Origin of the sequence: Nocardia puris, assembly GCF_003315035.1 — a bacterium.
Classification (GTDB): Bacteria; Actinomycetota; Actinomycetes; order Mycobacteriales; family Mycobacteriaceae; genus Nocardia; species Nocardia puris.
This window is the reverse complement of the sequence record NZ_QNRE01000002.1, coordinates 110,989-167,272: the sequence shown is the minus strand read 5'-3', so window position 1 is coordinate 167,272 and position 56,284 is coordinate 110,989. Positions and strand designations below refer to the sequence as shown.

The 56,284-nt window shown below is 71.8% G+C and carries 53 protein-coding genes and 3 pseudogenes (2 of these 56 running past the window's edge); 35 read left to right on the top strand and 21 right to left on the bottom strand.

Features of this window, described 5'->3' with window-relative positions; genetic code table 11:
• From DFR74_RS06350 to DFR74_RS06335, 4 genes are all read left to right on the top strand, one after another.
• A protein-coding gene (locus DFR74_RS06350; protein WP_067502448.1) for a YncE family protein crosses the window boundary here: on the top strand, positions 1-326 show its 3' end. 766 nt of this gene lie to the left of the window's left edge; only the last 326 of its 1,092 coding nucleotides appear in the window; its start codon lies beyond the left edge, outside the window; it ends in the stop codon at positions 324-326.
• A gap of 185 nt (positions 327-511) precedes the next feature.
• On the top strand, positions 512-3,697 hold the full coding sequence (locus DFR74_RS06345; RefSeq protein WP_067502450.1) for an ATP-binding protein: 3,186 nt from the start codon (positions 512-514) through the stop codon (positions 3,695-3,697).
• A gap of 62 nt (positions 3,698-3,759) precedes the next feature.
• Complete coding sequence (locus DFR74_RS06340; protein ID WP_067502452.1) at positions 3,760-4,395, top strand: MBL fold metallo-hydrolase; 636 nt, start codon at positions 3,760-3,762, stop codon at positions 4,393-4,395.
• A 163-nt stretch (positions 4,396-4,558) separates the two neighbouring features.
• Positions 4,559-5,605 (top strand): aminotransferase class V-fold PLP-dependent enzyme, encoded by a 1,047-nt coding sequence (locus tag DFR74_RS06335; protein ID WP_067502455.1) that lies wholly within the window; start codon positions 4,559-4,561, stop codon positions 5,603-5,605.
• Positions 5,606-5,632: 27 nt separating this feature from the next.
• On the opposite strand, the gene DFR74_RS06330 is transcribed toward DFR74_RS06335, so the two are convergent.
• Both DFR74_RS06330 and DFR74_RS06325 read right to left on the bottom strand, forming a co-directional pair.
• The gene (locus tag DFR74_RS06330) at positions 5,633-6,721 is read right to left on the bottom strand and encodes an NAD(P)H-dependent amine dehydrogenase family protein (protein WP_067502458.1); all 1,089 of its coding nucleotides are present in this window, start codon (positions 6,719-6,721) and stop codon (positions 5,633-5,635) included.
• Position 6,722: 1 nt separating this feature from the next.
• Entirely contained in the window at positions 6,723-7,514 is a 792-nt protein-coding gene (locus tag DFR74_RS06325; protein WP_067502460.1) for an SDR family oxidoreductase, read from the bottom strand.
• A 140-nt stretch (positions 7,515-7,654) separates the two neighbouring features.
• Between DFR74_RS06325 and DFR74_RS06320 the strand changes: the two genes are divergently transcribed.
• Complete coding sequence (locus tag DFR74_RS06320) at positions 7,655-8,542, top strand: MarR family transcriptional regulator (protein ID WP_084537257.1); 888 nt, start codon at positions 7,655-7,657, stop codon at positions 8,540-8,542.
• A 180-nt stretch (positions 8,543-8,722) separates the two neighbouring features.
• On the opposite strand, the gene DFR74_RS06315 is transcribed toward DFR74_RS06320, so the two are convergent.
• The 3 genes from DFR74_RS06315 to DFR74_RS06305 are packed head-to-tail and all read right to left on the bottom strand — an operon-like array spanning position 8,723 to position 11,252.
• Positions 8,723-9,064: a VOC family protein gene (locus DFR74_RS06315; RefSeq protein ID WP_067502464.1), complete on the bottom strand. Its 342-nt coding sequence runs from the start codon at positions 9,062-9,064 to the stop codon at positions 8,723-8,725.
• The gene (locus DFR74_RS06310) at positions 9,064-10,029 is read right to left on the bottom strand and encodes an alpha/beta hydrolase (protein ID WP_067502466.1); all 966 of its coding nucleotides are present in this window, start codon (positions 10,027-10,029) and stop codon (positions 9,064-9,066) included. Before DFR74_RS06310 ends, DFR74_RS06315 begins: the two co-directional genes overlap by 1 nt.
• Before the next feature lie 44 nt (positions 10,030-10,073).
• The gene (locus DFR74_RS06305; RefSeq protein WP_067502608.1) at positions 10,074-11,252 is read right to left on the bottom strand and encodes an LLM class flavin-dependent oxidoreductase; all 1,179 of its coding nucleotides are present in this window, start codon (positions 11,250-11,252) and stop codon (positions 10,074-10,076) included.
• 151 nt (positions 11,253-11,403) lie between these two features.
• Between DFR74_RS06305 and DFR74_RS06300 the strand changes: the two genes are divergently transcribed.
• The 4 genes from DFR74_RS06300 to DFR74_RS06285 are packed head-to-tail and all read left to right on the top strand — an operon-like array spanning position 11,404 to position 15,432.
• A complete protein-coding gene (locus tag DFR74_RS06300) occupies positions 11,404-12,153 on the top strand; it encodes a glucose 1-dehydrogenase (RefSeq protein ID WP_067502470.1) in 750 nt (249 codons plus the stop codon).
• A gap of 12 nt (positions 12,154-12,165) precedes the next feature.
• Positions 12,166-13,881, top strand: coding sequence for a 3-oxosteroid 1-dehydrogenase (kstD, locus tag DFR74_RS06295; RefSeq protein WP_067502473.1), 1,716 nt, complete (start codon positions 12,166-12,168; stop codon positions 13,879-13,881).
• Positions 13,869-14,600 (top strand): glucose 1-dehydrogenase, encoded by a 732-nt coding sequence (locus tag DFR74_RS06290; RefSeq protein WP_067502482.1) that lies wholly within the window; start codon positions 13,869-13,871, stop codon positions 14,598-14,600. Before kstD ends, DFR74_RS06290 begins: the two co-directional genes overlap by 13 nt.
• A 13-nt stretch (positions 14,601-14,613) precedes the next feature.
• Entirely contained in the window at positions 14,614-15,432 is an 819-nt protein-coding gene (locus DFR74_RS06285) for an SDR family NAD(P)-dependent oxidoreductase (RefSeq protein WP_067502496.1), read from the top strand.
• Between the two features lie 476 nt (positions 15,433-15,908).
• Here the strand turns inward: DFR74_RS06285 and DFR74_RS06280 are convergent, their stop codons facing one another.
• Positions 15,909-16,559, bottom strand: a complete 651-nt coding sequence (locus tag DFR74_RS06280) for a maleylpyruvate isomerase family mycothiol-dependent enzyme (protein ID WP_067502498.1) — start codon at positions 16,557-16,559, stop codon at positions 15,909-15,911.
• Between the two features lie 78 nt (positions 16,560-16,637).
• On the opposite strand from DFR74_RS06280, the gene DFR74_RS06275 reads away from it, so the two are divergent.
• From DFR74_RS06275 to DFR74_RS06260, 4 genes and pseudogenes are all read left to right on the top strand, one after another.
• Positions 16,638-17,078, top strand: a complete 441-nt coding sequence (locus DFR74_RS06275) for a MarR family winged helix-turn-helix transcriptional regulator (RefSeq protein WP_113974988.1) — start codon at positions 16,638-16,640, stop codon at positions 17,076-17,078.
• A gap of 570 nt (positions 17,079-17,648) precedes the next feature.
• A complete protein-coding gene (locus tag DFR74_RS06270; RefSeq protein WP_067502500.1) occupies positions 17,649-19,790 on the top strand; it encodes a pyruvate, phosphate dikinase in 2,142 nt (713 codons plus the stop codon).
• A 7-nt stretch (positions 19,791-19,797) separates the two neighbouring features.
• Complete coding sequence (locus DFR74_RS06265) at positions 19,798-20,559, top strand: tyrosine-protein phosphatase (RefSeq protein ID WP_067502503.1); 762 nt, start codon at positions 19,798-19,800, stop codon at positions 20,557-20,559.
• Between the two features lie 71 nt (positions 20,560-20,630).
• A pseudogene (locus DFR74_RS06260) lies at positions 20,631-20,975 on the top strand (thioredoxin family protein); the annotation flags it as partial.
• Positions 20,976-21,105: 130 nt separating this feature from the next.
• Here the strand turns inward: DFR74_RS06260 and DFR74_RS06255 are convergent.
• Together DFR74_RS06255 and DFR74_RS06250 are read right to left on the bottom strand one after the other, a co-directional pair.
• Positions 21,106-21,516 carry a hypothetical protein gene (locus tag DFR74_RS06255; RefSeq protein ID WP_067502508.1) on the bottom strand — a complete coding sequence of 137 codons (411 nt, stop codon included), beginning with the start codon at positions 21,514-21,516 and terminating at the stop codon, positions 21,106-21,108.
• Positions 21,517-21,579: 63 nt separating this feature from the next.
• The gene (locus DFR74_RS06250; protein ID WP_170160710.1) at positions 21,580-24,006 is read right to left on the bottom strand and encodes a PEP-utilizing enzyme; all 2,427 of its coding nucleotides are present in this window, start codon (positions 24,004-24,006) and stop codon (positions 21,580-21,582) included.
• Between the two features lie 232 nt (positions 24,007-24,238).
• On the opposite strand from DFR74_RS06250, the gene DFR74_RS06245 reads away from it, so the two are divergent.
• Genes DFR74_RS06245 through DFR74_RS06230 form a run of 4 tightly spaced genes read left to right on the top strand, consistent with a single transcriptional unit; the run spans position 24,239 to position 27,292 of the window.
• Positions 24,239-24,658 carry a hypothetical protein gene (locus DFR74_RS06245; RefSeq protein WP_067502515.1) on the top strand — a complete coding sequence of 140 codons (420 nt, stop codon included), beginning with the start codon at positions 24,239-24,241 and terminating at the stop codon, positions 24,656-24,658.
• A gap of 31 nt (positions 24,659-24,689) precedes the next feature.
• On the top strand, positions 24,690-25,856 hold the full coding sequence (hsaA, locus tag DFR74_RS06240; protein WP_067502518.1) for a 3-hydroxy-9,10-secoandrosta-1,3,5(10)-triene-9,17-dione monooxygenase oxygenase subunit: 1,167 nt from the start codon (positions 24,690-24,692) through the stop codon (positions 25,854-25,856).
• A 2-nt stretch (positions 25,857-25,858) separates the two neighbouring features.
• Positions 25,859-26,716: an alpha/beta fold hydrolase gene (locus DFR74_RS06235; RefSeq protein ID WP_067502614.1), complete on the top strand. Its 858-nt coding sequence runs from the start codon at positions 25,859-25,861 to the stop codon at positions 26,714-26,716.
• A 60-nt stretch (positions 26,717-26,776) separates the two neighbouring features.
• The gene (locus tag DFR74_RS06230; protein ID WP_067502521.1) at positions 26,777-27,292 is read left to right on the top strand and encodes a DinB family protein; all 516 of its coding nucleotides are present in this window, start codon (positions 26,777-26,779) and stop codon (positions 27,290-27,292) included.
• 4 nt (positions 27,293-27,296) lie between these two features.
• Here DFR74_RS06230 and DFR74_RS06225 read toward each other — a convergent pair whose 3' ends face one another.
• From DFR74_RS06225 to DFR74_RS06215, 3 genes are all read right to left on the bottom strand, one after another.
• Positions 27,297-29,576, bottom strand: coding sequence for an ATP-binding protein (locus tag DFR74_RS06225; protein ID WP_232331602.1), 2,280 nt, complete (start codon positions 29,574-29,576; stop codon positions 27,297-27,299).
• A 114-nt stretch (positions 29,577-29,690) separates the two neighbouring features.
• Positions 29,691-30,236 carry a hypothetical protein gene (locus DFR74_RS06220; RefSeq protein ID WP_232331604.1) on the bottom strand — a complete coding sequence of 182 codons (546 nt, stop codon included), beginning with the start codon at positions 30,234-30,236 and terminating at the stop codon, positions 29,691-29,693.
• Entirely contained in the window at positions 30,203-30,454 is a 252-nt protein-coding gene (locus DFR74_RS06215; RefSeq protein ID WP_228788433.1) for a hypothetical protein, read from the bottom strand. The genes DFR74_RS06220 and DFR74_RS06215 overlap by 34 nt, the downstream gene beginning before the upstream one ends.
• A gap of 137 nt (positions 30,455-30,591) precedes the next feature.
• On the opposite strand from DFR74_RS06215, the gene DFR74_RS06210 reads away from it, so the two are divergent.
• A complete protein-coding gene (locus tag DFR74_RS06210) occupies positions 30,592-31,185 on the top strand; it encodes a TetR family transcriptional regulator (protein WP_067502529.1) in 594 nt (197 codons plus the stop codon).
• A gap of 56 nt (positions 31,186-31,241) precedes the next feature.
• Positions 31,242-31,910, top strand: coding sequence for a PaaI family thioesterase (locus DFR74_RS06205; protein WP_067502532.1), 669 nt, complete (start codon positions 31,242-31,244; stop codon positions 31,908-31,910).
• 318 nt (positions 31,911-32,228) lie between these two features.
• On the opposite strand, the gene DFR74_RS06200 is transcribed toward DFR74_RS06205, so the two are convergent.
• The 3 genes from DFR74_RS06200 to DFR74_RS06190 are packed head-to-tail and all read right to left on the bottom strand — an operon-like array spanning position 32,229 to position 35,349.
• Positions 32,229-33,392, bottom strand: a complete 1,164-nt coding sequence (locus DFR74_RS06200) for a sulfotransferase family protein (RefSeq protein ID WP_067502534.1) — start codon at positions 33,390-33,392, stop codon at positions 32,229-32,231.
• Positions 33,393-33,409: 17 nt separating this feature from the next.
• The gene (locus DFR74_RS06195; RefSeq protein ID WP_067502536.1) at positions 33,410-34,186 is read right to left on the bottom strand and encodes an SDR family oxidoreductase; all 777 of its coding nucleotides are present in this window, start codon (positions 34,184-34,186) and stop codon (positions 33,410-33,412) included.
• Complete coding sequence (locus DFR74_RS06190; protein WP_067502620.1) at positions 34,186-35,349, bottom strand: hypothetical protein; 1,164 nt, start codon at positions 35,347-35,349, stop codon at positions 34,186-34,188. The genes DFR74_RS06195 and DFR74_RS06190 overlap by 1 nt, the downstream gene beginning before the upstream one ends.
• Positions 35,350-35,432: 83 nt before the next feature.
• Between DFR74_RS06190 and DFR74_RS06185 the strand changes: the two genes are divergently transcribed.
• The 8 genes and pseudogenes from DFR74_RS06185 to DFR74_RS35290 all read left to right on the top strand — a co-directional run bounded on the left by DFR74_RS06185 (position 35,433) and on the right by DFR74_RS35290 (position 43,554).
• Positions 35,433-36,317: a helix-turn-helix domain-containing protein gene (locus DFR74_RS06185; RefSeq protein ID WP_067502623.1), complete on the top strand. Its 885-nt coding sequence runs from the start codon at positions 35,433-35,435 to the stop codon at positions 36,315-36,317.
• A gap of 25 nt (positions 36,318-36,342) precedes the next feature.
• Positions 36,343-37,275 carry a sulfate adenylyltransferase subunit CysD gene (gene cysD / locus DFR74_RS06180; RefSeq protein ID WP_067502539.1) on the top strand — a complete coding sequence of 311 codons (933 nt, stop codon included), beginning with the start codon at positions 36,343-36,345 and terminating at the stop codon, positions 37,273-37,275.
• Positions 37,275-39,107 carry an adenylyl-sulfate kinase gene (gene cysC, locus DFR74_RS06175; RefSeq protein ID WP_067502542.1) on the top strand — a complete coding sequence of 611 codons (1,833 nt, stop codon included), beginning with the start codon at positions 37,275-37,277 and terminating at the stop codon, positions 39,105-39,107. Before cysD ends, cysC begins: the two co-directional genes overlap by 1 nt.
• A gap of 130 nt (positions 39,108-39,237) precedes the next feature.
• Positions 39,238-41,034: an acyl-CoA dehydrogenase gene (locus tag DFR74_RS06170; protein ID WP_067502545.1), complete on the top strand. Its 1,797-nt coding sequence runs from the start codon at positions 39,238-39,240 to the stop codon at positions 41,032-41,034.
• Positions 41,035-41,155: 121 nt separating this feature from the next.
• Positions 41,156-41,840, top strand: a pseudogene (locus DFR74_RS06165) (ABC transporter permease); the annotation flags it as partial.
• Complete coding sequence (locus DFR74_RS36590) at positions 41,837-42,094, top strand: ATP-binding cassette domain-containing protein (protein WP_195124134.1); 258 nt, start codon at positions 41,837-41,839, stop codon at positions 42,092-42,094. The pseudogene DFR74_RS06165 and the gene DFR74_RS36590, both read left to right, overlap by 4 nt.
• Positions 42,001-43,339, top strand: a pseudogene (locus tag DFR74_RS06155) (FAD-binding protein); the annotation flags it as partial. The gene DFR74_RS36590 and the pseudogene DFR74_RS06155, both read left to right, overlap by 94 nt.
• 5 nt (positions 43,340-43,344) lie before the next feature.
• On the top strand, positions 43,345-43,554 hold the full coding sequence (locus tag DFR74_RS35290; protein WP_147265750.1) for a hypothetical protein: 210 nt from the start codon (positions 43,345-43,347) through the stop codon (positions 43,552-43,554).
• A 159-nt stretch (positions 43,555-43,713) separates the two neighbouring features.
• On the opposite strand, the gene DFR74_RS06150 is transcribed toward DFR74_RS35290, so the two are convergent.
• Both DFR74_RS06150 and DFR74_RS06145 read right to left on the bottom strand, forming a co-directional pair.
• Positions 43,714-44,130 (bottom strand): organic hydroperoxide resistance protein, encoded by a 417-nt coding sequence (locus tag DFR74_RS06150; protein WP_067502547.1) that lies wholly within the window; start codon positions 44,128-44,130, stop codon positions 43,714-43,716.
• 129 nt (positions 44,131-44,259) lie between these two features.
• A complete protein-coding gene (locus tag DFR74_RS06145; protein WP_067502626.1) occupies positions 44,260-44,541 on the bottom strand; it encodes a hypothetical protein in 282 nt (93 codons plus the stop codon).
• A gap of 428 nt (positions 44,542-44,969) precedes the next feature.
• On the opposite strand from DFR74_RS06145, the gene DFR74_RS06140 reads away from it, so the two are divergent.
• Positions 44,970-45,818: an SAM-dependent methyltransferase gene (locus DFR74_RS06140; RefSeq protein ID WP_067502550.1), complete on the top strand. Its 849-nt coding sequence runs from the start codon at positions 44,970-44,972 to the stop codon at positions 45,816-45,818.
• A 60-nt stretch (positions 45,819-45,878) separates the two neighbouring features.
• Complete coding sequence (locus DFR74_RS06135) at positions 45,879-46,232, top strand: hypothetical protein (protein ID WP_067502553.1); 354 nt, start codon at positions 45,879-45,881, stop codon at positions 46,230-46,232.
• Between the two features lie 26 nt (positions 46,233-46,258).
• Here the strand turns inward: DFR74_RS06135 and DFR74_RS06130 are convergent, their stop codons facing one another.
• Positions 46,259-46,999, bottom strand: coding sequence for a pirin family protein (locus DFR74_RS06130; protein ID WP_067502558.1), 741 nt, complete (start codon positions 46,997-46,999; stop codon positions 46,259-46,261).
• Positions 47,000-47,443: 444 nt separating this feature from the next.
• Between DFR74_RS06130 and DFR74_RS06125 the strand changes: the two genes are divergently transcribed.
• The 5 genes from DFR74_RS06125 to DFR74_RS06105 all read left to right on the top strand — a co-directional run bounded on the left by DFR74_RS06125 (position 47,444) and on the right by DFR74_RS06105 (position 50,689).
• Entirely contained in the window at positions 47,444-48,442 is a 999-nt protein-coding gene (locus tag DFR74_RS06125; protein WP_067502561.1) for an Acg family FMN-binding oxidoreductase, read from the top strand.
• 102 nt (positions 48,443-48,544) lie between these two features.
• The gene (locus DFR74_RS06120) at positions 48,545-48,883 is read left to right on the top strand and encodes a hypothetical protein (protein ID WP_067502563.1); all 339 of its coding nucleotides are present in this window, start codon (positions 48,545-48,547) and stop codon (positions 48,881-48,883) included.
• 82 nt (positions 48,884-48,965) lie between these two features.
• Complete coding sequence (locus DFR74_RS06115; RefSeq protein WP_067502566.1) at positions 48,966-49,715, top strand: LGFP repeat-containing protein; 750 nt, start codon at positions 48,966-48,968, stop codon at positions 49,713-49,715.
• A gap of 68 nt (positions 49,716-49,783) precedes the next feature.
• Positions 49,784-50,068, top strand: a complete 285-nt coding sequence (locus DFR74_RS06110) for a hypothetical protein (protein WP_067502569.1) — start codon at positions 49,784-49,786, stop codon at positions 50,066-50,068.
• A gap of 24 nt (positions 50,069-50,092) precedes the next feature.
• Positions 50,093-50,689, top strand: a complete 597-nt coding sequence (locus DFR74_RS06105; protein WP_067502572.1) for a phosphoribosylanthranilate isomerase — start codon at positions 50,093-50,095, stop codon at positions 50,687-50,689.
• A 262-nt stretch (positions 50,690-50,951) separates the two neighbouring features.
• Here the strand turns inward: DFR74_RS06105 and DFR74_RS06100 are convergent, their stop codons facing one another.
• From DFR74_RS06100 to aztB, 4 genes are all read right to left on the bottom strand, one after another.
• A complete protein-coding gene (locus DFR74_RS06100) occupies positions 50,952-51,662 on the bottom strand; it encodes a haloacid dehalogenase type II (protein WP_067502575.1) in 711 nt (236 codons plus the stop codon).
• A gap of 250 nt (positions 51,663-51,912) precedes the next feature.
• Positions 51,913-53,070 carry a zinc metallochaperone AztD gene (gene aztD, locus DFR74_RS06095; protein ID WP_067502578.1) on the bottom strand — a complete coding sequence of 386 codons (1,158 nt, stop codon included), beginning with the start codon at positions 53,068-53,070 and terminating at the stop codon, positions 51,913-51,915.
• Between the two features lie 34 nt (positions 53,071-53,104).
• A complete protein-coding gene (gene aztC, locus DFR74_RS06090; RefSeq protein WP_067502581.1) occupies positions 53,105-54,013 on the bottom strand; it encodes a zinc ABC transporter substrate-binding protein AztC in 909 nt (302 codons plus the stop codon).
• Complete coding sequence (gene aztB / locus DFR74_RS06085) at positions 54,010-55,998, bottom strand: zinc ABC transporter permease AztB (RefSeq protein WP_067502585.1); 1,989 nt, start codon at positions 55,996-55,998, stop codon at positions 54,010-54,012. The genes aztC and aztB overlap by 4 nt, the downstream gene beginning before the upstream one ends.
• A gap of 22 nt (positions 55,999-56,020) precedes the next feature.
• Between aztB and aztA the strand changes: the two genes are divergently transcribed.
• Positions 56,021-56,284, top strand: partial view of a zinc ABC transporter ATP-binding protein AztA gene (gene aztA, locus DFR74_RS06080; RefSeq protein WP_067502629.1) — the 5' portion only. 492 nt of this gene lie beyond the right edge of the window; only the first 264 of its 756 coding nucleotides appear in the window; its start codon is at positions 56,021-56,023; its stop codon lies off the right edge, out of view.

Here is a 56,284-nt window from a genome sequence, read left to right as displayed (position 1 = left end):
TGCTGGTCGCGACGCCCGGCGCGGACGCGGTGCAGATCATCGATGTCGCCGCCGGCGCGGTGACCGGTTCGGTGCCGGTCGACGCGCCCGTGTCGGTGGGCTTCACCGCCGACGGCGCCAAGATGTACGTCGGCAGCCTCGGCCCGCAGGCCGCGCCGCTGCTGCTGCCCGCCGCCGGTTTCGAGGTCACCTCCGTGCTGCAACCGATCCTGCGTGCGGCGGGCGCACCGGGCGCGCTGGTGCCGTTCGACGCGTCCGACCTGACGCCTGCGGGCGCGCCCATCGCCACCGGCGCGGGCCCGGGCGGGAGCGTGTTCACCGGCTGAGTGCGGTACGGCCCGGCCTCTCCCGGTAGTCGGCCAGAGGGTCGTGACTGACGAACCGTCGCCAGGCGAGCCCAGGGTTGTCCCGGCGACGACAGCGTGGCCGGCGGCGATCCGGACCGCGGGATCCCCGGACGATTCCGGGCAGGGCCTAATCTCGACGGTGACCAGACCACCGAGGAGGCCGGGTGCCCGCACACTCCCTGATCGGCAGGGATCATCCGGCGGCGCTGCTGCGGGAGCGGTTGCGCCGCACGGTGTCCAGCCACGGCGGCGTGACGCTGGTGTCGGGTGAGGCGGGCATCGGCAAGACCGCGCTCGTCACCGAGGTGGTCGGCGAATTCCCCGCCTCCGACGCGCTCGTGCTCACCGCGACCGCCTGGTCCGGCGACGGCACGCCAGGACTGTGGCCGTGGGTCCAGATCCTGCGCGGGCTGCGGCGGGCGGGCTGGGCGCAGGTGGACGCCGCGCTCGCGCACCTGATCGGCGAGACCCACGCTCCGACGCCGCCCGCCACCCCGCTGTTCCGCCTCGGTGATGCGGTCACCGAGGCGCTGCTGGCGGCCTGCGCCGAGCGCGCGGTGTTCGTGGTGATCGACGATCTGCACGCCGCCGACGCGGCCTCCCTCGCACTGCTCGCGTTCGTCGCCCGGCACTCCTGGTTCGAGCGGATCGCGGTGGTCGCCACGGTGCGCGCCGCCGAGATCGACCGTCCGGATCACCCGTCGCACACCGCCTTCGCCGATATCGCGGCCACCGCGCACACGATCGAACTCGGCGGACTGGACCCCAGCGACACCGCCGCCCTCATCGCCGCGCTGACCGGCCAGGCGCCGCCGGAGCGGATCGCCGCCACCGCGCACGCCCTCACCGGCGGCAACCCGTTCCTGGTCGACCAGGTGGCGCGGCTGTGGCAGACCGGCAATCCCATCGACACCCTCACTCCCGGCGTGCGGCACACCCTCGAGGCCCGTCTGGCCCCGCTCGCGCCCGCCACCGTCGAGGTGCTCACCACCGCGGCCCTGCTCGGACGCTCCTTCGCGGTGCCCGCGCTCGCGGCCACGACCGACGCGGCCGGCCGGGTCGACTCGAGCCTCGACACGTCGGGCGTGGTCGGTGCGGCCGCGAGCGGCGCGGCAGTGGTCGGTGCGGGAGCGAACGGTGCCGCCGCGTCCGACGCGGAGGTGGACGGCGCGCTCGCCGAAGCCGTCCGCGCCCGTCTGATCGTCGCGGAGCGCGACGGCCGCTACCGATTCGCCCACGACTTGATCCGCGAAACCTTGGGCGCACGAGCCGGTTCCGCCGGCTCGAGCGCCCGTCACGCCGCCATCCTGACCGCGCTCGAACGTCTCCCCCGCGCGGTGTCCGGCGCGACCGCGGCCGACCTCGCCCACCACGCCGACCTGGCCGGCGACGCCGTCGATCCCGAGCGCACGGTGCGCCTGCTGCTCGACGCCGCCGCCGATGCCTGCGGACGCCTCGCCGCGGCGGAAGTGGCCGGCCACTACGGCCGCGCGCTGGCGCTGCTCCCACCCGAGCGAACGGCGCTGCGCGACACCGTGATTCTCGGTATGGCGGCCGCCCAGCAGGACGCGGGAGAGCTCGGCGCCGCTCGCCGCACTTTTCATGCCGCGCTCGACGACGCGCGGGCACGCGGCGCCGCCGAGTTGTTCGCCCGCGCCGCGCTCGGCCTGCACGAACTCGGCATGCCGGACCCGGAGCGCGAGGGCCGCCGCGAAATCGCGCTGATGGACACGGCTTCCGGCATGCTGCGCGCCGAACGGCCGCCCGCCGACGCCTTGGCGGTGCGGGTGCGCGCGGCGGGTCTGCGGGTGCGCGTCCACACCGGATTGCCCTTCGACCGCACCGAGATCGAGCGCGACAGCGCCGAAACCCTCGCTCTGGCACGCGAATCCGAGGACCCGACCGCGTTGACGGCCGCGCTGTTGGCCCGCCACGATGCGGTGTGGCGGCCGGGCACGGCGCGCGAACGTCTCGCGCTGGCCGGTGAACTAGCCGTCGCCGACCCGCTCGACCGCGACGACACCGCCGTCCAGGCCGCACTGCTGCGCGCCACCGCGCTGCTCGAACTCGGCGATCCGCGCGCCCACGCCGAGCTGACCGCACTGGCCGCGCGCGCCGACCGTTCCGCGCAACCGCGCCATCGGTTCGTCGCGCGTTCCCGCACCGGGGCGCTGGCTATGCTGTGCGGCCGTTTCACCAACGCGCGCACCGACATCGACGAGGCCTACGCGCTCGGCGAGCGGCTGGGCGAGGTGGACCGGATCCCGCTGTGGCTCGAACAGCGGTGGGCGCTGGCACTGTTCACGGAGAACCTGTCCGACGCGGACGGCTTCCTGGCGCGCTACCGCGAACTCGCGGGCGACTACACGACGGTGCCCGAGGTGATCACCGCCGCGAACCACGGCGACATCGCGGGGGTCACGGCCCGGCTGGACGCGGTCGAGGCGATGTACACGCGGTATCCGGCACACTTCCACGCGGGCATCCTCGTCGCGCAGGCGCACGCGGCCGTGGTCGTGGCCGACGAGGGGTTACGAGAGACCTTGCGCGCCAGGTTGTTTCCGCTGCGGGAGTACTGGGCGGTGGTCGCGGGCGGCGGTGTGGTCTACGGCCCGTACGCCTATTGGCTGGGCCGGGTGTGCCAGGCGTCGGGCGATCCGGACGGCGCCGTCGAGCACTTCACGGCGGCCGCCGAGGCGGCGCACCGGCTGCGCGCCGACCCGTGGCGGAGCGCCGCCCGCCATCGGCTCCGGTTGCTGGCCCACCGACCCGGCCATTCCCTTGCCGCGCGGGAACCGCAGCTGGACAACGAGTTCCGCTTCGACGGCTCGGTCTGGGTGCTGCGGTTCGCCGGGCACACGGCGCACCTGTCCGACGCCAAAGGGCTGCGCGACCTGCACACCCTGCTCGGCCATCCGGGGCACGACATCTCGTCGCTGGAGCTGTTCGGCGCGCCCGACGCCGGGGTCGTGCGCGCGGCGACGAAGCTGGGCGCCGATCCGCTCCTCGACGACACCGCCAAGACCGCCTACCGGCACCGCCTGGACACCCTCGACGCGGAGATCGAACGCGCCCTCGCCCGCGGCGACGACGAGCGCGCGTCCCGCCTGGACGGCGAACGCGCCGCGCTGCTCGAGCAGTTGCGGGTCGCGGCGGGGCTGGGCGGGCGGACCCGCCGCCTCGGGGACGACGCCGAACGCGCCCGCAAAACGGTGTCCTCCCGCGTCCGCGACAGTCTGCGCCGGGTCGCGCGGGTCCACCCGGAACTGGCCGAGCACCTGCGCGCCGGCGTGGCGCTGGGCACGGTGTGCCGCTACGAGCCCGCGCGCGACGTGGCTTGGCGGCTCTGAATCGTCTCGCGCCGCTGGTTCCGATCCAGCGCCTTGTGAGTGACAGCGAAAGGAGCACGACCATGCGACAGCTGACACCGTCCCTCTGGCAGACCGAGACCCTCAGCCCGTTCCCGGGACTCACCACCAGCGCCTACCTGTGGACCTCCCCCGAGGGCAACGTGCTGTTCTACAACACGACGTTCCCGGCCGAGTTCGACCACATGGCCGAACTCGGCGGCGTGGCGCACCAGTACCTCAGCCATCGCGACGAGGTGGCGTCCTCCCTGGCCACCGTGCGCGAGCGGTTCGGCGCGCGGCTGCACATCCACAAGGCCGACGCCGACGAGGTCACCCAGACCACCGTCGACGACCCCTTCGACACCCGCCACACCGCCGTCGCGGGGCTGGAGGTGATCCCGACCCCCGGCCACACCCCCGGCAGCGCCTGCTACCTCGCCACCATCGACGGCAGGACCCACCTGTTCACCGGCGACACCCTCTTCCGCCGCGCCGACGGCCGCTGGATGGCGGGCTACATCGAGGGCCACAGCGACCGCGAACCCCTGCTGGCCACCCTCGACCTGCTGGCCACCCTCACCCCCGACGTGGTGGTCTCGAGCGCGTTCATGGGCGACACCGGCGTCACCACCCTCGGCGACCGTCCGTGGGCCGACTGCGTCGCGGAGGCCCGCACCGCCCTGCTGGCGTCGGCGTAGGGGCGGTCCAGCGGCCGGAGCGGTCACCCACGCCCGCTCCACGAGCCGGCGCGCGGACACGTCCGCGGTTCGCCCCGCCGTCCTGGACGAGCCCGGGTCGCCCGTGGACCCGGCGGTGCCGTAATCGGTGGACGACGGGCGAGCGGGGCAGCATGCTCAGGGGATGACCTCGCTCGCGCCCGATGAATTCCGCTCCGAGACGATCTATCTGAACACGGCCTCGCACGGGCTGCCGCCCCGGCGGTCGCTGGCGGCGGTCGCGGAGGTGACCGAACGCTGGGCGGCCGGGCGCGGTGCGCCGATGAGCAGTGATCACCTGGTGCCGGAGTTCCGCGCGGCCTGTGCGCGGCTGCTGGCTGGGGCGCATGCCGATCACCTCGCGATCGGCGGCGGGGCGGCCACGCTGATCGGACCGGTCGCGGCCGCGCTCGCGCCCGGCGCGGAGGTGCTGGTGGCGAAAGGGGAATTCGCCTCGGTCACCATGCCTTTCGTGCATCGGGGTGATCTGGTGGTGCGAGCGGTGCCGCTGGAGAAGCTGGCGGCGGAGGTGCGGCCGGGGACCGACCTGGTGGCGGTGAGCGTGGTGCAGTCCGCGGACGGGCGGGTCACCGATCTCGCGCCGTTGCGCGCCGCGACCGAGGCGGCCGGGGCGCGCCTGCTGGTGGACGCCACGCAGGCAGCCGGGTGGTTGCCGTTGCGGTTCGCCGACGCCGACTACTGGGTGTGCGCGACGTTCAAGTGGTTGCTCGGCGCGCGGAGCGTGGCGTTCTTCGCCGCGGCGCCCGAGGCGGCCGCCGCGCTGCGCCCGCTCGCGCCGAGCTGGTACGCGGCGCGCGATCCGTGGGCGGAACTCTACGACCCGATCGCCCTGCCCGACACCGCCCGCCGCTTCGACGCGACGCCGGACTGGCTCGGCGTGGTCGCCGCGCACGCGGCCCTCGAACTGCTCGAGGAGCTGGGCATCGACCGCGTGCACGCGCACAACCTCCGCCTGGCAAACCAGTTCCGCACCGGACTCCGCGACCTCGGATTCGACCCTGTCCCAGGCGATTCCGCGATCGTCGCGGTCCCGGGCGCCGGTGATCTCGCGCCCCGGCTGGACGCGGCGGGCGTGGTCGCGTCGGCGCGGGCAGGCGGGCTGCGGTTCGCGTTCCACCTGCACAACGACGACGCCGACGTGGACCGGGCATTGAACGCACTGGCGGGCTGAGCTGGGCGGCGGTCACGTCGGCCGCCGCTATTCCGCCGCCTCCCGCCCCGGCCTCGTCGCCGGGGCCGTGATCAGGGGGAGGTCGAGGGCGGTGCGGATGCCGGGCGGGGCCGCTACGACGGCGGGGACCGCGTTGACGACGCGCATGGCGGTGGCGAGCAGGGTGGCGAAGTTGTGGTCGCCGCGCGGGCTGGAGGTGACGAGATCCAGTGCGTAGCAGGGGTCTCCGGTGATCTGGACGCGGTAGCAGCCCTCCGGGTGGGCGGGCTGGGGCCAGTCGGGGCGCAGATCCGGACGCAACCGCGTGACGTGCTCGAGCACGGTGACCACCCGGTCCCCGACCATGCCGCGCACCTCGAAACGCAGTGCGGCGGCGGTGCCTTCGGCGATGTGCCCGGTGGCGATGTCGAACGCGTCGGGGGCGGGCACCCGCTCGTAGGTCTCGGTGACGGCGTCGAGGGTGACGCCGATGCCCGCGGCCAGCTGGCGCACCACGCTGCCCCACGCCAGCGACAACACGCCGGGCTGCAACAGCATCGGCGTCTCGTCCATGGGCTGCCCGAAGCCCATGATGTCGAACATCACGGCGCGGTTGTCGTAGCTGGCGTAGTCGACGATCTCCACGCAGCGCAGCTCATCGATGCGCAGGCAGGTGCCCGCCAGCGCGAGCGGCAGCAGGTCGTTGGCGAAGCCCGGGTCGATGCCGTTGACCCACAGCGACGCGTTGCCCCGCGCCGCCGCCTCCTCGACCGGTTTCAGCAGGTCGTCGGGCAGCACGCCGTACGGGTATTGGAAGAACACCGGCGCGCACGCCACCACGTTGATACCCGCGGCGAGGAACCGGCGCAGGTCCTCGAGCGCCTCCACGAGGCGGTTGTCGGTCATCGAGCAGTAGACGACGCAGTCGGGACGCGACGCGATCAGCGCCTCGGCGTCGGTGGTGGCGGCGACGCCGACGGTCTCGTCGAGCCCCGCGAGGGTGCCCGCGTCCACGCCGTTCTTGGCGGGCCCGGACACCCACACGCCGGCCAGTTCCAGGTCGGGGTTGGCGAGGATGCCCGCCAGAGCGTGGCGGCCGACATTGCCGGTGCCCCATTGCACTACGCGAAAAGTCATGTCACAGGTCCGGTATCGGGAGGTCGAGGTTGGGAGAGATGAGCCCGCCGTCGGGTTCGAGCACTTTGCCCGTGAGATACCCGCCGGCCGGGGAGACGAGATAGAGCGCCGCGGCGGCGATGTCCTCGGGCGCACCGAGCGTGTGCAGCGGCGTCTTCGCCTCCAGTTCGCCGCGCATCGCGTCGTTCGCGGCGACGATCTCCAGCGCCGAGGTGCGGATGGAGCCCGGCGCGATCGCGTTGACGCGGATACGGGGATTGAGATCGAGCGCGGCCAGGCGGGTGTAGTGCGCCAGCGCCGCTTTCGCGGTGCCGTACGCGGCGAACGCGCGACCGGGCAGCCTGCCCATGGTGGAGGTGATATTGAGGACCGATCCCCCGCCCGCGGTGGCCAGGATGTGCGGCACCGCCGCGCGCACCAGGGCGTGCGCGTTGACCACGTTGAAGGTGAACGCTTCACTCAGCATCTCCGGCGTGGTGTCCAGCAGCGGGCAGGGCAGCGCGCCGCCGACATTGTTGACCACGATGTCGAGGCGGCCGAACCGTTCCACCGCCGCGCCGGCCAGCGCGGCCGCGGCGGCCGGATCGCGCAGGTCGGCGGGTACCACGTGTGCGTGGCGGCCGGTGGTGGCGACCTGCTCGGCCACGTCCTTCAGTTCGCTCTCGGTGCGGGACGCGATGAGCACGTCGGCGCCCGCCTCGGCGAAGGCGACGGCGATCGCCCGCCCGAGCCCGCGCCCGGCGCCGGTGACCACCGCGACCTGCCCGTCGATCCGGAATCTGTCCAGGATCATGTGCGCTCCGATCCGCGCCGGGGTGCGGCGCGCGTCGCTCTCGGCGCGGTGCCGACCCGGATCACTGTCGAATATTCGACACCGCTTGTTCTATATTCGACATCGTAGGGTCCAGAAGCACACCGGCACAAGGGGTCGCCATGCCTGATATCGCGTCCGCGCGCTCACCGTCGCCGCCGACGCGGCGGGTAGTCGAGATCGTCGGGCTGCTCGCCGCGCGTCCCGGACCGAGGACGGTGGCGGGGATCGCCGAACAGCTCGGCATCGCCCGCGCGACGGCCACGGCGGTGCTCGCCGAGCTCGAAGCGGCGGGCTGGGTGGTGCGGGTGCCCGAGCGCGGCTATCGCCTCGGTCCCGGGTTTCTCGCGCTGACCTCCGCCCCGCTGCCCGGCGCGGTGGGCGACGTGCTCACCGCGCTCGCCGAGCGCACCGGGTGCGGCGCCACGCTCAGCCGCATCGAATCCGAGCACCTCACCGTGCTCGACGTGCGGCAGGGCCCGGACCGCGCGATTCCGGGAATCCCCGTGGGACATCGCATTCCGTTGCGTTTCCCGGCCGGGGCGGCGGTGATGCCGTGGCGCGCCGCCGCCGAGCAGAACGCCTGGCTGGCGACCGCCGCGGCCGCGGACCTGCGCACGGCGAGCGCGTTGCTGACGCTGGTCCGCCGTCGCGGGGTCGCGCTGTTCCGCCCGACCTCCGACGACGCCGGCCTGGTCGCCCTGCTCGCGGATCTGCTGTCAGCGGCGGGAACCGAACTGCTGCAACCGAATCTGCGCGCGCGGGCGCTGCGCCAGCTGGCCGCGCTCACCGCCCGCCCGTTCACCGCCGCCGAACTCGACGCCGACGCCGACCTCCCGCTCAGCTACCTCGCCGCCCCGGTCTTCGACGCCGACGGCGCCGCCGCCTACGAGGTCCAGCTCGGCCCCCTGCGCCCCACCACCACCCGCGCCGAACGCGACGGTTTCGTGAGGGCGACGCTCGACGCGGCGCGCGCGCTGACGGAGACGTTGACCGCGCGGGACGGGTGAAGGAGAGCCCGACGCAGGGGCCGCGATGGATCTGCCCCGGCCCGAGCGGAGGACCTCGCCTGTCTGGGGCGAACACGCCGGCTCAGCGCGTTAGGCGCACCGCCCGGATGTCCGCGGCGTCGATTCCCGTGGCGGGCGACCGCGCGCCGGGAAGCGCTCGGGGTCGGGTACACGCGGCAGTCAGCCGCCCAGCGGCTCGTACAAGATGATCGACCACACCGCGCCGGAGTCCACCACCACGCGACGTTCGTGCGGACCGGTCACCGGATCACCGACGCGAATTCCCGCCGCTCGCAATCGATCCAGGATCTCGTCCAGACCGGACACCTTCACCGACAGTGCGGCACCGTCGTTCTCACGGTCGGTGCCTGCGACCATGATGCGGGCCGGGCCCACGTCGAACTGGGCCCAGCGATCATCGTCGACGAATGTCGGTGGCGCGCCGAGCACCGCCTCGAGCAAGCCCACGGTCGCGAGCAGGTTCTCCGCGGGCAGGATCGTGCCCACGCGCTCGATGCTCATCACACCCCCAGTGCCCGGCGCAGCACCGAGAACAGCCCCGCCACCGCCTCTTTCGCGTCCGGCAGGTGGTCGGCCATACTGACGAAGCCGTGGAACTGCCCCGCGCACCGCACGATCTCGGTGTCGACCCCCGCGGCACGCAACCGCGCACCGTAGGCCTCGCCTTCATCGCGCAGCGGATCGCATTCGGCGGTCAGGATGTACGCGGGCGGTAGGCCCGAAAGGTCCTCCGCCAGTACGGGTGCCGCGTACGGGTCGGCGGTCGCACCACCGGGGCCCAGATATTGCTCCCAGTACCAACGTAAGTGGGCCGCCGTGGTGAAGTGGTCGTCGGCGTATTCCCGATACGAGTCCGTGTCGCACGACGGATCGAGCATCGGATAGATCAGCGCCTGAGACGCGAGCGTCGGGCCGCCCCGATCGCGCGCCATGAGCGCCGTCACCGCCGCGAGATTCCCGCCGGAACTGTCGCCCGCCACCGCGATCCGCGCCGGGTCACCCCCGATCTCGGCGGCGTGTGCGGCGACCCACCGCACCACCGCGTAGGCGTCCTCGGCGGCTGCCGGAAACCGGTCCTCGGGCGCCTGCCGGTAGTCCACCGACACCACGACGGTCCCGACACCGTTCGCCAGCGTCCGGCACAGCCGATCGTGACTGTCCAAGCCGCACAACGTGAATCCCCCACCGTGCAGGAACACCACGACCGGCAGATCACCTTCGCGCGACTCACGCTGCCCACCGTCATCCCCCACCGGCCAGTACACCCGCACGCGGACCTCCGACCCACCCGGCAGCCCTGGCACCGTCCGATCCACCACGGCCCCCACCTCGATAGGCTCCAGCACCGGGCTGGGCCGGGCAGCCAGCATCCTCCGCGCCTCGGCCGCGTCGAACACCTCGGTGCCCAGTTTCGGGAACGCCGCCGAGGCCAGGTCCACGATCACCCGCGCTTCCGGTTTCAACACGTCACCACCTCCCGAGAGCGAATTCCATTACCGGGCCGCTCATCTCACACCTCGCTCGGCGCGGCATGCCGTCCCGCCGACACGGCTGATCCGTTCGACTGCGCGCGGAAGTGCGGGATCACCGTCTCACCCCAGTGCCGGATCGTCTCCAGGCACACCTCCTGCGGCACGGTGCCCATCTGGATCAGGCACAGGATCTCGTCCGCACCCGCCTCCCGCAGCCGCTCCACGTAGGCGATGGCGTCCTCGGGGCGCCCGTAGGCGTGTTCGACGTTGAACACCGAGGTCGCGCCCGGCTTCACCGGGATCTTCGCCTCGTGCAGGTACGCCACGTGCTCCTCGGCGGCCTGCTGGATCGCCGCGACCTCGTCCACCGACCGGTCCACCGCCTCGTCCGGCACCGGGCCCGCGCCGTACCAGTGCTTGATCGACTGGGCGAAGAACCGCTGCCCGCGTGCGCCGATCTGCTGCGCCCGCTCCCGATCCTCCAGCACCACGGTCGGGCACAAGGCCGCGAAATGGTCGTTGACCACGGTAGAGACAAATTTCTCCCCCGTGCGCGCGGCGATCGCGCGATCGTAGGTGCGGCGCAGCTCGGCGATCTCCTCCACGCCGGCGAAACCCAGCACCAGCGCGCCGATGCCGTAGTCCGCGGCCAGCTGCAGGGTCTCCTTCTTGGTGCACGCCATGAACAGCGGCGGGTGCGGCAGCTGGACGGGGCGCGGCAGCAGTGGATTCGGGTCGATGTCGAGAAGCTCACCGTGCCACTCGAATTCGCCCTCCGGGTCCTGCCACGCGCGGCCGATGATGCGCAGCGCCTCCTCCACCTCCTGGTAGGTGCGCTCCGGATCGACCCCGCACATGGACGTCTCCTGCGGTGTCGCGCCACGGCCCGCGCCCAGGTTCACCCGCCCGTTGGAGAGCACGTCCAGCATGGCGGCGCGCTCGGCCGCCCGCACCGGGTGGTTGAAGTTGAACGGCATGCACACCACGCCGTGACCGAGTCTGATCCGCTCGGTGCGCGCGGCGACCCAGGTCAGGAAGATCTCCGGCGCGCTCATATGCGCGTACCACTTGAGCCCGTGGTGCTCGACCGCCCACACGGTGTCGAAACCCATCTCCTCGGCGAGCACGGCCTGCGCCACGCAGTCGCGCAGCACCTGCCGCTCGTGCGCCGCCGACGGATCGGTCATCTGCGCCTCGAAGATCATCGAGAACTTCATGCGTTCCTCCACATCTGACTATGCCTAGTAGAAATATTTCCGATGCTGAGGTGGAGGTCAGGACCATGTCTCGCTGGATGGGACTGCGCCGGGGCGGACCGGACCCGCGGCCATAGCGTCGAGTCGAACCCCAGAGAAAGGAAGGTCCGCGGTGAGTCGACTCGAAGGCAAGGTCGCGCTGGTCACCGGAGGCGCGCGCGGCATGGGCGCGGCCCATGTGCGCCGCTTCGCCGCCGAAGGCGCGCGGGTGGTGTTCGGCGATGTGCTCGACGAGGAGGGCGAGAAGCTGGCCGCCGACCTCGGCGATAACGTCCGGTTCGTCCACCACGACGTGACCAGCGAATCCGGTTGGGACACCGCGGTGTCCACCGCGCGGGCGGAGTTCGGCAAGCTCGACATCCTGGTGAACAACGCGGGCATCCTGAAGTTCAGCAGCATCGCCGAGATGACGCCGACCGAGTTCACCACCATCCTCTCGGTCAACGTGACCGGCGCGTGGCTGGGCATCAAGGCGGCCGCGCCGGCGATCATCGCGGCGGGCGGCGGCGCGATCGTGAACGTCTCCTCGGTGGAGGGCTTCATCGGGGCGGCCGGCCTGTCCGCCTACAGCGCGAGCAAGTTCGCGGTGCGCGGGCTCACGAAATCGGCCGCGCGCGAACTCGGCCCCCGGGGTGTGCGCGTGAATTCCGTGCATCCAGGCGGGATTTCGACGCCGATGACGGCGCGGGTCGCCTCGGAGGTCGGGGGTGACGCGTTCTTCTCCACGCTGCCGATCCCGCGCTGGGGCCGGCCCGAGGAGGTCACCGAGGCGGTGCTGTTCCTCGCCTCCGACGGCGCGAGCTATTGCAGCGGCGCCGAGGTCGTCGTGGACGGCGGCATGCTGACCGGCGCCGGATACTGAGCGGGAGTGCGGATGTCGCAGCAGCAGGACCGCGCGGCGGTCTACGACGTGGTGGTCGTCGGCTCGGGCGCGGCGGGGATGACCGCCGCGCTCACCGCCGCCTATCGCGGCCTCTCGGTGGTGCTGATCGAGAAGAGCCGGTCGTTCGGCGGGTCGACGGCGCGTTCCGGCGGCGGGGTGTGGATTCCCAATAACCCCGTGCTGGTGCGCGAAGGCGTGCCCGACAGCGCGGAACTGGCCCGCACCTACCTGAAAGCGGTGGTCGGAGACCGCGTTCCGCACGCGAAACAGGACGCGTTCCTCACGCACGGGCCACGCATGATGACCTACCTGTGCGCGCGGACGCCCCACCTCGAATTCGTCTACGACCGTGGGTATTCCGACTACCATCCGGAACGTCCGGGCGGTCTCGCGCAGGGACGCAGCATCGAACCGGCGGTCATCGACGGACGGCTCCTCGGCGCGGATCTCGCGCTGATCAACCGGCCCACCATGTCGGGCCCGAAGGGAATCGCGTTCACCGTCAGCGACTTCCACGACCTGAACATGATCGCCCGCACCTGGCGCGGCAAACGGACGGCGCTGAAGGTCGGCGCGCGGGCGGTGCTGGACCGGGTGCGCGGCAGGCAGCCGCTGAGCCTGGGCAAGGCCCTCGTCGCGCGGCTGTGGCTGGCGCTGCGCGACGCCGGGGTGCCGGTGTGGTTGAACACGCCGCTCACGGAACTGCTCACCGAAGGCGACGCGGTGGTCGGCGTGCGCGCCGAACGCGACGGCGTGCCGATCACGCTGCGCGCCCGGCGCGGAGTCGTGCTGGCGGCGGGCGGGTTCGAGCACAACCTCGCCTTGCGCGAGCGCTTCTTCACCGGGCCGGTGAGCACCGAGTGGACCGTCGGCGCCACCGAGAACGTGGGCGAGGGCATTCTCGCGGGCGAAAACGTGGGCGCGGCACTGGATCTCATGGACGACGCCTGGTGGGGTCCTTCCGTGCGCAATCCGGACGGACCGCCGTTCTTCTGCCTGGCCGAACGGTCCCAGCCGGGCGGCCTCATGGTCAACGCGGCCGGGGAACGGTTCACCAACGAGTCCGCCAGCTACGTCGACGTGGTGCACACCATGTACGAGCGGCACGCCACCGGTGTCGGGCACGTGCCCGCGCACTTCCTCATGGATCAGCGGTTCCGCGACCGTTACCTGTTCCTGGGAACCTTTCCGCGCCAGCCGATTCCGCAGAAGTACTTCGATGCCGGGATCATCAAGAAGGCCGGCACGCTCGCCGAACTGGCCGGGCTGATCGGCGTGCCCGCCGCGACGCTGACCGCGACGGTGGAGCGCTTCAACGGCTTCGCCCGCGCGGGCCGCGACGAGGATTACGGCCGCGGCGAATCCGCCTACGACCGCTACTACGGCGATCCGACGGTGCGCCCGAATCCGTGCCTCGCGCCGCTGGAGAAGCCGCCCTACTACGCCGTGGAGATGGTGCCGGGCGATCTCGGCACCAAGGGCGGACTGGTCACCGACGAGCACTCCCGCGTGCTGCGCGCCGACGGCGCGCCGATCGCGGGACTGTATGCGGCGGGCAATAATTCGGCCGCCGTGATGGGCAACAGCTACGCGGGCGCGGGCGCCACCATCGGCCCCGCCATGGTGTTCGGCTACATCGCCGCCACCCACCTGGCCGCGCACGCGGCCCGGGCACCCGAGGACAGGAGCGGAACATGGGCAGGGTGAGCGACCGGACGGTCCTGATCACCGGTGGCGCGCGCGGGATGGGTGCGGCGTTCGCGCGGCGGCTCGTCGAGGAGGGCGCGTCGGTGGTGATCGCCGATGTGCTGGCCGAGGAGGGCGCGGCCGTGGCCGCCGAACTCGGGGAACGGGCGCGGTTCGAACCCCTCGACGTCACCGACGAGGCGGCGTGGCAGGCGGTGGTCGAACGGGCCGAGAGCGCCTTCGGGCCCGTCTCGGGCCTGGTGAACAACGCGGGCATCGTGCACGTCGATCCGATCGAGAAACTGTCGGAAGCCGACTACCGCAAGGTGATCGACGTCAACCAGGTCGGGGTGTTCCTCGGGATGAAGGCGGTGCTGCCGTCCATGCGCCGGGCGGGTGGCGGGTCCATCGTGAACATCTCCTCCATCGGCGGGATCATCGCGTTCAGCGGGATTCTCGGGTACGTGGCGTCCAAGTGGGCGGTGCGCGGGATGACCAAGGCGGCCGCGCAGGAGTTCGGGGCCGACGGGGTGCGGGTCAACTCGGTGCATCCGGGGGTGGTGGCGACCGATATGACGGCCACCTCCGAGCGGTCGCAGGGGATGGTGCACGATCAGCCGCTCCCCCGCGCCGCGACCGCGCGCGAACTCGCCGATCTGGTCCTGTTCCTGATCTCCGCCGAGTCGGGGTATTGCACCGGCGCGGAATTCGTCGCCGACGGCGGCTACACCACCCGATGAACCGAGGACATCCGTGAAGAACTTCCAGGACAAAGTCGCCGTCATCACCGGCGCGGGCGCGGGAATCGGGCGGGCACTGGCTCTCGAATTGGCCGGTGTCGGTGCGCATCTTGCGCTCTCGGGTCGCAATCTCGAGAACGTGGCCGAGACCGCCGCGCTGTGTGAGAAGGCCGGTGCGCGGGCGCGGGCGTATCAGCTCGACGTGACCGATCGTGCCGCCGTCTATGCGCACGCCGACGAGGTGCGGGCCGACTTCGGACCGGCGAATCTGCTGGTCAATAACGCCGGGGTGTCGCTCACCGCCACCGTCGAGGAACTCAGCTGGGAGGACTTCGAATGGATCGTGAACATCAACTTCTGGGGTGTCATGCACGGCACGAAAGCCTTTCTGCCGCAGGTGATCGCCTCCGGTGACGGGCATATCGCCAACGTGTCCAGCATGTTCGGTCTCGCCGCGTGCCCGAGCCAAGGCGCCTACAACGCCACGAAATTCGGCATCCGCGGCTTCACCGACGCGCTGCGCCAAGAGATGCGCATCGCGGGCCACCCGGTCGGCGTGAGCAGCGTGCACCCCGGCATGGTACGCACCGGCATCGCCTGGAAGGCCCGCGCGGGCGGCGACCGCGACCGCGACGCGCTGGCCGCGAATTTCGACCGCCTGGCCCGCACCACCCCCGAAGCCGCCGCCAAGACCATCCTGCGCGGCATCCGCCGCGACAAGGCCAAAATCCTCGTCGGCGCCGACGCCCGCGTCATCGACCTCCTCCCCCGCCTCCTCGGCTCCGGCTACCAGCACGTCATCACCGCCCAGATGCGCAGAGAGGTGAGCTGAAGCCCTGGTAGCGTCGGCGGAAGCAGGCTCGAGCCCGTGGCGTACGCGTGGCCGCACGGGCAGTCGATCCTCCAGTTCGGCCCGCGGGGCTGCTGCCGTGCTCACCGAGCCGGGGGTAGGTGGTGCCGTGATTTCCGGCCCGGCACTGTCGTCGGTCGCCCCTCCGCCGAGCCCCTACCGAGCTGCCGAGTTCGACGGGCCTGCGCCGCCCGAGCTGATTCCCACAGCCCGAGCAGGCCCGTGCCGCACCCCTCGCGTGGCACGGACCTACCCGATTCGACGTCCTCGCGCGAGGACATGCCGGGCGCCTCGAACAGTTCGCGCACTTCGACATTCGCGTCGAGCGCGGCGTTGCGGCGCGTGGGTAGTGAGCCGCGAGTCGCCGCCAGGCACGCAGAAGTCGTCATCCAGGCCGACCTCGCCCGAGCCTCGAAGTGGTTCCGGGGCAGTGGGCCGATGCCGCAGGCATCGGGTGTTCACACCGTGTCCGGGGTGCGGAGGCGGTCGGCCAGCAGGGCCGTGCCCGGTCCGGACAGGTGAGGTAGGGCGGCGGGGCGGCCGGTGAGCAGTAGAAGCAAAGGCGTTATGGGGCCGGTGATTTCGAGTCCCTTGCCCACCGACCAATCGGTGTCGGTGGCGCGCAGGCGCAGGCCCTTCAGGCGGTGTTCGGCCCAGAAGGGCCAGCCCATCGTCCAGACCCGGGTGGCGGCGGTGGCGGCGGCGCGGGCGGGGAGCTCGATCGTGCGGCCGAGCGGGATCGCGATGTCCTGGCCGTGCACCATCACGTCGAAGAAGATATTGCGATAGTTGGTCACCGCGGGCAGAGTGCGCGAGGACGCCGTGGCGCGGATCTCGGCGGCCAGGTCGCGGCCCGGCTCGTCGGCGTAGCGGACCGCCACGTCGTGGTTGAGGCGGTGAAAACGCCCACGGGCGCGCCAGCCTTCGCGCACCATGTCGGCCAGGCCCGGCGGCTGCGGCGCGAGCGCCAGGTGCGCCGCCACATCCCGCACGCGCCAGCCCGCGCACAGGGAGGGCACGTCCCATTCGGCGGGCGTGAGCTCGTCCAGCAGGTCCGCGATGACGAGGCGCTGCCATGCGACGACCCGCCACTGCCCGGCACGGTCCATCGTTCGCCTCCCGACGTAGAATAGGTCAGCTTCACTGACAAATATAGTCAGAGAAACTGACGAATACAAGGAGTGTGCGTGCCCGATTCGGCCGAGCCCAACGTGGGACTGCTGCTGTTCATCCCGTACCGCGCCATGGAGCAGCGCGTGTTCGACGCGCTCGCCGAGGCGGGGTACGACGACATCACCGTCGCGCAGGCCCGCCTCGTGCAGCGCCTCGCCCCCGACGGCACCCGCCTCACCGACCTCGCCGACCAGGCGCAGGTCACCAAGCAGACCGCCGGATTCCTGGTCGACCAGCTGGAACGCACCGGCTACGTGGAACGGGTCCCCGACCCCGCCGACGGCCGCGCCCGCCGCATCCGCCTCACCGCCCGAGGCGCGGCCGCGACCGACCTCGCCAACCGCACGGTCGCCGAGGTCGAAGCGGAATGGACCGCCCACCTCGGCACCCGCACCATGGGTCAGCTACGCCGCGCCCTCACCACCTTGCGCACCCACACCGACCCGTACCTGTAGACCGCCCGCGCCGCGCGGCGGCCCCTCGCACGACGGACTCGAGCGCCCGACACCGCGAAGGACCCAGCTGCCGCCCAGCTTGCCGCTCACCCACCGCCACGCCCAACCAGCCACACCTGCACCGCCCACCCGACCACCTTGCTGCCCACCCAGTCACCACAGCGCCCACCCGCCAGCACTATGCCGCCCACTCGGCCACCACGCCGCCCACCTGGCCGTTCTGCCGCGAATACCCGGATCACCTCGGCGAACTGGTCGGGTTCGCCGACCTCGCAGCACCCACACGCGGCCGCGGTTGCCCGCCCGCCCTGCCTCCGCCCGACCACAACACGACGCCCAACCAGCCACACCGCGCTGCCTGCTCGACCACCACGCGGCCCCAACCGGTCGCCATGCCCCAACATCCTGCTGACCGGGACGACCGGTACTCCATCCCGCACCACCCCGGCAGGGTGGAACTATGCCGAGGCCGCGTCTCGGTGCCCGGATGCCCCGGCCCGCGCGGCGCTCGTGACCCACGCCCGCCGGAGTGCGGCGGCGTGTCGCGCATCGTGAATCCGAAGGAGTGCCATGACGACCGGAGTGCAGCGCCCCGCACCGCCCGTTGCCGAGCTGGACGGCGCGTGCGCGCTGGGACGCGACAGCATCGGCGGTAAGGCGCACAGCGTCGATCGGATGCGCGCCCTCGGGCTGCCGGTTCCGCCCGCGTTCGTCGTCACCACGGCCGGCTGGGCGGACTTCCGCGCGACTGGCGTTGTGGGAGAACATATCTGGGCTGGCGTGCGCGAGGGGATCGCCGCGTTGGAGCGCGGCACCGGGCGCCGGTTCGGCGACGCGCACCGTCCGCTGCTGGTGTCGGTGCGGTCCGGCGCGGCGGTGAGCATGCCCGGCATGATGGACACGGTCCTCAATCTGGGCGTGAACGACGGCGCCGAGCGGGTGCTGGCCGCCGAGACCCGCGACCCCCGGTACGCCGCCGACACCCACCGCCGCTTCCTGGCGCAGTTCCGCGAGATCGTGCTGGGCGATCCGGCGGGTCCCGTCCCCGCCGACCCGTGGGAGCAGTTGCGGGCCGCGATCGCGGCGGTGTTCCGTTCCTGGGATTCCCCGCGCGCCCGCACCTATCGCCGCGCCAAGGGCATCGCCGACGATCTCGGCACGGCGGTCACGGTGCAGGCCATGGTGTTCGGCAATCTCGACACCCGCTCCGGCACCGGCGTGCTGTTCAGCCGCGACCCGAACACGGGCGTGCGCCGCGTATTCGGCGAGTGGCTGCCCGGCGGCCAGGGCGAGGACGTCGTCTCCGGCCGGATCACCCCGCGCCCGCTGGACGACCTCGCCGCCGCCCTGCCCGACGTGCACGCACGCCTGCTCGCCGCCGCCGACACACTCGAACGCGACGGCCGCGACATGCAGGACATCGAGTTCACCGTGGAGTCCGGCGCCCTGTGGCTGCTCCAGGCCCGCCCGGCGAAGCGCTCGGCTCGCGCCGCCGTGCGCACCGCCGTGGCGATGGTGAGCGAAGGGCTCATCGACGCGCCGACCGCGCTGCGGCGCGTGGAGGCCGACCACGTGCGCGCGGTGTTGCGCCCGGCAACGGGCGAGACGACCACACCGCCGATCGCGCGCGGCGAGGCGGCCTGTCCGGGCCTGGCGACCGGCGTGGTGGTCACGGACTCCGACGAGGCCGAAAGACGCGCCGCCGCAGGCGAACCCGTAATCCTCGCGCGGCCCACCACCAGCCCCGACGACCTGCACGGCATGATCGCCGCCCGCGCGGTGGTGACCGAACTGGGTGGCGCCACCTCGCACGCCGCGCTGGTGAGCCGCGAACTCGGCCGCCCGTGTGTGGTCGGCTGCGGCACCGGCACGGTCGTGGCCCTGGCGGGCCGCCTGGTGACCGTGGACGGCGGCGCGGGCGCGGTGTGGGCGGGTGAGATCGCCGGAAAGCCCGTCGCGCGCGACGTTCTGGACGACATCGACATCCTCGCGCGATGGGCGGGAGTGGACCCCGACCGGCTGGCGGACGCCCTCGAAGCACCCAATTCCGGTTCTGCCACAATGATTTCCACTGCAACCAATGGACACGCGGCCGGGCCCGTCACCGACCTCGCGGTGCTCCGCCTCATCGGCATCAAGGGCCGGGTGGGCACCACCGCGCTCGCCGACAGCCTCGCCGCCGACCACGCCGATGTCGCCACCCGCTGCGCCGCTTTCCTCGACGACGGCCGCTGCGCGGGCACGCCGACGGCGCTGCGCCTCACCCCGCACGGCCGGAACATCCTCGCCGACCTCTTGATTCGCGAACGCGACACCGTCGACCGCGACGCCCTCACCGCGGCCTACGACGAATTCTGCGCCGCCAACGCCGAACTCAAGGAGATCATCACCGCCTGGCAGATGAAGGACGCCGCCACCGTGAACGATCACACCGACGCCGCCTACGACGCCGCCGTCCTGGCCCGCCTCACCGCCGTCCACCACCGGATCGCCCCGCTGGTCCGGCGGCTCGGCGCGCTGGCCCCGCGCCTGGCCCGCTACGCCGGGCGCCTCGACCACGCCGTCGCCCGCATCGAGGCGGGCGACCACACGTGGGTGGCCCGGCCGATCACCGACAGCTATCACACCGTCTGGTTCGAACTGCACGAAGACCTCATCGGCCTGTGCGGGCTGGATCGCGCCGCCGAGGCCGCCGCAGGCCGAGCCCACTGATCCGGCCATGACGACCCACACCGCAAGCCGCTGGCTCGAATTCGCCGAGATCGACAATGTGCGCGACCTCGGCGGTCTCCCCGTCCACGGCGGCGCCACCACGCGCTTCGGCACGGTCTACCGCGCCAGCACCCCGCAGCACCTCACCGCCGCGGACCTGGACCGGCTGGTCGGCGAGATCGGATTGCGCACCCTGCTCGATCTGCGCAATCCCGACGAGGTCGAGCGCGAGGGCTACGGACTGCTCACCACCACCTCGGTCCGGCTGGTGAACCTGCCGGTGCGCAAGGCCGCACGCGTCACCGCCACACCCACCGACCTCGTCCCGGACGGGGTGCACTACGACCTGGCCGCCCTCTATCGCGAACTCCTCTCCGGCAGTGTCGATTCCGTGCTCGCGGCGGTGCGCCTGATCATCGCGCCGGAGACGCCGGCGCTCGTCTTCCACTGTGCGGCGGGCAAAGACCGGACCGGCGTGCTGGCGGCCGTCCTGTTGGACGCCGTCGGTGTGCCCGCCGAGGCGATCGCGGCGGACTACGCGCTGTCCGGCGAGCGGATGCCGCGCGTGCGCGCCCGGCTCGACGCGCTCCCCTCCTACCGCGGCCTGCCGCCGGTCCGCACCGGCATCCTCGCCGTCGACCCCGCCGTGATGCTCCGATTCCTCGCCGAATTGCGCGCCGAGCACGGCGGTGCGGCGGGGTGGCTGCGCGCCCACGGACTCACCGGGACCGAGCTGACCGCGCTGCGCCGCGTCCTGGTGCACGGCTGACGCACCCCGCGCTTCGCCGGGAGCCCTCCGGCGTGTCAGGATGCTGGAGGCGAATCGTGAGGAGGGCGCCGATGGCGACAGTGACCCTGACACAGCAGAACTTTCAGCAGGTCGTGAGTGCGAACCACATCGTGCTGGTCGACTGGTGGGCGGGCTGGTGCGGCCCGTGCCGTCATTTCGCGCCGGTGTACGAGGCGTCCTCGGAACTGCATCCGGAGATCGTGCACGGCAAGGTCGACACCGAGGCCGAGACCGCCCTCACCGCGAGCGCGCAGGTGGACCGGTTCCCGACGCTCATGGCGTTCCGCGAGGGCCTGCTGGTGTTCAACCAGGCCGGCTTCCTGCCCGCGGCGGATCTCGAGGAGGTGGTCCAGCAGGTGCGCTGGCTGGACATGGACGAGGTGCGCAGGCAGATGACCGGGCTGTTGCAGGCCGAGGCGCAGGGGCAGCCCGCCGCCCCCTCGGCGCCGCCGCGCACGGCCGGACCGGCGCACGGCCCGGCCCGCTACGGCTGGCCGGGTCTCTGATCCGTCCGCACCGGAATCCTCACCGCGCCAACGGATCCTCGTCGAATCCGGCGAGGAGATCATCGGCGCGCGCCAGCGCCTGATCCATGCTCGCGCCGAGATCGTCCAGCAGCGACAGCCCGCCCAGCATCCCGGACAGTTCGCCCCGCATTCGCTCCAGTTCGGCGATGTCCGGATCCACCGGCGCCCAGACCACGCCCGCGCGCCACCCCTCGGCGTCGTCCAGCCAGCCGCACAGCACGTCGCGCACCAGGCAGTGGTCGGTCGTGTAGAACTCGAGTCGGTCGCCCTCGCACCGGCGGTGCTCCACCTGGTACATGCCGTCGGGCAGGCGCCGGGCCGTGATCACCTCCCGCCCGCGGGCGAGCTCCAGCCACGGCCCGCGCGGCGCCGCCCCCGGTTCGCCCCCGTCGTTCGGCACATCACCCATCGAGCCAGTATCACCCGTCGGCGACCGAAACCCGCCACCACCCTCGGATCCGCGGAGCCGCGCTCAGTCCGAGAGCAGGGTCACCGTGCCCGCGGCGCCGTCGACGCGCACCTTCTGCCCGTCGCGCAGCCGGGCGCTGGCGGTCTTGGTGTCGACCACGCACGGGATGCCGAACTCGCGGGCGACGATGGCCGCGTGCGAGGCCGACCCGCCGATATCGGTGACCACGGCGGCGGCGTAGGCGAACATGGCGGTGTGGCCGGTGTCGGTGACCGACGCGACCAGAACGTCGCCCGGTTCGATGTCGTCGTCCAGGGAGAGCACGAGTTTCACCGTGCCCTCCACCACGCCCGCGGACACGCCGATCCCGCCGAGGCTCTCGCCGGCGTCCAGCGCACCCGCCGCGGGCACCGGCTCCCACCGCCCGGTGATCACGTCCGGCATCCGGATCGCCCGCAGCCGTTCGCGCTCCGCGCGGCGGCGGCGCGCCCGCTCGGCCACATCCGCTGGGGGAACGAAGATTTCGTCCAGAGTCAGGTAGTGCACGTCGGTGGCGTCGGGCAGCACCGTGGCGCGCACCAGGCGCTCGCCGCGCTCGCGCACCGCCCCGCGCAGGCAGTGGGTGATCCGGACGACGGCGTCGCGCGCCCGCTCCCGCGCCACGGTCGCCCCGGCCGCCATCCGCGCCGTGCGGCTGGTCGCGGGCTCGGCCGGCGGGCGCTGCGGTGCGGGCAGTTGCGCGGCCCGCGCGGCGGCCGTGACCAGCAGAGCGGGCCGGTCGCCGAAGGTCGGATTGCTCAGTTCGCATTCGCCGGGCCCGCGGTGCCCGACCGTGGCCAGCTCCGCGTCCAGCGCGGCCGCGAACGCCGGTGACGCGGCCCGCGCGCCGTCCACGTCGCCCTCGCGCGCCCGGTCGTAGAGCGCGCTGTCGGCCCGGCACAGCGCCGCCAGGCGTTCCACCGCCAGCATGGGTTTCGCCGATTCGAGGCGGCTCAGGTCGATCGGCACCTCGCCCGCGTCCTTGCCGCGCGCGTGCACGGCGGTGGCGGCGCCGGTCATCATGACGCCGATCGAGGCCGCCTGCCACGCCTGGTGCAGCCGGTCGCGCCAGAGCAGCGCCCGCACGTGCAGTTGTTCGTCGGTGAGGGCCGCGATCCGCTCGGACGGCAGCGCTTCGGCGCGCGCGGCGGCGTTGATCGCCTCGGCCGTCGCGGCGTAGCGCCGGGCCGTGGCCAGCACCCGGGCGGTCGCGCGCCAGGTCGCCGCCGTGCCGGCCAGGCCCGTGGGCATCGGCGGTTTCCCGTGCGGTTGCAGGGCGATCTCGGCGGGAATGTTCCCGTAGGCGTCGCGGCGGATGCTCTCCTCGTCCCAGCCGGGCATGTTCTCGGCGGCGAGGACGCCGATCGAGGCGTTGATGTAGATGTGGTGCCCGAGCACGGTGGTGACGCGACTCGTCCAGTGTTCCAACGCGATACCGTCCAGGGCGATCATGGTGCCCATGGCCTCGTTGGCGAGCCGGATGGCGCCGGCGTGCAGGTCGATGGTGAGCGGGGTCATCGGGCCGGGCAGCGCCTCGGAGGTGTTGGTGGCGGTGTGCACCGGGTAGCGCGGGTCGACGCGATCGTCGAACTCGCCCTCCAGCCTCTCGGGCGCGACGTCGACCAGCTGGTGCCCGTCCGAGGTGGCCGCGCGGGCGGGAATCACGTGCGCGGGCAACGGGATCGCACCGCGCCGCGTTCGGAACGCCCCGCCGGCCGGGGCACGGCCGACCAGACCGCGCACCAGATCAGCCGCCGCCTCCCCCGCGTTCCATCCGCAGCGGAAACCCCATTCCTCCCGCGCGGCAGCCGGATCCAGCACCGGCCTGGTTCCCGACCACCCCGGCGCCCACGCCGAATAGCGAACACCGGCCCCGCGCAACAGAATCCGCAGCTGGCCCTTCGTGATCACACCGGGCGCGGCCAGCTCGACCTCCCCCACGCGGGGTGCGGTCACCGCCGCCACCAGGAACCGGTCCAGATCGTCGGCGTGCAGCAGCTGGAACTCGGCGGTCGGCGACCCCGCGCCCAGGATCGGCTCCAGCGCCCGCCGCGTCTGGTGACCCACCCGGCGACCGACGACCGGCGCCGTGCGGATCAGCAGGACATCCGCACCGCAGCTCCGGACGGCTTGCGCCACCGCGGATTCCGCGATGCCGGACCACCGCGCGCCCGCCACCACCGGAACGATCAGGTGCGCACCGGCTTCCCGCGCCGCCACGCCGATAGCGGACACATCGGGACCCGCGAGGTGCAGGACGGCGTCGCAACCGGCCGCCGCGCGCGTGCACACCGCCCGGTCGGTGGGGTCACCCGCGACGAACTCGACGCGCGGATCGACGTGCCGGTGCCACCGGCGGTCGAGGCCGATCACCCGGTGGCCGGCGGCCAGCAGCATGCGCGCGGGCGCGGGACCGCCCGGCTCGGTGATTCCGGTGATCAGAACCCGCATCGACATCTCTCCTCACTACCCGGGCGCGAACGTGACGCCGTTCACACACCATTCCCAGCGGCGCGCCCGCGCAACCGCCGCAGTCCCACTCACCGGGAGGCATCGATCGACCACCGGGACCACCGGTATCCGTGAGGCACGCCGGCCACCACGCTGACGGCATGAGCGAACGGACCGAGGGCACCTCCTGCCGGCGGGACTCCCCCGAGACCGCCGCCCGTTCCAGCGCGACATGAACGTATGGGTCGTGGTGGACGAGCAGGCGTTCGAGGAAGTCCCCGAACAGCAGCGCTGGGGTGTGCGCCCCACCCACGTCGCGGAGACCGCCGAGGAACTGGAACGGTTGATCGGCACTCCCCCGGGCGCGCTCGCCGCCACCCTCACCCGCTACAACGAATTCGCCTCGCGCGCCGAGGATCCGGACTTCCACAAGGCCGCCCGCCGGCTGCGTCCCCTGCGAGATCCGCTGGCCGCGATCGACGTGCGCACCGGGATGCGCCCGCCCGCAGAATCGGGCGACCGGCGCGGCACCGGGGCCTCGGTGTTCACCCTCGGCGGCCTGCACGGCGAGGGCTACATCAGCGGCACCTCGCTGGGCGAGGGCACCTACTTCGGCAGGCGCGCGGGACGCGCCGCCGCTCGCACCGCCTGACCCGCCATCCGATACACAGGAGGACACCCACATGACCAACAAGGTGCTCGACCGGGTCGAAGACCTGTCGCCCGCGCTGCGGGACCGCGCCGCCGGTACCGACCGGGACCGGCGGGTGCCCGCCGCGAGCATCGCCGAGCTCACCGAGGCCGGCGTGTTCCGCATGCTGCAACCGTCGCGCTTCGGCGGTGACGAGTCCTCGCCGGTCGCGTTCTACGAGGTGATCCGGGCGATCGCGGCGGCGTGCCCGTCCACCGGGTGGGTGTCGTCGGTGCTCGGCGTGCATCCGTGGCAGCTGGCGCTGTTCCCGCTGCGCGCGCAGGAGGACGTGTGGGGCGAGGACCCCGACACCCTCATCTCCTCGTCGTACGCGCCCACCGGCACGCTCACCCCGGTCGAGGGCGGCTACGAGGTGACCGGGCGCTGGAGCTTCTCCTCCGGCTGCGATCACGCGCGCTGGGCGTTCCTCGGCGCGCTCGCGCCCGACGAGAACGGCACGCCCAGCGACTATCTCACGATCCTGGTGCCGCGCGCGGACTACGCGATCGACGACGTGTGGCACGTGGTCGGCCTGTCCGGCACCGGCAGCAACGACATCGTCATCGAGCGCGCGTTCGTGCCGCACCACCGCGCCTACAGCGCCACCGAGCAGTCGCAGTTGCGCGGGCCGGGCCAGGAGGCCAATCCCGCTGCGCTGTACCGGATTCCGTTCGCCGGGGTGTTCTCCAACACCATCACCGCGCCCATCATCGGCGCCGCGCAGGGCGCCTACCGGGCGCACATCGAGCGGATGCGCGAACGGGTCCGTTTGTCCTACGGCGGGCAGAAGGTGGCCGAGGATGCGTTCGCGCACGTGCGGGTCGCGCGCGCCGCCTCCGAGATCGACGCCGCGATCCTGCAAATGGAACGCAATATCACCGAGCAGTTGCGCTATGCCGAAGCGGGCGAGCCGATTCCGGACGAAGTGCGCCTGCGCACCCGCCGCGACCAGGTGCGCGGCACCGAGCGCGCCATCGCCGCGATCGAGCTGCTGTTCGACAACTCCGGCGGGCACAGCATCCGCACGCCGAACCCGATCGAACGGCACTGGCGCGACGCGCACGCGGGCAGCGTGCACGTCATCAACGACGTGGAGCGCGCGCTGGCGATGTACGGGCGGGGCGAATTCGGGCTCGCCGTCGAAGACCGGATGGTGTGACGGTGGCGCCTACCGAGACCGGCACCGCGCGCCACGTGCGCGCCGACGGACTGGATCTGCGCTACCACGAGGCGGGTTCGGGTCCGCCGCTGGTGCTGCTGCACGGCTCCGGCCCCGGCGTGTCGGGCTGGGCGAATTTCGGCGCGAACTTGCCCGCGCTGGCCGCGCGCTTCCGCTGCCTGATCCTGGATCAGCCCGGTTTCGGCGACAGCGCGCGGCCCGCCGTCTACGACCGCAACTATCTGCGCATCGCCGCCGACGCGGTGCTAGCTCTGCTCGACGCGCTCGAGGTGCCCCGCGCGCATCTGCTGGGGAACTCGATGGGCGGCGCGGTGGCCACCCTCGTTGCCCTCGAGCACGGCGACCGCGTGGACCGGCTGGTGCTCATGGCGCCGGGCGGGGTCGGCGCGAATGTGCTGGGACCCGAACCGTCCGAAGGGATTCGCCGGCTACTGGACTTCCTGGCCGACCCCGGCCCCGACCGCGTGCGGGACTGGTTGCGCACCATGGTGTCCGATCCGGCGACGCTCACCGAGGATCTGGTGCGCACCCGGCTGGCCGCCGCGACCGATCCCGCCGCCGTCGCCGCGCTGCGCGACGCGTACGCGACCTTCGCCGATCCCGCTCTCGCCGAACGGGTTCCACTGTGGGCGCGGTTGCGCGGACTCCGGCACGAAGTGCTGCTGCTGTGGGGGCGCGACGACCGGGTGACGCCGCCCGAGGGCGCGCTGCTGCCCTCCCGCCAGCTGCCCAACGCCGACCTGCGGTATTTCGGCCGCTGCGGGCACTGGGTGCAGATCGAGCGCAAAGCCGCGTTCGAACGGGCGGTCCTGGACTTCCTGACCCACGGCCACGGCTGACCCACGAAACGCACCGAAAACGGGGCGCGCCGGAGCGGTGGCGGGCGCTAGCCTGCGCATATGACGTGGATCGCTCCGGATGTCGAACGGACCCATGCTCCGTTCGTCGCCGACGAACGCCCGATGCTGCAGGGGTGGCTCGATCAGCACCGCCGCACCCTGCTGTGGAAATGCGCGGGGCTGGACGCCGACACCCTACGCCTGCGCCCGCTCGTGCCGTCCACCCTCTCGCTGCTCGGGCTCGTCCGCCACCTCAGCGAGGTCGAGCGCGGCTGGTTCCGCATCGCCGCCGCCGGGCAGCCGCTCGACTATCTCTACTGCGACGAGGCGAACCCGGACGGCGATTTCGACGACATCGCCGACGCCGACCCGGCCGAGGCGTTCGAGGTCTACCACCGGGAGGTGGCGGCCGCCGACGCGTCCGTCGCGGACCTGCCGCTGGACCACACCTTCGAATTCCGCGGCGTGCGGTTCGGCCTGCGCTGGGTGTACGCGCACATGATCGAGGAGTACGCGCGCCACAACGGGCACGCCGACCTGGTGCGCGAACACATCGACGGCCGCACCGGCCGCTGAGCGCTCAGCGCAGGTGATCGGCCACCCAGCCGGCGATCCCGGCGCGGGAGCCGAAGCCGAGTTTGGTCATGATGTGGTCGACGTGGCTCTCGGCCGTGCGCACCGAGATCACCAGCTCGGCGGCGATGCGCTTGTTGCTGTAGCCGGCGGCCACCAGCCGCGCCACATCCTTCTCGCGGCGCGTGAGCACCTCGGCCGCACCGGGTTTCGGCTCGGGCGCGGCGGGCTCGTCGCCCAGCGCGTACGCCACGGCGGCCTCCGTGCCGAGTGCCGCGCCACGCTCGAACGCGGCGCGGAAGGCACTGTCCCCCATGGCTTCCCGTACCTCGTCGGACACCTTGTCGCCGACCACCTGGGTCATCGCGTGTGCGAGGCGCTGGGTGCTGCCGCGCCGGATCGTGGTCGCCGCGCCCATCAACCGAGCCGCGCGCTCGTGCGCGCCCGCCGACGCGGCGACCCAGGCCAGGCCGTCCAGACCCGACGCCGTCCACACGCACCGGTCGAACCGGCGGAACAGTTCCACCGCCCGCCGCAGGTCCGCGGCCGCTTCGAGCAGCTCACCGCGCCGCCAGCGGTCGGTGCCGGTCGCCCAGTACGCCAGCCCGCCCAGCAGGTGCGAATCGTGCGCGGCGGTCCTGGCGGCGAGTTCGGTGGCGATGGCCGACGCACGCTCGTCGTCGAGCACCAGCGCACACACGTAGGCGAACGCGTAGCACTCCATCTCGGTGCCGTGGTGCGCCACCTCCCGCGCGCGGTCCGCTCCGGTCAGCGCGATCTCCAGCGCCCGGCGCGGATCGTCGCCGAACGTCAGCAGCGCCGACAGCAGCGTGGCCTCCACCAGCACCTGGGCGGCATCGAGTTCCGTTGCCAGCTCGACGCATTCGCGCGCGTAGTGGGTCGCCATCCCGATATCGGAGAGCATGGCCGCGATCACCGAGGCGGCGGCCAGGGCGCGCGCCCGGTCCACGGTGGGCGCGCGGTCCTTGTCCAGCGCGTCGAGCAGCCAGCGGTAGCCCTCGAGCAGGAACCGGTAGTGCTCCCAGAACGGGCGCAGTTCGGTGGCGATCTCCAGCGCCCGGTGCGCGCCCTCCGGATCGGCGAGCGAGAAGCGCAGGGCCGCACGCATATTGGCGTGCTCGGTGGTGACATCGCGGAACCACCGCACGTCCTCGCCACCCCAGTAGGCGGCGCGGCCGCGGCGGGCGATCGCGTGGTAGTGGTCGCGGTGGCGGATGCGGACGGCGCGTTCGTCCCCGGCGTCGCGCAGCCGGGCCAGCGCGAACTGGCGCAGCGGTTCCAGCATGGTGTAGCGGCCGCCTTGGTCGTGCCGGTGGCCGAGGACGGACTTCTCGACCAGTCCGGTGAGGGCGTCGACCAGCGCGCCGGGCGGGTCCACCCGGCACACCGCCTCGGCGGCATCCAGGTCGAAACCGCCCGCGAAAACAGCCAATTGGGCCCACAGGCGCTGCTCGTCGGGGGTGCACAGGTCGTAGCTCCAGCGGATCGCCGCCTCCAGCGTCTGCTGGCGGCGCGGGGCGGTGCGCAGCCCTGTGGTGAGCAGGCGCATCGCGTCGTCCAGCCGGGCCAGCACCTGCTCGGGCGTGAACATCCGCAGCCGCAGCGCGGCCAGTTCCAAAGCGAGTGGAATCCCCTCCAGCCGCCGGGTGATCGCGGCGAGGGTGGCCCGATTCTCCGGTGTGACAACGAAATCCGGGTTCGCGGCGGCGGCGCGGTCGATCAGCAGGCGCAACGCCTCGGCCTCGCCGAGGATCTCGCCGGTGTGCTCGTCCACCTCCGGCACCGGCAGCGGCGCGACCGGCACGACCTGTTCGCCGTCCACGCCGAGGGGTTCGCGGCTCGTCGCGAGCACCCGCACGTGCGCGGTCGCGGGGATCAGCTTGCTCACCAGCGCCGCGCAGGCGTCGATGAGGTGTTCGCAGTTGTCGAGCACGATCAGCAGGTGCCGGTCCGCGAGATAGTCGATGAGCCCGGCCAGGGGCGCGCTCGTGTCGTCGCGCACGCCGAGCGCCTGCGCCACGCTCAACGCGACCAACTCCCCCTCGCTGACGTGCGCGACCTCGACCAGCCACACACCGTCCGGGAACGCGCGGCGCACCACCTCCCCGACTCGCCGCGACAGCCGCGTCTTGCCCACGCCGCCGGGCCCGGTCAGGGTGACCACCCGCGCACTCCCCAGCAGCCGCTTGGCCGATGCGACCTCGTCCCCGCGTCCGACGAAGCTCGTCACCTCGACGGGAAGGTTCCCGGTACCACGCCGCACCACGCCGAATACTTTCGCACGGCCATGCCGCACGGCGGGCGTTTTACCGACAATCGGCCGTTTCGGAAACCGGTTCCGCCACATCGGGAGCACGACCGTCCGGCGAGCACCCCCGGCTCAGGACTCTCCGGCCGCCGCCCGCGCGTCCCGCGCTTCGGCCTCGGCCAGTGCGCGCAAGGTCCGCAGTTGTTTGCGCATCATGATCACGTCGCCGGCTACCAGCAGCCGCGCGGCGAACGCGGGTGCGGCGCACCGGACCCGGACCGCCAGACGCGTGCCGCCGCCCTCGGCCCGCACCGCGTACGTGACGCAGATGCCGTCGCCCGACACGAGGGTGAGGTGGCGCCCGAGCACGAACGATTCCAGCGTGAACAGCCGCATGAACCGCTGCCCCACCGCGAGTTCGGTGAGTTCCGGGTCACGGCGGCGCGGACTGCGGCGGCCCAGATTGTTGAGCAGGTCGTAGCTGTAGGGCGCGACCCGCAGCTGGCACAGCCAGCCGAACACGAGCGCGGGCGGGGCGTCGATGCTGATGGCGCGGTCCGCCGCGAACGCGCCGGGCAGTACCCGGTCACACGGCAGCGGCGTCTCGCACTCGGCTTCGGTGGCGCCCCAGACCTGTCCGGGCGTCATGCCGCGGCCGCGATCTTCCGCAGCATCCACCGCACCACCAGGACGTGGCCGCCGGTGCCGATCACCAACGCGCGGTACACCTTTCCGTGCGGACCCGGGAACTCGGCGCGGGTGATCGCGCGCACCGTGGTGCGGCCGGGCCCGTGCTCGTCGAGTTCGAAGATCAGCTGATAGCGGGAGAACCAGTGCCGCCCGTGCAGCGCCAGGCGGCTCGGTTCCTCGGCGGATTCGACCGCGAAGCCGGTCATCGCGCCGGACGGGTTCGCGGGGTCGGTCCCCGCGACACGACACACCGCTTTCCAGGCCCGGTCCCGATTCGCGTCGACTTCTCTGGCATGCTCATCGATATAGGACAATCGCTCCATATAGAAGGAACGTACTAGTAGTGGCCCCACCTCGCAAGCACGACACCGATGCGATCCTCGACGCGGCCCGCGCGCTCGTCCTCGCCGACGGCCCGCGCGCCGCGAGCGTGGCCGCGATCGCCGCCGCGAGCGGCGCACCCGTGGGCACGCTCTACCACCGGTTCGGCAACCGCAACGGCGTGCTGACGGCCGCCTGGCTGCGTGCGCTCGCCCGTTTCCAGGAGCGGACGCTCGCGGCGGCCGCGCCGGACGACCCGGTCGAGGCGGGCGTGGCGATGGTCGCCGCGGCGGTGGGCTTCGGGCGCGACCTGCCCGACGACGCGCGGTTGCTGCTGGAACTGCGGCCGCGCGATCTGCTCGACGGCGCGCCGGACGCGGAGTTCCACGAGCGGCTGAGCACCATGAACGCGCCGCTGTTCGGGCGGTTGCGCCGCATGGCGCGCGAGCTGCTGGGCGGGGACGGCGCGCGGGAGCTGGACGCGATCAGCCGCGCCGTGGTGGACCTGCCGTACGCCGCGCTGCGCAGGCACGCGCACGCGCCGTCGCTGCCGGACTGGCTCGACGCGGACCTCACCGGCGCGGCCCGCACCCTGCTGGAGTCCTACCGACGGTGACCGGGCCCACAGGCCCGGGCCGCGAGCATTCGGCGGGCAACCGATAACTTGTTCTCATGGACGAACAGCGGGTGGACGCGCTACCCACCGCGGAACACCACGAGGGCGGCTTCCGCCCGATGGCGGAACTGATCGACGCCGCGACGCGCGACGTCGACATCTCCCGCGGCGGCCCGCACTACGGCGAGCTGGTCGAGCAGACGCGCGCGCTGATGGACCGGGTCCGCCTGTCCTCGCCGTCCGACGACCTGGCGCTCGAGGCGATCACCCTGCTGAAGGAACTCAACGCCAAGCTGGACGGCGCGGTGGTGGACGAGTGGTCCGCCCCCACCTGGACCCGCGCCGACCTCCCGGCGCGCGGCAACATCACGCTGCCGCCGTACGTGGTGGACGAGGCGGGCCGCGACGGCGTCACCGCCCGCGTCACGTTCCGCACCTTCCATCTCGGCGGCAACCGCGCCGCGCACGGCGGCCACATCGGCGTCGCCTTCGACGATCTGCTCGGCATGGCCGCCGCCCTGCATGCGGGCGCGGTCACCCGCACGGCCTCGCTTACCGTCGACTACCGCTCCATCACCCCGCTCGACACCCCGCTGCGCCTGCACGCCTTCGCCGAGCGCATCGAGGGCCGCAAGGTCTACGTCCGCGCCACCCTGCACGACGGCGACCGCCTGTGCGCGGAGGCGAACGGCTTGTTCATCGTCCTGAAGCCGGGACAGCAGTAGGGATCACCCCGAGGGCCGCGACCCGGTGAATCCGCGTTTTTCGCAGCGGATTTCGGGTCGCGGCCTTTCGTGGTGCTGTGCCATGCTCGATGGTGCGTGCCGAGGCCCTTCGGAATGGCAGTCGATGCACCTTTGCATGGTCGGCACCAATTCGATTGCCCCCCGTCGATACCCGGCCCACGCACGGGAAACCACCTGAACAGAGCCGGTTTTCAGGTATCGGACACGCGGAATCGGCACCGATTCTTGCAGGTGATGCAACTATGCAGACCGTGAACAGACGTCGGTCGGTACAGCAGACCGCCCGGCGCGCCGCGTTCACTTCCCCGGGAAGAACTCCGCCCGGTACTCGCCGAATCGCTCGTCCACCTGATCGGCGGTGAGCCCGAAATCATCGAGCGTGTACCGATGCGAGGGCCGCGCCGCGCCCGACGTGCTCTCGGCGTGCAGTGCCGCCATCGCCCGCTCGGCCTCCGGACTCAGCGTCAGCCCGAACCTCCCGTAGATCGCGGCGACCGCACCGAGGGGATCGGCCACGAAATCGTCGTAGTACACATCGGCGAATCGCGACGGATCGTGGCGCGCCCGATCGCGCCGGAAGCGCTCGGCGCCGCGCGCCCACAGGTCCAGCTGCGTGCTGCCCACCACCGGCCCGCGGAACTTCTCCGACCAGCCCGCCGACGCCTGCTCGTTCAGGCTGCACACCGAGGCGATGATGGTGCGCGGGTCACGGTGCATCTGGATGACCAGCGCGTCCGGATACACCTCGAAGATCGCGTCCAGCGCGAACAGGTGGCTCGGGTTCTTCAGCACCCACCGCTTCCCGGCGTCGGGCAGGCCGATCAATTGCAGGTTGCGCCGGTGCCTGCGGTAGGCGCCGGTCCAGTCGCGCCCGGCCAGCCACTCCGAATAGCCGGGCAGGTACGCCAGGCATTCGTAGGACACCGACATCGCCGACTGGCGCAGCAACTGCCAGCACTCCTCCACCTGGTCGGCGGAGATGTGGTGCACGCCCATGAACTCGGGATGCTCCACGTGGTGCTGCTCGAACGCGGCCTCGATCCGCTGGTACACCGGGTTGCCCGGCCAGGTCTCGCGCGGCGGGCGCGGCTGCGGCATCTCGGTCAGCCACATCTCCAAGCCCTGGTGCGCCGGGTCGGCGTTGAGCAGCCGGTGCACGGCCGTGGTGCCCGACCGGGGCAACCCGGTGACGAAGATCGGCCGCTCGATGGCCACCTGTTCGTGGTCGGGATGCTGTTTCCACGCGTGCTCGCTGAGCAGGCGGGCGATGAGCGCACCGCGCAGGAACGCGCGAGTGATCTTGTTGCCGAACGGCGTGAGCTCGGCTTCCTTCGCGTAGGAGTCGAGCAGCACGCCCAGCCCCTCGCGGTAGTCGTCGGCGCCGAAATCGTCCAGCCCCACCACTTTCGTGGCCGAGGCGTGCAGATCGTCGACCGTGCCGACGTCGTCCCTGCCGATCATGTCGTGCTGTCTCCTCATCAGTGGTGGTACTCGCCGCCGTTGACATCCAGGCAGGCCCCGGTGATCGCGCGCGCCAGCGACGAGGCGAAGAACACCACCGCGTCGGCGATCTCGTCGGGTTCGGGCAGTTTGCGCAGATCGATGGTCTTCGCGGTCTCGGCGTAGATCTCCTCGGGCGTCACCCCGCGCTCCTTGGCGAGGTAGTTGAAATACCACTTGAGGTTGTCGGCCCAGATGTAGCCGGGCGCCACCGAATTCACCCGAATGCCTTGGGGCCCCAGCTCGGTGGCCAGGCTCTGCGCGAGCGCCAGCAGGCTGGCCTTGGCCATCTTGTAGGGGCCGAAGGTGCGCCGCGAATGCCGCAGCACCGCCGAATTGATCATCACCACCGAGCCTTTCGTCTCGGTGAGCGCCGGGACGAACAACCTGGTGAGGCGCAGCGCGGCGAGCACGTTGGTCTCGAAACCGGCCCGCACCTGGTCGAGATCCACCACGGCCAGATCGGTGATGGGCGGGATGGCGAACGCGTTGTTCACCAGGGTGTCCACGCGCCCGAACGCACCGGTCGCGGTCTCCACCAGATGCCCCACCGCGTCCTCGTCGTTGATATCGGTGGGCACCACCACCGCCCGCCTGCCGAGTTCGGCGATCTCCTTGGCGACTTCGGTGAGCCGCGATTCGGTGCGCGAGGCCAGCACCACGTCCGCACCGGCCTTCGCGCTCTGCACCGCGATGGCCCGCCCGAGACCCGGGCCGACGCCCGACACCACAACGACCTTGTCCTGCAACAACATCAGCCGAGCATCCTCTCCGCCACGGCGACCTGGCGCGCCGCGATCCGCGCCTTCCATTCCTCCGGCGTCACCCTGGCGTCCTCGTAATACGGCAACCGGGCGGGCAATTCGCTCACGTCGACGATCTCGACCGCCGGCCCGTCCTCGGGTTTCAGATCGCGCGAGAGCCGCTGCCACCGGAACTGGAGATAGCCGCGCGCGTGGCCGGTGCGCTCGATCCAGTTGGCCAGACCGGGATTCCGTTCGCTCACCACCAGGCGGATCATGCCGTCGGGGTCGACGCGCGCCTGGTCGGCGGTGAGGCTGGTCTGGTGGTTGAGGTAGTCCAGCGAGATGTACCACATGCTGCCGAGCTGGAAGCCCTGGTACGGCGCGTCGGACTTCGGGACCGTGATGATCATGGCCTGCTCGTCGGCCAGGTCGTAGTGCCCCACCGAGGAGAACTGGGTGGCCAGCCCGCCCGGGGTGGGGCGCGGTTCGGTCATCGTGTTCACCGGCAGGTTCAGGTAGAACCACTTCGGGAACGCCAGGAAGGTCTGGATCCGCGAGACGAGCATCTTGCCCGCCACGCCGTAGCGCTTCGTGAGCAGATCCCGGGTGAGCGGCGGGGGCGCGTCACCGACCCGGTCCACACGCTGGATGCGCAACTGTCCGGGGCGCTCGGTGGCCCAGTCGCTGAACACCTCGCGCACCACGAGCATCGCCGAATCGGGCGCGAGGTGGACGTAACCGCGCCGCGGCTCGCCCGGACCGAGGCGCAGTTCGAAGGAGCCGTCGGCGGCGATGTCGAGTTCCCGGTCGTCGAAGGCGGTGTGACTGTCGGGCACGTCGACCGGCGAGTAGTCGCCGTTGAGCACCTGGAAGCTCAGGTCGCGGGTGGTGCCCCGGCGGCCGGTCACCACGTATTCGGCGTCCGGGCGCAGGTAGGAGTGGAAGTACAGGGTGTCGGGGTTGTCCAGGCCCATCTTGGTGTACGGGCCCGTGGACTGGACGAAGAACGGGAAGTCCCGCTCGTAGGCCCACGCCATCTGGAGCGAGGCGCGGATGCTGCCCGCCAGGTAGTCGTAGCCCTCCACCAGATCCTGCTCGGTCTGCACGTGGGGGGCCGCGGTGATGAGCTGCTCGGCGGCGGCGATCGCGTCCGCGAACGGTGCGGTCAGCAAAGGCTTCTCCTGCTGGTCCAAATATGTACCGCTCTGGTACATTTCGATACGAGTCAGATTAGAACGTGTTCTAGGAGTTGTCCATGGTCGCGCGCCGATCCGCCCCCACGCAGCGGGTGGTCCAGCTGCTGGATTTCCTCGTCGAGCGCGGGGGCAAGCGCTACGGCCTGTCCGAGCTGGCCCGCGAGCTGGACATGGCCAAGCCCACCTGCCTGGGCATTCTCACCGAGCTCACCGCCGCCGGGTATCTGGTCCGCGACCCGCACACCCACACCTACGGCCTCGGGCCCGCGCTCATCGCCGCGGGCCGGGTGGCCCAGGAGGGGTTCGCCATCTCGGCCATCGCGCGCGGCGAACTGGCCGAACTCAGCGCGAAATACCGCACCACCTGCACCGCGTCGGCCGTGGTCGGCGACCGGATCTCGGTACTGGAGAGCACCGGGCCCGGCATGGTGAAGGTGGGCGCGTCCTACCATTTCGCGCCGCCGGTCGGATTGATGTACGTGCTGTGGGACACCGACGCCGCCCTCGACGCGTGGCTGGCGACCCCGTCGACCGTGCCGCTGCGCCAGGACGAGACGCGCCTGCGCCAGGTCGTCGCGGAATGCCGGGCGCGCGGCTACCTCATCGAGAGTATGACCGGCGCGGGCCGGCGGCTCTACTCGCTGCTGGCCGGCGTCGCCGACCGCGATCTGCCCGACGAGCTGCGCGAACTCGTCGGCGAACTGGTCAGCAGCCTGGGCGAGCGGGTCTACCTCGGCGCGGATCTGCGCCCGCGCAAGGAGCATCCGGTGAGCCTGCTCGCCGCCCCCACCTACGGCGGCGACGGCAGGCAGAACATGATCCTCACCATGTACGTCGGCGCCGCCATCACGGGAGCCGAGATCGCCCGGCGCGGCGCGGCGCTGATGGCGGCGGCCGACGCGGTGACGCGGGCCAGCGGCGGACGGGCACCCGTTGACCGATGATCGAAACGTGTTCTAGTTTTGATCCGTGAGCCAGTACGCAAAGTCGACGGCGAGCACCTACGAGCTACCCCACCTGGACGCGCTCGAGGCCGAGTCGGCACACATATTCCGTGAAGTGGCAGCGACATTCGAGCGTCCGGTGCTGCTGTTCTCCGGCGGCAAGGACTCGGTGGTGATGCTGCACCTGGCGGCCAAGGCCTTCTGGCCCGCGCCGCTGCCGTTCCCCGTGCTGCACATCGACACCGGGCACAACTTCGACGAGGTCGTCGAGTACCGCGACCGCACCGTCGAACGCCTCGGCCTGCGCCTGATCGTCGGGCGGGTGCAGGACGACATCGACGCGGGCCGCGTCGTGGAGGACACCGGGCCGCGCGCCTCGCGCAACCGCCTCCAGACCGCGACGCTGCTGCGCACGATCCGGGAGGGCGGGTTCGACGCGGTGTTCGGCGGCGCGCGCCGCGACGAGGAGAAGGCGCGCGCCAAGGAGCGGGTGTTCAGCTTCCGTGACGAGTACGGGCAGTGGGAGCCGCGCGCGCAGCGGCCCGAACTGTGGAATCTGTACAACGGCAGGCACCGGCCCGGGGAGCACATCCGGGTGTTCCCGCTGTCGAACTGGACCGAGCTCGACATCTGGGGCTACATCGCGGCCGAGGGCATCGAGCTGCCGCCGCTGTACTACGCGCACCGCCGCGAGGTGGTGCAGCGCGACGGAATGCTGTTGGCGCACACCAGGTTCCTGACGCTGCTGCCGGGCGAGCAACCCTACGAGGCCACCGTGCGGTTCCGCACGGTCGGCGACGCGACGTGCACCGGGTGCGTGGAATCCGCGGCGGCCAGCCCCGAGGAGGTGGTGGCCGAGGTCGCGGCGGCCCGCGTCACCGAACGCGGCGCCACCCGCGCCGACGACCGCATCTCCGAGGCGGGCATGGAAGATCGCAAACGAGAAGGGTACTTCTGATGACCACCCTGCTGCGCCTGGCCACCGCGGGCAGCGTCGACGACGGCAAATCGACGCTCATCGGCCGCCTGCTCTACGACTCCAAGACGATCTTCGCCGACCAGCTGGCCGCCGTGGAGCGCGCCAGCCGCGACCGCGGCGACGACTACCCCGACCTGGCGCTGCTCACCGACGGGTTGCGCGCCGAACGCGAACAGGGCATCACCATCGACGTCGCACACCGCTATTTCGCCACACCCAGGCGGAAATTCATCATCGCCGACACCCCAGGCCACATCCAGTACACGCGCAACATGGTGACCGGCGCGTCCACCGCCGACGTGGCGCTGATCCTGGTGGACGCGCGCAAGGGCGTGGTGGAGCAGACCCGCCGCCACGCGTTCCTGGCGAGCCTGCTGGGCATCGCGCACCTGGTGCTGTGCGTGAACAAGATGGATCTGGCGGGCTGGTCGCGGGCGCGGTTCGAGGAGATCCGCGAGGAGTTCGCCGGTTTCGCGACCAAACTGGACGTGTCCGACCTGACGTTCGTGCCGGTGTCGGCGCTGCACGGCGACAATGTGGTGCACCGGGGCGCGAGCATGCCGTGGTACGAGGGCACTCCCCTGCTGCACCACCTGGAGGAGGTGCACATCGCCTCGGACCGAAATCTCATCGACGCGCGGTTCCCGGTGCAGTACGTAACGCGCAGGCACGGCAGCGAATTCCGCGGTTACGCCGGGACGGTCGCGGGCGGGGTGTTCAAGCCCGGGGACGAAGTCGCCGTGCTGCCTTCGGGTTTCACCACCACGGTGTCGGCGATCTGGGGGCCGGGCGGTGCGCCGGTGGCCGAAGCGTTTCCGCCGCAGGCGGTCACGATGCAGCTGGCCGACGAGATCGACATCGCGCGCGGGGATCTGCTGTGCCGCCCCGCGAACCGGCCGCAGGTGGGGCGGGACCTGGACGCGATGGTGTGCTGGTTCGCCGAGGACGCCACGCTGACGCCCGGCAACACCTACACACTGCGCCACACCACCCGGGCCGCCACCGCCGAGGTGCGCAGCCTCGACTACCGGCTCGACGTGAACACCCTGCACCGCGACGAGCACGCGGAGTCGTTGTCGCTCAACCAGATCGGGCGCGTGCAGCTGCGCACCCGCCAGCCGCTGCTGTTCGATCCGTACCGGCGCAACCGCACAACCGGCAGCTTCATCCTGGTGGACGACGTCACCAATAACACGGTCGCGGCGGGCATGATCACCGGGCCGACGCTGCCGTCCTCACGCGTGGTGTGGCACGCGACGGCCGTCGGGCGCGAAGAGCGCGCCACGCGCGGGGCGACGGTGTGGCTGACGGGGCTATCGGGCTCCGGGAAGTCAACGGTGGCGGTCGAATTGGAGCGCAGGCTGGTGGCGTCGGGCCGCCCGGCGTTCCTCCTGGACGGCGACAACCTGCGCCACGGACTCAACGCCGACCTCGGCTTCGCGCCCGAGGACCGCGCCGAGAACATCCGCCGCGTCGCCGAGGTGGCCCGCCTGTTCGCCGAAGCCGGTGTCACGGCGGTGGTTTCGCTCATCAGCCCGTACCGCGCCGACCGCGACCGGGCCCGCGCCGCCCACGAGGCCGCGGGCCTGCCCTTCCTCGAGGTCTTCATCGACACGCCCCTGGAGCTCTGCGAGTCCCGCGACCCCAAGGGCCTGTACGCCAAGGCGCGGGCGGGCGAGATCCGGGACTTCACCGGCATCGACGCCCCCTACGAGGAACCGGCCGCCCCGGACCTGGTCCTGCGCCCGGCCGACGGCGACCCGGCCGCCATGGCCGCGCGCATCCTGCCGCTCCTGGACGACCTCGCCTGATCGGCGGGGCGGCCGGCGCGATCGGCCGCCCCCGGAGGGTGACATTCGCGACACATCGGTAGTAACGTATCAAATTGGCCGCCGGGAGAGCGGCGGCCTTGGCGGATGTGACGTCGCGAGAGGATGGCCGGTGCGCTCGAATCTGATCTCCCGCAGGGACCTCGATTTCCTGCTCTACGAGTGGTTGCGGGTGGAAGGGCTCACCGCGCTCCCCCGCTTCGGCGAACACTCCAAGGAGACCTTCGACGGATTCCTCGACCTGTGCGAGGACATCGCGACCAGGTATTTCGCGCCGCACAACAAGCGCGCGGACGCGCAGGAGCCCACCTTCGACGGCGCGCGCGTGACGCTCATCCCCGAGGTCAAGACCGCCGTCGAGGCGTTCGCCAAGGCCAACCTGGTCGGCGCGGGCATGGACGAGCGCATCGGCGGGCTGCAACTGCCCGCCACCGTCGAGGCGGCCGGGTTCAGCTGGTTCCAGGCCGCCAACGTGGGCACCGCGGGCTACCTGTTCCTCACCGTCGGCAACGCCAACCTGCTCGCCGCGCACGGCACCGAGGAGCAGGTCGACCGGTTCGTACGCCCCATGATCGAGGGCCGGTTCACCGGCACCATGTGTCTGTCCGAACCGCAGGCCGGGTCGTCGCTGGCCGATATCGTCACCCGCGCCGAACCGCGCGAGGACGGCACCTACCGGGTGTTCGGCTCGAAGATGTGGATCTCGGGCGGCGATCACGAACTCACCGAGAACATCGTGCACCTGGTGCTGGCCAAGATCCCGGGCGGGCCGGCGGGCACCAAGGGCATCTCCCTGTTCGTCGTGCCGAAATACCTTGTCCGCGAAGACGGTTCGCTCGGTGAGCGCAACGACGTGACGCTGGCGGGCCTCAACCACAAGATGGGCTACCGCGGCACCACCAACACGGTGCTGAACTTCGGCGAGGGCACGCACACGCCGGGCGGTGCCGCGGGCGCGGTGGGCTACCTGGTCGGCGAACCGCACCGTGGCCTGTCGTACATGTTCCACATGATGAACGAGGCCCGCCTCGGGGTCGGCCTCGGCGCCACGGCGCTCGGCTACACCGGCTACCTCAAGTCGCTCCAGTACGCGCGCGAGCGCACCCAGGGCCGCGCGCTCACCGCGAAAGACCCTGCGACACCGCAGATCCCGATCATCGAGCACGCCGACGTCAAACGCATGCTGCTCGCGCAGAAGGCCTACGTGGAGGGCGCGCTCGGCCTGCTGCTCTACTGCAACCGCCTCGTCGACCTGCGCCGCACGGCCACCGACGAGCAGCAGGCCCGCGACCACACGCTGCTGCTGGAAATCCTCACCGGCGTCGCGAAGAGCTGGCCCTCCCAGTGGTGTCTGGAGGCCAACAGCCTCGCCATCCAGGTGCACGGCGGCTACGGCTACACCCGCGAGTACGACGTCGAACAGCACTACCGGGACAACCGGCTCAACCCGATCCACGAGGGCACGCACGGCATCCAGGGCCTGGATCTGCTGGGGCGCAAGGTGATCCAGCACGACGGCGCGTCGCTGCGACTGCTGACCGACCGCATCGCCGAGACCACGGCGGCCGCGACCGCGCGCGGCGGGGAACTCGCCGAGCACGCCGCGCTGCTCGACGCGTCCTGGCAGCGGCTGCTGACCGTCACCGGCGGGCTGTTCGCCGGGGGCGACCCGGCCGCCGCGATGGCCAACGCGACCGTCTACCTCGAGGCGTTCGGGCACCTGGTGGTCGCGTGGATCTGGCTGGAACAGACCCTCGCCGCCGCCGACGGTGCGGGCGAGTTCTACGAGGGCAAGCGCGCCGCCGCCCGCTACTTCTTCCGCTACGAGCTGCCCAAGACGGGCCCGCAGCTCGACCTGCTCGCCTCGCTCGACCGCACCACCCTGGAGATGCGCGACTCCTGGTTCTGACGGATCCGGCGCGTATTTCGAATCGCCCTGATCGAAATCACGGTCCGCCCCGCAGGGTGGCGCAATAGCCCCCGCCATCCGCGTACCACCAGGTCAGCGCGCTGATCCACCCGGTGTAACCGGCCTGCGTTTCGACGCCCTGCCGACCGTCACCGAGATCGTCGCCGAGTTCGGTCAGCAGCTCGGCTCCGATCAGTACCTCCTCGACGTCGCCCAGTCGCTGGTGCGGATCGTCACCGGGTTCGGGCTGGCGGCCGTGGTGGGCGTGGTCGCCGGGATCGGCCTGGGCCGCTCCCGCCCTGCTGGCCGAGACGTTCGGCCCGCTCACCGAACTGGTGCGCCCGATCCCGGCGATCGCGCTGGTCCCGGTGGCGATCCTGCTGTTCCCCAGCGACGAGTCCGGCATCGTGTCCATCACCATCACCGCCTCGCTGTTCCCGGTGCTGATCAGCACCAGGCACGCGGTGCGGGCGCTGCCGACGATCTGGGAGGACGCGGTGCGCACCCTGGGCGCCTCGCGCCGGGATGTGCTGCTGCGGGTGGTGTTTCCCGGCATCCTGCCCGGCGTGCTCGGCGGCCTGTCGGTCGGTGTCGGGGTGGCGTGGATCTGCCTCATCTCCGCGGAGATGATCTCGGGGCGCCTCGGCGTCGGCTACCGCACCTGGCAGGCCTACACCATCGTGGACTATCCGGCGGTGTTCGTCGGCATGATCACCATCGGCGTACTCGGTTTCGCCACTTCGGGATTGGTCGAACTGGCCGGGCGCCGCGTCACACGCTGGCTGCCGAGAGGAGTCACGCGATGACCGTCACCACCGCGTCCACCGCCACCGGCGGGATGCGCCTCGCGCTGGACGGGATCGGCATCGCCTACGGCGGCACGACCGTGCTGGCGGGCGTGGATCTGGAGATCGCGCCCGGCGAAATCCTCGTCGTGGTGGGCAAATCCGGCTGCGGCAAGTCGACGCCTGCGCCTACGTCGCCAACCCCTTCGGCGGCTACCAGGTCAACGCCGAAGGCAACCGGTTCGTCGACTGCGACTACTGGTCGGGGCAGATGATGGCCGAGGTCAAGCGGGAGATCGAATCCGCCCGCGGCCCCATCTATCTCAAGGTCTCGCACCTGCCCGACGAGACGCTGTCGACGCTGGAGGGCATCCTCCACACCACCGAGCGCCCGACGCGCGGCACCTTCCACGACTACCGGGGCCACGATTACCGCACCCACGACATCGAGATGCACATCTCCGAAATCGGTTTGTGCAGTGGGCATTCCGCCTCGGGTGTCTGGGTGGACGAACACGCCCGCACCACGGTGCCCGGCCTCTACGCGGCCGGCGACCTGGCGTGCGTGCCGCACAACTACATGATCGGCGCGTTCGTCTACGGCGACCTGGCGGGGGCGCACGCCGCCTCGACGCTGTCCGAGCTCGACGCGCCCGCCGAATTGCCCGCCGATCAGCTGACCGCCGCGCACGAGCTGATCTACCGTCCGCTCACCCATCCCGACGGCCCGCCGCAACCGCAGGTCGAGTACAAGTTGCGCCGGTTCGTGAACGACTATGTGGCGCCGCCGAAGACGGCCACGAAGCTGTCGATCGCCGTGGAGACGTTCGAGCGGATGCGCGCGGAGGTCGACGGCATCGGCGCGCGCACCCCGCACGAGCTCATGCGCGCGGTGGAGGTGTCGTTCATCCGCGATTGCGCCGAGATGGCCGCGCGCAGTTCGCTCACCCGCACCGAATCCCGCTGGGGCCTCTACCACGATCGGGCCGATCTGCCGGAGCGCGACGACCACGAGTGGCGCTATCACCTGAACGTGCGCAAGGGCGACGACGGGGAGATGGTGTTCCTCGAGCGGCCGGTCGCGCCGTATCTCGTGCCGGTGCCCGGATTGGACGACGTGCCGTCCACCGATCCCACGATCATCCCGGTGGAGCAGCCGCAGGTGCGGGCCGGACGTGCGCCGCAGCGCGACGACGCACCGACCGTCGCACCGACGGAGCCTGTTTCGCCGCCTCGCCCCGGCTGGTCACCCTGCTGGCGCTGGATTCGCCTACTGCCGAAGACCTTTCGACCTACCTGACCGACGACGACCCGGCGCCGCGCGCGGACTGGCGGGCGCGGGCCGCGAACTCGCGGTCGGCGTGCTGTCCGAAGCCCTGGCCGACCCCCACCTCGACGTCCGCAAGGCCGCCGTCCTCTCCCTCACCACCTGGCGCGACGACCACGACGCCCGCGCGGCCCTGGCCCGCGCCGTCGCCGACACCGACGCCGACGTCCGCGCCTACGCCAGGCGCGCGGTGCACGCATGAGAGACACCGTGCCGACCCGTGACCTGTGCGCCTATCGCCGGGTGGTGACGTCGCGCCGCCCACCGGGCGCGCAGGACCGACCGGACCGGTTCGGCTTCCCGCCGCAGCCAGGACAGCAGCCCGGTGCGTGCCGCGACCACCTGGCCGACCCGCCCGCGCGACGGCGTGGCACCGCGCGTCCGTTCCACCGGCCGCGCACTACCTGACGGTTCCGGCCCCGGACGGCTCCCGACGACGATCCGATCACGCGGAGGCCGACCGGCGGGGCGCGGCCGCCCCTCGCTCCGTGCGGGAGCCGGCTACCTGAGCAGGGGTGCGACGGGACCGTGGGACCCCGCCGCCCTGACCACCCGCGCCCGCCGGACTCAGGCGACGACCAGGTCCACGTCGATGTTCCCGCGCGTCGCGTTGGAGTACGGGCACACCTGGTGCGCCGCCTCCACCAGCTCGCGCGCCGCGTCGTGCTCGAGGCCCGGCAGGTCGACGGTGAGGGTGACGGCCAGGCCGAATCCCTGTCCGTTCGATCCGATGCCGACGGACCCGGTGACCGAGGAATCCGCGATCGCGACCTTGCGCTGACGCGCGACGAGTTGCAAGGCGCTGTGGAAGCAGGCCGCGTAGCCGGCCGCGAACAGCTGCTCGGGGTTGGTGCCCGCACCGCCCGCGCCGCCGAGCCCCTTCGGCACGCTCAGCGCGAGATCCAGTGCGGCGTCGGAGGATCGGACGTAGCCGCCGCGCCCGGCGCCCGTCGCGGTGGCCTCGGCGGTGTACAGGATGTTCATGGTTGTTCCTTCCCTCGGGATGACTCCATCAAGAACAGTAGCGAGCAACTAAATTGTGCACAACTATTATTGGGTGTGAAAGAGGCCGCACACCGCGGGTGACCCCGTGGTGCGCGGCCTCGGACCGCGCTAGATGACCGCGTTCATGATGGTGCCCGCGCTGGTGGCGACCGCACCGCCCGCCATCGCGCTGGCCACCATCTTCGGGGACTGGAGTCCACCGCCGCTCCACTTCTCCCAGGCGAAACGACCGCCGCCGTAGGTGATCGCGGTGATCCCGGACAACTGGACGAGCCAGGTGAAATACCGGCCCATCTGCATGAGCTTGTCCGCCAATGGCGGCGCTTCCGGTGACGGGTTGCTGACCTGCGCGAGGACGGTGTCGTGTAGCGCGCAGAGAATGGTGCTCACTGTCATGCTCCTTCACGGATGCCGAGGTGATGCTGGGATTCGTCTTCACACAGAGCGCGTTACTGCGAGGAACAAGAGTGCAACCCATCGATTGAATCGCACCGCCGGGAGGGGATGTACCCGACACACCGGATATTTCGGGTCTCGACCCACACTGCCGAGTGCATGTCCGAAGCGGGGCCCGAACCCGGGATTCGCGGCGTCATCGCCGCATTCGGCCCGCTCGCGGGGACGTACCGGGGTCGTCGAGTAGCCGCGGCGCCGCGCGGTGCCCGCCGCTCGGCCCGCGACGCCGGACGGACCGCGCGATGCCCGCCTCTCGGTTCGCGGAATCGCCGCGTGCCGGGTGTTCGCTGGACTAAGCTGAGCGCGCAGATCTCAGCACCGGCGGCCACCCGCGCACCCGGGCGCCGCGAAGGGGAAACGTCATGCCGGACAACGGAGCCCAGCGCGGCCCGGCCGATCAGGGCACGACCGCCCGGATCGACACCAGCGTCGCCCACGAGGCGCGCGTCTACGACTACTGGCTCGGCGGCAAGGACAACTACCCGGCCGACCGCGCGCTCGGCGACGTGATCGCCACGCACGTCCCCGCCATCCGCACCATGGCCCGCGCCAACCGGGCCTTCCTGGGCCGGGCGGTGCGCTACCTGGTCCAGGAGGCGGGCATCGATCAGTTCCTCGATGTCGGCACCGGCATCCCCACCGCGGGCAACACCCACGAGGTCGCCCAGCGGCACGATCCGGCGGCGCGCGTGGTGTACGTGGACAACGACCCGATCGTGCTGGCCCACGCCCGCGCCCTGATGAGCAGCACCGGCCAGGGGCGCACCGCGTTCATCCACGCCGACCTGCACGATCCGGGCGCCCTGCTGGGCGATCCGGCGCTGCCCGCCACCCTCGACACCGAACGGCCCGTCGCGATCATGCTGGTCGCTATCCTGATGTACTTCCGCGACGAGGACGATCCCGCCGCCAAGGTGCGCGCGCTGCTGGACGCGGTGCCCTCGGGCAGCTACCTGGTGATCACGCACCCCACCGCCGATTTCGACGCGCGCGCCATGGCCCGCGTGGTGGAGTCGGCCGAGAGCGCGGGCATTCCGTTCCGGCCGCGCAGCCGCGCCGAGACCGAAAACCTGTTCGCCGGAACCGATCTGGTGGATCCGGGCGTGGTGCCCGTGGTCACCTGGCGGCCCGATCTCGCCGAGCGGGGCGCCGACGCGCCCGCCGAGGCGACCTCGGCCTGGTACTGGGCGGGCGTCGCCCGCAAACCCTGAGCCACCGGGATCCGTAGACTCGGCGGTGGGCCGACATCCACGCGAGCGGAGGTGATCCGAATGGTCGACGATGTCGAGAAGCGCTGGTCCGAGCCCGGGACGTTCCGCCGGGCGGTCCGCTACGACCTCGGCGTGATCGCGGTCGCGGCGCTGGTCGCGGCCGTCACGATGGTCTGGGCGGCCCGCCGCGACGTCTGCCTGGACGGGCCGATCCTGTGCGATACGCCCGCGCGGCTCGCCGTCGTGCTGGGACCGGGACTGGTCCTGCTGGCGGGCGGGATCGGCGCGTTCGTGCTCACCGTGCGCACCCTGCGCCGCGGCGGCGCGTGGCCGATCTGGCAGGGCGCTGGCTGGTTCCTGCTCGTGCTCATGGTGTTCTACCTGGCCATCGGCGGCGGCACCGCCGGGTCCTAGGCGCCGGACGGACTCCGAGTCAGGGCTCAGGCCGCCGCGTGCATCTCCCACACCAGCACTTCGGCGGGATCGGTGGCGGTGATCCGGTGCCCGCCGGTCGCGGTGAGGCGCACGGCGTCACCCTGTGCCAGCGCGCCGTGACCCTCGAAATCGACCGCGCCCCTGGCGAGGAACACGTGGCCGTAGGGCGCGTCGGGTATCGTGACCGAGCGGCCCGCGTCCAGGCGCGCGACGTGCAGGGCCGCGTGGCGGTTGCCCAGCGTGATCGCGGTGGTGGCGCGGTCACGCGGCAACCCGGACGCGATGGGCACCAGCGCATCGCCCCGCAGCGCGGTATCGACGTCGGATTCCTGATATCCGGGGCGCGCACCGTATTCGGTGGGCGGCACCCACATCTGCACGACGCGCAGGTGCTCGCGTTCGGTGTAGGCCGCGCCGTTCTTCTCCGAGTGCCGGATGCCGGTGCCCGCGCTCATCCGCTGCGCCAGGCCCGGGTGGATCACGCCGGAGTTGCCCGCCGAATCCTGGTGCACCACAGAACCTTCCAGCACCCACGTGACGATCTCCATGTCACGGTGCTGGTGCGTGTCGAAACCCTCCCCCGGGCCGACGACGTCCTCGTTGTGGACGAGCAGCAGGCCGTGCGCGTTGGCCGCGAGATCGAAGTTGCCGGTGGCCGGGAACGACTGCCGCGAGTCCAGCCACTCGTTCCACCAGTGCGCGCGCTCGTCGGCGCGCACCACGCGCACCCGCGGTGTCGGCGTCATCGTCCACTCCTCCGGCTCGGCCCTCCCGCCGATAGAAGCGCCGCTACGGGTTCGCTATTCCCCGGTGGTGGGCGTCGCCACTCCCGGGCTCACTCGTCCGGCAACGGGATCAGCTCGAGGTGTTCGGCCTCGTCGGCGTCCGCGAGCGCGGCGCGACCGGTGACGATGTCCACGCCTCCCCCGTGCTGCACCAACCACGTCCCGCAGACACAACGCAGATAACGAACCGATCCATGGGAGGACACCACCATCGGCGAGGACCACGAGCACGCGGGGCACGACATAGGCGCTAAGCCTGGGTAACTATCGGCACCAAGGCAATCTTCGCGACGGCGTGGCGGCGAATTGATTCCATAGTCCCAGCGACCGCCGCGCAATCGCGCACCGGAGCGGACGCCTCGAATCGCGGGGCGGCGGGCGCGGACAGTGCCATACTCGATAGGCATGACCGCAGATGACATCGCCGCCGGAGCCGGAGCACCGGACCTCTCGACGGTCACCGCCGTCGCGCGCGCCGCGGGCCGCGCGCCGTCGCTGCACAATTCCCAGCCCTGGCGCCTGTTCTTCGACGGAACGCGCCTGCACCTGTCCAGCGATCCGGAGCGGTTGCTGCCCATGGCCGACCCGAGCGGGCGCCAGCGCGTGATCAGCTGCGGCGCGCTGCTCCACCACCTGGAAATGGCGTTCGAGGTGCGCGGCTGGCACGCCGACGTCGACCGGCTGCCCGATCCGGACCAGCCCGACCTCCTCGCCACCCTCACCTTCCAGCCGGTGCTCGCCCCGGGTGAGCGGGTGGTGGCGCTGGCGGGTGCGATCGGCGCGCGGCGATCCTTCCGCCCGCCGATGGCCGCGCCACCCGGGTGGGAGCGGGCGCTGCCCGAGCTGACCGAGGCCGCCGCGGGCACCGGCATCGCGGTGGACGAGTTGCCCGAGTCGGCGTCCGACCGGTTGGCCGCGGCCTCCGGCCAGGCCGCGGCGCTGCGCCGCTTCGACCAGCCCTACCAGAGCGAACTCCGGTGGTGGACAGGTAATTTCGATCTGCCGGAGGGCATTCCGCCCACGGCGCTGACCCCGGCCGGGCAGGCCGAGCGCGTGCCGGTCCGCCGCGACTTCCCCACCCCGCCCGGCCCGGCGCGTCCGGCGGGCGCCGAGGTGGATCACGCCCGGTTGATCGCCCTGAGTTCGACCGGCGATTCCCCGGAACAGTGGTTGCGCACCGGCGAGGCGCTCTCGGCGGTCCTGCTCGCCGCCACCGCGGCCGGGTTCGGGACCTGTCCGCTGACCCATATCACCGAGCTACCCGCCGCGCGGCGCATCCTCGCGGGCCTGCTGCCGGACGGCCGCGCGCCGCAGGTCGTGGTGCGGATCGGCGCCGCTCCACCGCCCGAACCCACACCGCCGACGCCGCGCCGCACGGTGACCGACTACCTCGCAACCCGCTGAACCGTTCGCGACCTCCGCTAACGATCGCGCGTCCGGGACCGATGGTCCCGGTGTCGAACACCTGACGACATCGGCACGCAGCTCCAGTCGAAGGGAAGCCCCGTGAGAACAGCGATGAAGCGCGTCACACTCGGCGCGGCCGCCGCAGGCCTGCTCACCCTGGGCCTGGCCCCGGGCGCCTCGGCCTATCCGGTCGGCCCGTGGGGCGTCGAGGGGCCCTGCAAGGGCGTGGCGCAGAACCAGTGTCCGTGGAGCCCGTCCGAGGACGGCCTGACCTGGTCGTACAAGGGTGTCTCGTCCCACTACGACAAGCTCGGCAACCACGTGTGCTCCACCTCCTGGGGTCCCGGCGGCGGCAACCCGCTGTGCGCGCCGATCATGGCCGCGGTCCGCGCGCTGCCGCCGATGCCCGTCGGTCAGTGGCTCAACCCGGGCGGCTGATCCGCCCGTTAGGCTGAAATCGCATGTCACGGCCGTGCCCATGCCCGCGGCCGCCCATCCACCTATCCGTCAGGGAGTTCTCTTGGCCCGGCACCGCAGCACCGTCCGCCCGTCCACGACCCGCCGCGGCGCGGTCGCGACCACCGCCCTCGCGCTGCTGCTCAGCGCGGGCGTCGGCGCGGCCACCGCGCGCCCCATCGGCGACCACGAGGTCGGCGGCGCGATCGAGGTCGAATACGACCAGGCCGGCGGCGGCGCGGTCTTCGGCAACCCCGTCACCCCCGAACTCGACGCCGCGCGCGGCGGCCGCCACCAGGTGTTCGAGCGCAACGCCGCCATCTACTGGCATCCCGACACCGGCGCGCAGAGCGTGAACGGCTCCATCCGCGACAAGTGGAACGAATTCGGTGCGGAGGGCGGCGTCCTCGGCTATCCGGTGACCCGCGAACAGGGCACCCCCGGAAACACCGGCCGCTTCAACCACTTCCAGGGCGGATCCATCTACTGGTCCGTCGGCACCGGCGCCGCCTACATCGGCGGCCAGATCCGCGACAAGTGGGGCCAGCTCGGCTGGGAGGGCGGTCCCCTCGGCTTCCCCATCAGCAGCGAGGCCGCCAGCAAGAACAACGGCCGCTACAACCTCTTCCCCGGCGGCGCGATCTACTGGTCGCCGTCCACCGGCGCGCACGCCGTCTGGGGTTCGATCCGCGACGACTGGGCCCGCGCGGGCGCCGAGAACGGCCGCTACGGCTACCCCACCAGCGACGAGTACGACTACCAGGGCGGCAAGGCGCAGGACTTCCAGGGCGGCCGCATCACCTGGCAGCCCTGAGCGGTCCGTTCGGTGATCGCCGCCATGTCGGTGCGCGCGGGCGTGGCGACGGGACGATACTGGGCGTCATGTCGCCCGAATTCGAGAACGGGAGGCCCCGGCCGCGCAACGGCATGGGGCTGACGGCGCTGGTCCTGGGGATCTTCGCCGCCGCGTTCTCGTTCATCCCGTTCGTCAGCGAGATCCTGGCCGCGCCCGCCGCCGTCGGCGCCGTGCTCACCGGCTCGGTCGGATGGCTGCGGGCCGACCGGGGTGAGGCCACCAACGGGAAGGACGCCGTGATCGGCGGGGTGCTCGGCGTGTTCGCGCTGTTCATGGCGCTGCTGGTGTGGACGGCGACGAACGGCGCGTGAGCGCCCGCTGTTAGCGTGACCGGCATGTACGTCAAGCTGTGCGGGTTGCGCACCGGGGAGCAGGTCGAGGTGGCCGTGACGGCGGGCGCCGACGCTGTGGGATTCGTGTTCGCCCAGAGCGTGCGCCGGATCGAACCGGCCGCCGCGCGTGCGCTGGTGCGCGAGGTGCCTTCGTCCGTGCTGACCGTCGGCGTGTTCGCGGGAATGCCTCCCGAGGAGGTGCGCCGCGTCGCGCTCGAGTCGGGCGTCGGCGCCATCCAGCTGCACGGCGCCTACGACAAACAGGCCTTCGCCGACCTGGCCGACACCGGCCTGCGGCTGCTCCGCGCCGTCGCCCTGACGCCCGACACGGACGTGACTGTCGGTGCCTTCGGCGAGGACATGCTCCTGCTCGACTCCCCCGACGCCGGTTCCGGCCGCCGCTGGGACCTCTCGACCCTCACCGCCCGCCCCGAGGGCCACTGGCTCCTCGCCGGCGGCCTCGGCCCCGACAACGTCGCCGAGGCCATCGCCGAAGCCCGCCCGTGGGGCGTCGACGTCTCCAGCGGCATCGAATCCACCCGCGGCGTCAAAGATCTCGGCCGTATGCGCGCCTTCGTAGCGGCGGCCCGCTCCGCCTGATCGGGGTGGCCGGTGCGGCGACGGACGAGCCCGCCGCCGCCCCGGTCGTCACACTGCGCGAGCTCGCCGCTTCGGAGAAGATGGCGTTCTCCGCCGACCCGCGCGTGCCGCACCGGCGACCCGATCGGCTCCGTCCCGCCGGAGGTGCACGCCCCCGGCTTCCAGTACGCCGTGCGCGCCGATAACGCCACCGGTCTCACCTCCGAACCGGTCCGGTGTGCCGACCCGCTGGGGTCCGGGTCCGGTAGCAGCCCGGCTCCGCTCAGCAGCCCAGGTGATCGGCGAGGTCGGCGAAATCGGTGACGGTCAGATCGAATTCGGGTTCGAGGGTGAGGTCGGCGAGGGAGGGGTCGCCGTGTTCGAGGGGGCGCAGGACGAAGGCGGTGCGGAAACCCAGGGCGCGGGCGGCGTGCAGATCGTACTTGTGGCTGGCGACCATCATGATGTCGGTGGCGGGCAGGCCCAGGTAGTGGTTCGCGAGGTGGTAGGCAGCGGGGTCGGGTTTGAAGACGCCCGCCATCTCGGCGGCGAAGACGGCGTGCCAGGGCAGGTCGCCGTGCCGGGTGATGCTCACGACCGCGTCGACGTCGGCGTTGGAGAGCGTGGCGAGCAGGTAGCGGCGGCGCAGGCGGTGCAGCGCGGGCACCACGTCGGGCCAGGGGTCCAGGTGTTTCCAGGCATCGCTGAGCCGATCGCGCTGGGCCGCAGGGAGATCCACGCCCACGGCGGCCAGCGCCTCGTCCAGGGTGGCGCGATAGATCGAGGCGACGGAGATCCAGGGCGTGCCCGCCGGGCGCCCGGCGGAGGTCTCCCGGAAGTACGCCGCGCGCCAGTCGTTGACGAACGCCGACCAGTCCACGTGGGCGTGGTCGGGGCCGGCGATCTCGGCCGCCGCCGTGCGGACCGTGGTGTGGAAATCCGTGGCGGTGCCCTGCACGTCGAACAGCAACGCCTTCGGCGCGAGTTCGGTCATGTGCGCCCCCTTCTCCCGAGATCGGACGACGGAAACGCTAGCAGGAGTGCCGGTTCAGGCAGTCCTGCGACCGCTTCGGCAGGGGGCCATCCGCCAGACTTCACGCTCGCGACCATCGGCGCGGGCTTGCGGCGGACCTGGGTCCGCGGGTGTCCGGCCGAGCTCATACGTCGCGCGCGAAACCTACTGCGGCACAACATGACCGGCCGAGCGAGAAACGGCCCCGGCGGGATGCCGGGGCCGTCGTGGCTCAGTGCTGGTGGAGCACGCCGCTGATCTCGTTGGGGCTCTCCGGCAGCGTGCCGGTCGCGGTGACCTCGCCGGTCGCGAGGTCGACGCGCTTGACGGTCTTGCTCGCCGGGTCCGACACGTACGCGTCACCCTCGCGCACGAACAGCGCGGGCCGCGCCTCCTGCCACTTCAGCGGCTCCTGCCACGGATCGAACAGCGGCACCTTCTTGGTGACCGTGCCGGCGACCGGATCGATGATGTGCAGGGCGCCGTCGGTGCCGAGGACCAACGCCTCGCCCTGCGGGCCGCGCCCGAGGGACCGGAAGGTGTAGCTGGTGCCGAGGCCGACCAGCCGCAGCGTGCCGGTCTCGGTGTCGATGAGCGCGATCTGCTCGGGCCGTTCGAGTTCGGCGTCCTTGTCCTGCTTGTAGTCGCCGAGCACGATCGCCGACGCGTCGCTGCCGGCCTGGTTGCCGATGCGCCCGTACTCGGTGGGGCTGGCGACCTTGGTGATCACGCCGTCGCGGTAGTAGAGCACGCCGTTCTGGCAGCCCACCACGACGGTCTCGCCCTTGGCGGTGGCCTCGCCGTGCACGCCGGGGCAGTCCTCGTTGCGGGCGATCTCCTTGCGGTCCTTGTCGAGCACCACGATGCCGGTGCGGGCCTCCTCGGTGCCGAGGGTGAGCACCAGCGAGCCGTCGGCCAGTTCCACCGCGACGCCGTGGTGCGGTTGCTCCGCCTTGTAGGTGTCGGTGGGCGGCTCGCCCTCGCCGAGCGCGTCGGAGTCGAACGCGATCACTTCACCCGTGCCGTCGGAGAACAGCACGGTGCGGCCGGCGTGGCGCACCACGTGTCCCGGCTTGGGGCCGGGGAATTCGACGTCGGTGAATTCGGCCGCGGTGGCGTCGTAGGCTCGGAAGCCCTCGGTGGTGGAGACGATCAGGTGGTCGTCGTCGCCCGCCGGGTTCAGCCGGTTGAAGCCCTCGAGTTCGGTGGTTCCCTTCAGCTCCAGGGTGTTTCCGTCGAGCACGAAGATGCCGCCGTCGTAGGTGAGGGCGATCGGGTCCGCGATGGGTTCCCGCGCGTCCGGTGACGCGTCGTCCGCGCCGCAGCCCGCCAGCGCGACCGCCGCGGCGAGCAGGCCGGACAGGGCCATCGCCCGGGTCCGAATGTGCATGTGGTGCTCCTCTTTCGTTGTGACACTGCGAGTTTCAGGCGAGACCGCGCACGATCGACTCGGTATTGGCGCGCATCATCGCCAGGTAGGTGGGCGCGCCGCCGTCGGGGCCGGTGAGCGATTCGGTGTAGAGCGCGACAACGCGGACGTGCAGGCCCGCCTGTTCGGCCAGCACTCGCGCCAGCCGGTCGGGCTGGGCGGAGTCGGCGAAGATCGTGGGTACCCCGGCCGCGCGCACCGCCCCGGCCAGCTCGGCCAGGTCGGACGGGCTGGGCGAGGCGAGCGCGGTGCCGCCCGGTATCACCGCGCCGATCACCTCGAACCCGAAACGCTGGGCCAGATAACCGAAGACGTGGTGGTTGGTGACGAGTTTGCGGCGCTCAGGGGGCAGCGTCGCGAACTGTTCGGTCATCCACGAGTCCAAGCCGTCGATCTCACCGAGGTACCGGGTCGCGCGGTCGCGCACGGCGTCGGCGTCGATACCGTCGACGTGGGTGAGGATCTCGTCGCGGATCACCTCGACGGCCGTGCGCACGCGGCGCGGATCGGTCCAGAAGTGCGGGTCGGGGCGTCCGCTGCCGACCTCCGGGCGGTAGCGCAGCGGATCGACGTGCTCGCCCACCGCGACGGTGGTGACGCCCGCCTCGGCCGCGGCCTCCACGTGGCGCAGCACGCCCTCCTCGAGCCCGAGCCCGTTGTGCACGATCAAGTCGGCGCGTTCCAGGGTCGCGGCCTGTCGCGCGGAGACGGCGAAGCTGTGCGGGTCGGCGTCCGGCGGCATCAGCACGGTCACCTCGGCGGCGGCGCCCACCACGGCGGCCGTGAGGTCGCCGAGAATGTTGGTGGTGACGACGATTTCGGGACGGTCGCCGCCACCGCCGTCGCATCCGGTCAGCGTCAGCGCGGCCGCCAGGAGCGCGCCGAACAGCGCCGCGGTCCTCATTCGCCCGTCTCCGCCAGGAGGCCGGGACTGATATCCAGGTCGAAGGTGCGGGCTACGCGCAGGTCGGCGTGGTCGATCTCGAAAACCTTTCGTGCGACGGGATCGTTGACATAGGCGCGACTCGTGTCGATCGCGATCGTGGCGCTTGCGCCCGGTGTGACGAGCGGTGCGCTCTTCACCTCCGTGCCGTTCTCGACGTCGTAGGCGCGCAGCACTCCGTCGGGTGTGAGGGCCAGCAGCGCGGCCCCCTCCCCCGGCGTGTTCGCCGCGACCACCGCGCCCGTCGGGACGAAACTCCAGGTCTTCTTGCGGATGTCGAGCTCCCACACCCCGCGATCGCCCGCCGCGGCGGCCAGCGTCGCGCTGTTCGGCCGGTGCGTGAACGCCACCGCGCGTTCCGCGGGCGGCACCGGCGCGGGGTAGGCGATCTTCTCGCCCGCGAACGCGCCGCCGTCCGCCGAGACGACGAGAGCGCCGTCCGCGCAACCGAACACGACACCGCGCCGGGTGACGGCGGTCCCGCGCGCCTCGGCACAGGGTGCGTCGAGCGTGGACTCGACCGCGCCTTCCCGCGTGCGGACCGTCACCGCACCGGTCGCCGGATCGGCGACCAGGACGCGCTCGCCGAGAGGGACGGACGGACCGTCGGCGCGCCAACCGATTTCGCGTACTTCGCCGTTGTCCAAGGCCGCACGATCCAGCAGTGTCGCGCCACCGTCCGGCGAACTCAGCGCCGCCACCGTCGAATCCGATGCGGCGGCGGCGACGTCCCCGGACTCGTGCGCGCCCACCGCTCGGATGGGCGCCCGGTAATAGTGGACGTGATCACCGTGATCGACCAGCCAGGAACCGGAATCGACCACCGTCACGCCCCGCTCGCCCGACACGTACACGTGCCGCCGGTCGGTCGCGATCCGGTCGGCCGCCGGCACCGTGTCGAGTTCGGTGACCTCCTGCGAGAGCAGGTCGAGCACGCGGACCGCGCCGGAATCCTTGTCCACCAGGACGAGTCGCGGGTTCGGCTCGGCGGTCTCCTCCGCGCCCGCCACGTACCCGTGCGGCGTCGGCTCGGCGTCATCGTCCACCGGACCCGCCGCACCGCAGCCCGCCACCGACACCGCCGCCACGACGGCCGCCGCACCCACTCGGGTTCCCCTGCCGCCGAACCTGATTCGCGCGCGCAGCGCCGAGGCCGCGGCGGACAGGAAGAAGAATCCGACGGCCGTGGCCGCGATCGTGGCGCCCGCCGCCGTGCCGACGTGCCACGACACCAGCAGGCCCACGAACGTCGCGGCCGACCCCAGCCCCGCCGCCGTCAGCATGATCAGCGGGATGCGGTGCACCCACAGCATCGCCGCGGCGGGCGGCGCGATGAGCAACCCGAACACCAGCAGCGTGCCGACGATGTGGAACGAGGCGACGATGGCGAGGGTGATGAGCCCGACCATGGCCGCGTGCGCGAGCTTCGGCCGCAGGCCCAGCGTGTGCGCGGTGCGCTCGTCGAACGACGCCGCGAGGAAGGCCCGGTGCCCGGCCGCCGCCGTCACCGCGGCCGCGAGCAGCGCGACGACCAGCCAGAACAGGTCACGGTCGCGGATGGCGAGCACGTCGCCGAACAGGAACCCGGTGAGGTCGACCGCGAACGACTGGGCCCGCGACACGATCACCACCCCCACTGACAGCATGCCGACGAACAACAGCCCGATGCCGATATCGGCGGAGAACCGCGTGTCGCGGCTCAGCGCCGTGACGCCCAGCGCCATCGCGCCCGCGCTGAAAGCCGCGCCCACCAACAGGTTTCCGCCCAGCAGCGCGGCCACGGCGATGCCCGGCAGCATCCCGTGCGCCATCGCGTCGGCGAGGAACGCCATGCCGCGCACCACCACCCAGGTACCCGCGATCGCGCACAGGCACGACACGAGCAGCCCGCCCCACAGTGCCCGCGCCACGAAGGACACCTCGAACGGGGCGATCAACCACTCCATGGGGCGACACCTTAAGATGGAAATGGTTTTCATTCCAAAATTGGGTGACGGGAGACACACTGTGACAGCGACGCCGCTGCGCCTGACCGGGCTGTCGGCGGGCTACCGCGGGCGGGCGGCCGTCCACGACGTGACCGCCGAGATTCCGGCGGGCCGGGTGACCGCATTGCTCGGCCACAACGGGTCGGGCAAATCCACGCTGCTGTCGGCGCTGGCGGGCGTCCTGCCGCCGATGACGGGCGCGATCGAGCGACCGGAGGGGCTGCGGATCGCGTTCGTGGTCCAG

Excerpts from the sequence above, each read along its gene's own strand:
- hsaA (WP_067502518.1), top strand. The coding sequence starts at position 24,690 with ATGACCAACAAGGTGCTCGACCGGGTCGAAGACCTGTCGCCCGCGCTG.
- aztB (WP_067502585.1), bottom strand. The coding sequence starts at position 55,998 with ATGGAGTGGTTGATCGCCCCGTTCGAGGTGTCCTTCGTGGCGCGGGCA.
- DFR74_RS06270 (WP_067502500.1), top strand. The coding sequence starts at position 17,649 with ATGACGACCGGAGTGCAGCGCCCCGCACCGCCCGTTGCCGAGCTGGAC.
- DFR74_RS06250 (WP_170160710.1), bottom strand. The coding sequence starts at position 24,006 with ATGCGGGTTCTGATCACCGGAATCACCGAGCCGGGCGGTCCCGCGCCC.
- DFR74_RS06265 (WP_067502503.1), top strand. The coding sequence starts at position 19,798 with ATGACGACCCACACCGCAAGCCGCTGGCTCGAATTCGCCGAGATCGAC.
- DFR74_RS06200 (WP_067502534.1), bottom strand. The coding sequence starts at position 33,392 with ATGATCGGCAGGGACGACGTCGGCACGGTCGACGATCTGCACGCCTCG.
- DFR74_RS06215 (WP_228788433.1), bottom strand. The coding sequence starts at position 30,454 with ATGACCGGCTTCGCGGTCGAATCCGCCGAGGAACCGAGCCGCCTGGCG.
- DFR74_RS06245 (WP_067502515.1), top strand. The coding sequence starts at position 24,239 with ATGAACGTATGGGTCGTGGTGGACGAGCAGGCGTTCGAGGAAGTCCCC.
- DFR74_RS06290 (WP_067502482.1), top strand. The coding sequence starts at position 13,869 with ATGGGCAGGGTGAGCGACCGGACGGTCCTGATCACCGGTGGCGCGCGC.
- DFR74_RS06140 (WP_067502550.1), top strand. The coding sequence starts at position 44,970 with ATGCCGGACAACGGAGCCCAGCGCGGCCCGGCCGATCAGGGCACGACC.
- DFR74_RS06195 (WP_067502536.1), bottom strand. The coding sequence starts at position 34,186 with ATGTTGTTGCAGGACAAGGTCGTTGTGGTGTCGGGCGTCGGCCCGGGT.
- DFR74_RS06105 (WP_067502572.1), top strand. The coding sequence starts at position 50,093 with ATGTACGTCAAGCTGTGCGGGTTGCGCACCGGGGAGCAGGTCGAGGTG.
- DFR74_RS06130 (WP_067502558.1), bottom strand. The coding sequence starts at position 46,999 with ATGACGCCGACACCGCGGGTGCGCGTGGTGCGCGCCGACGAGCGCGCG.
- DFR74_RS06135 (WP_067502553.1), top strand. The coding sequence starts at position 45,879 with ATGGTCGACGATGTCGAGAAGCGCTGGTCCGAGCCCGGGACGTTCCGC.
- DFR74_RS06305 (WP_067502608.1), bottom strand. The coding sequence starts at position 11,252 with ATGAAGTTCTCGATGATCTTCGAGGCGCAGATGACCGATCCGTCGGCG.
- DFR74_RS06100 (WP_067502575.1), bottom strand. The coding sequence starts at position 51,662 with ATGACCGAACTCGCGCCGAAGGCGTTGCTGTTCGACGTGCAGGGCACC.
- DFR74_RS06110 (WP_067502569.1), top strand. The coding sequence starts at position 49,784 with ATGTCGCCCGAATTCGAGAACGGGAGGCCCCGGCCGCGCAACGGCATG.
- DFR74_RS06255 (WP_067502508.1), bottom strand. The coding sequence starts at position 21,516 with ATGGGTGATGTGCCGAACGACGGGGGCGAACCGGGGGCGGCGCCGCGC.
- kstD (WP_067502473.1), top strand. The coding sequence starts at position 12,166 with ATGTCGCAGCAGCAGGACCGCGCGGCGGTCTACGACGTGGTGGTCGTC.
- DFR74_RS06325 (WP_067502460.1), bottom strand. The coding sequence starts at position 7,514 with ATGATCCTGGACAGATTCCGGATCGACGGGCAGGTCGCGGTGGTCACC.
- DFR74_RS06185 (WP_067502623.1), top strand. The coding sequence starts at position 35,433 with ATGGTCGCGCGCCGATCCGCCCCCACGCAGCGGGTGGTCCAGCTGCTG.
- cysC (WP_067502542.1), top strand. The coding sequence starts at position 37,275 with ATGACCACCCTGCTGCGCCTGGCCACCGCGGGCAGCGTCGACGACGGC.
- DFR74_RS06205 (WP_067502532.1), top strand. The coding sequence starts at position 31,242 with ATGGACGAACAGCGGGTGGACGCGCTACCCACCGCGGAACACCACGAG.
- DFR74_RS06335 (WP_067502455.1), top strand. The coding sequence starts at position 4,559 with ATGACCTCGCTCGCGCCCGATGAATTCCGCTCCGAGACGATCTATCTG.
- DFR74_RS06280 (WP_067502498.1), bottom strand. The coding sequence starts at position 16,559 with ATGGACCGTGCCGGGCAGTGGCGGGTCGTCGCATGGCAGCGCCTCGTC.
- aztD (WP_067502578.1), bottom strand. The coding sequence starts at position 53,070 with ATGCACATTCGGACCCGGGCGATGGCCCTGTCCGGCCTGCTCGCCGCG.
- DFR74_RS06330 (WP_067502458.1), bottom strand. The coding sequence starts at position 6,721 with ATGACTTTTCGCGTAGTGCAATGGGGCACCGGCAATGTCGGCCGCCAC.
- DFR74_RS35290 (WP_147265750.1), top strand. The coding sequence starts at position 43,345 with ATGAGAGACACCGTGCCGACCCGTGACCTGTGCGCCTATCGCCGGGTG.
- aztC (WP_067502581.1), bottom strand. The coding sequence starts at position 54,013 with ATGAGGACCGCGGCGCTGTTCGGCGCGCTCCTGGCGGCCGCGCTGACG.
- DFR74_RS06230 (WP_067502521.1), top strand. The coding sequence starts at position 26,777 with ATGACGTGGATCGCTCCGGATGTCGAACGGACCCATGCTCCGTTCGTC.
- DFR74_RS36590 (WP_195124134.1), top strand. The coding sequence starts at position 41,837 with ATGACCGTCACCACCGCGTCCACCGCCACCGGCGGGATGCGCCTCGCG.
- DFR74_RS06315 (WP_067502464.1), bottom strand. The coding sequence starts at position 9,064 with ATGAGCATCGAGCGCGTGGGCACGATCCTGCCCGCGGAGAACCTGCTC.
- DFR74_RS06150 (WP_067502547.1), bottom strand. The coding sequence starts at position 44,130 with ATGAACATCCTGTACACCGCCGAGGCCACCGCGACGGGCGCCGGGCGC.
- DFR74_RS06340 (WP_067502452.1), top strand. The coding sequence starts at position 3,760 with ATGCGACAGCTGACACCGTCCCTCTGGCAGACCGAGACCCTCAGCCCG.
- DFR74_RS06320 (WP_084537257.1), top strand. The coding sequence starts at position 7,655 with ATGCCTGATATCGCGTCCGCGCGCTCACCGTCGCCGCCGACGCGGCGG.
- DFR74_RS06125 (WP_067502561.1), top strand. The coding sequence starts at position 47,444 with ATGACCGCAGATGACATCGCCGCCGGAGCCGGAGCACCGGACCTCTCG.